The organism is Janthinobacterium foliorum, assembly GCF_978021625.1.
The window spans coordinates 55,048-111,346 of sequence record NZ_CDXDQE010000012.1; the positions used below are offsets into that span (position 1 = coordinate 55,048).

Below are 56,299 nucleotides of genomic sequence, written 5' to 3' on the forward strand. Positions count from 1 at the left end.
AGGATACGATCGAGCTGGGGCAGGAACTGGGGGCGCGCCGCGATTTCCGCTCGGGCTTCCTGAACCGGCTGGTGCAGACCTTGAACGGCAGCAAGACCAGCCCGGCCATCGCCTTCACGGACCAGTTGCCACTGATTTTCCAGGGTGGCGTGCAAGTGCCGAACATGGCGCTGCGCTCCGTGGGCAAGGCCGGTATTGATGCGCGTCAAAGCCAGATCATCGCCGCCATGTATCGCGGCACGCCCTTGCAGCAGCCGGTGGCCGCCGGTTTTGTCGTGCGCGACGATGTGACGAAGGAATTGACGGGCGAGATGCAGGCGGCCAACCGCAACGCCATCTCTACCCGCGGCTTTGAACTGGAAGCGCAGCGCATCGCCCGCTTGATGAAGGACAAGTACAACATCGGCTTCGTCGATGTGGGCGGCTGGGATACGCACGTGGGGCAGGGCGGCGCGAATGGCTACCTGGCCGGGCGTTTCGACGAGCTGGGGCGCGGTTTGTCCGCGTTTTCGCAGGAAATGGGCGGCGAGTGGCGCAATACCGTGGTGGTCGTCGTCAGTGAATTTGGCCGCACCTTCCGCGAAAACGGCAACCGCGGCACGGATCACGGCCACGGCAGCGTGTTCTGGGTGCTGGGCGGCGGCATCAAGGGCAAGCAGGTGGCCGGTGAACAGCTGGCGATTACGCAAGCGAATCTGTTCCAGAACCGCGACATGCCGGTACTGAATGAATACCGCGCCGTGCTGGGCGGCTTGCTGCGGCGCGCGTTTGGTTTGAGCTCGGCACAGCTGGAGCACGTATTTGCCGGCGTGGCGCCCGCGGAACTGGGCCTGGCGTAAGCTGATGTTAACGAGGGGCGTGTTACGCTATGCCTGCGCAATTGGCGCATAGGCAAGCCCGCCACCTTTGCAGGCAGCGCGTGGCACGAATGGAGTGGTATGACCGATACCCAGCGCGACATGCTCAGCGCAGGCTTTTCTCTGGCGCTGATAGCCCTGACGGCGTTCGTCATGCAGCGTTTCTTCCTGCCGCTCGTGTGGGCCGGCATCCTGTGCGTGGCCACCTGGCCCCTGTACGTGCGCGTGCGCGCGGCGCTGGGGCAGCGCACCATCATCGCGGCGGCCCTGCTGACCCTGGCGTTTGCCTGCATCTTCATCATTCCCGTCTTGTTCGGCGTGGCGCAAGCAGCGCGCGAAGTGCCCGAGCTGGCCAATTTCGTCGTCAATGCGAACAGCAACGGTCTGCCAGTGCCGGACTGGACTGCGCATATTCCCCTGGCTGGCGACGCCATCCGCGACTGGTGGCAAGCCACCCTGAGCCAGCCCCATGGCCTCAGCCATTTTTTTGCGGGCAGCGCCGTCGGCGGTTTTCATTCCGCGCGCGACATGCTGAAAATCCTCGGTGCGGACGTGTTCCACCGCCTGGTCGATTTCGGCCTGGCGTTTCTGTGCCTGTTTTTTTTCTACAAGGATGGCGAAGCGCTGACGCGCCAGATCACGGCCATCGGCAGCCATTTCCTGCGCCCCGAACGCTGGGGCCGCTATGCGCAAAAAGTTCCCACGGCCATCCGCGCCACCGTCAATGGCCTGGTGCTGGTGGGCCTGGCGGAAGGCGTGCTGATCGGCATTGCCTACGCCATCGCCGGCTTGCCGTCGCCGGCCCTGTGGGCATTCGCCACCGGCATCCTGGCCATCATCCCGTTCGGCGCGCCGCTGGCCTACCTGTGCGCGGCCGCCTTGCTGCTGTTCCAGGGCAGCGTGGGCGCCGCCATCGGCGTGGCCGTGTGGGGTACCGTGGTGCTGTTCGTGGCCGACCATTTCGTGCGGCCCGGCATGATCGGCAACGCCACCCGCTTGCCCTTCCTGGCCGTGCTGTTCGGCATCCTGGGCGGTGTGGAAACCCTGGGCCTCGTGGGCCTGTTCATCGGCCCCGTCGTGATGGTGCTGTTCGTAACGCTCTGGTACGAGGCGAATGTATTTGACACGGTGCCGCCGGCCAAGGCCGGTGTGCATACACCTGCCAGCCCGGCCGCACCGGAACGCATGCAGTAGTGAGGGGTCGGCCAGCATGCTGCTGGCCGGTACTGGTACGTTCCTGGCGCGGCCGGGCGGGGCTTTCAAGCAAGCTTGCCGACAGCCCCGGGATACGCCGGAAAAAAATCGCAGCGAGCGGGAATGAGTTGCGGCCAAGCAACGCTGACGTGCTTTTGCCGTACTTCAGTACGGCGAACATCGCAGGCCGCAGGACGCAAATCGTACCGCGCAGTGGATTTTTAAGGCGTATTTAATGCGCTTTAGATAAGATCAACAGCCAACGGCGCATCAGCAGCACTTCAACATAGCCCGGCTCGATGCCCGTACCGCACTCGATCAAGGGATTGACGGTGTAGTAGCGCTTGCGGAAGTCGCGGCAGACGAGGATTTCGCGCTTGCCCATGCGGACGAGGAAAGAGCTTGGGGCGTATTCCAGGCCAAACCGTGAGCCAAAACCGCTATTCAATGTTGCCATGACAATTCCTTTGAGGGAGATGTGTTGAACGAGTCATCAGAATAGCATAACTACTGTATGAAAACACAGCTACTGTATGAATAAACAGTATTTTTTTATGGGTGTGGTTTTTTTGATCATCACCGGGAACAAGGAAGAGAGACCAGTTTGCAGCAAAAGAATGACATGGGCATGACCACGGGATGGACCACCAAACTGCGCCGCTTTGTCGAGGCGCGCCTGTCGCCCGAAGGCGAGCTGGGCCTGCATATGACGGTGGGTGTGGCCCTGATGCTGGTCGCCATCGTGGTCTTCCACGAGATTGCCGAAGCCGTCATGGGCATGCAGCAAATCACGGTGCTCGACCTGCAGGTGGCGCAATGGTTCAACCAGCATGCGGTGCCGTGGGTTACGCGCTGCCTGCTGCTCGTCACGCACCTGCACGGCGTGATCGGCGCCATTACCCTGGCCACCTTGCTGGGCTGGTACTGGTACCGCAAGGGCGCCACGTATTGGCTGTTCACCCTGCTGATTACCATGCCGGGCGTCATGTTCCTCAACGTGCTGCTAAAGTATGTATTCGCGCGCGCGCGGCCCAGTTTTGACGCGCCCATCCTGCAGTCTGCCCTGAGCACGTACAGCTTTCCCAGTGGTCATACGGCCACCTCGACAGCCCTGTACGGCTTGCTGGGCGCGTATCTGATTTGCCAGACGGCGCCGGGCGCGTGGGGCAAGCGCATCGCCATCGCGCTGGCTGCCTTCCTGATGGCGGCGCTGGTGGGCTTCAGCCGCATTTACCTGGGCGCGCATTACCTGAGCGACGTGCTGGCGGCCATGGCGGAAAGCTATGGCTGGCTGGCCATCTGCATCGCCGGCGTGTCGACCTTGCGTCGGCGCCGGCATATCCGGCAAACCAAATAAGGGGAAACTGTCCTGTGTAAAGTCGCTGTCATCATCAATGCGGGAGCCGGCTGCGGCTACGCGCCCGACTGGGCGCAGCAGCTGGAAGCGAAATTTGCCGCCGTCGGCCTCGACGCCGCCATCACCCTGGCCGCCAGCGGGGCCGAGATGATCGCCACGGCCGGGCAAGCCTTGCGCGATGGCGCAGCCATCGTGGTGGCCGGCGGCGGCGATGGCACCATCAATGCCGTGGCCTCCGTCGTCGTCGGCAGCGGCACGCCATTCGGCGTCTTGCCTTTGGGCACCTTGAACCATTTCGCCAAGGATTTGAACATTCCTTTGGAACTCGATGCGGCCATCGCCAACGTGGCCCAAGGCACCAAGGTCCAGGTCGACGTGGGCGAGGTGAATGGCCGCATCTTCCTGAATAATTCCAGCCTGGGCCTGTATCCCGACATCGTGCGCGACCGCGAAAAGCAGCAGCGCCGCCTGGGACGGGGCAAGTGGCTGGCGTTCAGCTGGGCCATGCTGGCCGCGCTGCGTCGCTATCCGTTTCTCAGCGTGCAACTCAAGCTCAACGACGCCGTGCATGCGCGGCGCACGCCGTTCGTCTTCATCGGCAACAATGAATACTTGATGGAAGGCTTGAATATCGGCGAGCGCGAACGGCTCGATGGCGGCCAGCTGAGCCTGTACGTGGCGCAGCGCCCGGGCCGCCTGGGTTTGCTGAAGCTGGCCCTGCACGCGCTGTTCGGCAGGTTGTCGCAGGCCAAGGATTTTGACGTGCTGACGGCCACCGACCTGGAAATTGCCACGAAGCATAGACGCCTGCGCGTGGCCACCGATGGCGAAGTGACCATCATGACTACGCCGTTGCACTACCGCATCCGTCCCGCCGCGCTGGACGTGATCGTGCCCGCGCCCGTCGCGGCGCCAGCCCAGGAGTAGCCCATGCGTACCATCGTGCACTTGTCCGACTTGCATTTTGGCCGGGTCGATGCGGCCCTGCTGGCTCCCTTGCGCGCCCTGGTCGAGCGTCTCGAGCCGGACGTGGTGGTCGTCTCGGGCGACCTCACGCAGCGGGCCCGCAGCGCCGAATTCCGGCAGGCACGGCATTTTCTCGATAGCTTGCCGGGGCCGCAGATCGTCGTGCCGGGCAACCATGACGTGCCCCTGTACAACGTCTTTTCGCGCTTCCTGACGCCGCTGGTGAAGTACCGGCGCCATGTGACGGACGATTTGTCGCCCGAATACGTGGACGAGGAAATCGCCGTGCTGGGCATCAATACGGCCCGCTCCCTGACCTTCAAGGATGGCCGCATCAGCCACGAGCAGATCGCTTTCCTGCGTGAACGCCTGGGCCGCTTGCCGCCCGGCTTGACGCGCATCATCGTCACGCATCATCCGTTTGACTTGCCCGAGCATTTTGACGAGGACGACCTGGTCGACCGCGCGCCGCAGGCATTGCAGATGTTTTCCGAGTGCGGCGTGGATTTATTACTGGCCGGCCACCTGCATGCCAGCGTGGCGGGCAACACGGCCGAGCGCTACAAGATCGCCGGCTACGCGGCCCTGATGGTGCAGGCGGGCACGGCCACGTCCACGCGGGGCAGGGGCGAGTCGAACTCGTTCAATGTGCTGCGCGTGGAAAACAGTTGCATCAGGGTCGAGCGCTACAGCTGGAACGAGGAGCGCGCCGATTTTGAAAAGGTCAGCACGGAAGCGTTCGCTCGCCAGGGCGGCGTGTGGGCCAGCCTGCGGCCGTTGTAGGGCTTGCATGGGTCGGATGAGCGTGGCGAAGCGGCGCGTAATCCGACGCCATGATTGGCGCTGGTGTCGGCTTACGCTGCGCTAAGCCGAGCTACGCTGCGCTAAGCCGGCCTACGCCGAGCAACGCTGCCTGGCGCGGCCGTATCGGTGCGTATCGGCCCGCGCAGACGAACGCCTGCCCGCCGCCGTCGATGTCTGTCGTCGTCCCCGGCACCCGCCTTGTTAATTTTTATGCCAACTTTGTATTTTGTTTATTTTAATCTGCTAGGCTTGGCGGCTTCGTGCATGCAGCAACGCGGCGGCGGTCTTGCCCGTGGCGCGCACTTTTTCCCAGGGATACGATGTCAGCCAGATTGTTTTTCCACGCCGACAGCCTGTGCAGTTTCTTCAGCGCCACGCCCCTGTTGGCCGCCACTGCGGCGGACTTGCCGCCGCCTCCGGGCTGCGAGGTGATTGCCGCCGGCGTGCCCGCCCGGCCGGCGACCGTGCTGCAGACGGCCGTGTTTCCTCCGCCCCAGCTCGACATGCGCACGCCGCTGGAGCTCACCGTCCTGGCCGGCACGGGACGCAATTATCTGCTCTATGAATTACACCTGCATAACTTTTCCGACGAGGCCATGACCTTGCGCGGCCTGGAAGTGCTCGCGGGCAGCGAACCACAAGCCTTGCTGGCGCTGACAGCCGCGCAGCTGCGGCAGCGCGTGCGCGTGGCCGGCGCCAGCAGCGAGGATGGGCCGGTGCGGCTGGCGGGAGGGCAGGGCGCCGTGGCTTACCTGTGCCTGGCGTTTGACGCCGGCGCCGCCGTGCCGGCCACCTTGCGCCATCAGCTTCTGCTCGACGGCGCCATTGCCCAGGGGCCATCGATCGGTACGCGCCAGACGCCGCTGGCCGTGCTGGGAGCACCGCTGCAAGGGACGGACTGGACAGCCGATAACGGCCCCAGCCTCCACTCGCATCACCGCATGGGCCTGTTCGTGGCGGGCGGCATGGCACAGCTTGCCCGGCGCTATGCGATCGACTGGAAGAAATACCGCAACGGCAGCATGTTCGCGGGCGATGCGCGCGACGTGCGCAGCTATCACGCGTACGGCGAAAACGTGCTGGCCGTGGCCGATGGCGAGATCGTCCAGGCGCGCGATGGCATGCCGGACAATATTCCCCGCACCCCGGCCGGCTTCACGTCAGCCGTGCCCATCACGATGGAGAATGTTGCCGGCAATGTCGTCACCATCGCGCTGGGCAATGGACAGTTCGCGCAATATGCGCACCTGCAGCCGGGCAGCGTGCGGGTGAAGGCGGGGCAGCGCGTGCGGCGCGGCCAGCTACTTGGGAGGGTGGGCAATTCCGGCGATGCCCGGGTGCCGCATTTGCATTTTCAGGTGGCCAGCAATCCCGATATCCTGGCCAGCGAAGGCTTGCCTTTCCTGTTCGATCAGTACCGTCTGAAAGTGGCCGAGAACGCCTGGGAGGCGCGTGCGCGTGAATATCCGATCGGCGATGGCATCATCGATTTCGGCACGCCCTAACCGCCGTTCAACCGGGCGTGGCCGCTACAGCCAGTAATTCATGAAGCGGGCCGCCCATTCCTTCACGCGGTCGGAAATCGGCCGCGTTTCCCATTTCGCCTTGGTGATTTCTTCCGAGTCGCGCAAGTCTTCCTGGAAGGCATTTTCCATTTCGCGGCCAAAGCTGTCGCCCAGCACGACAACGTTCAGCTCGCTGTTATGCAGGAAACTGCGCATGTCGATATTCGTCGAGCCCACCGTCGACCAGGCGCCGTCGATGACGGCCGTCTTGGCATGCAGCACGGCCAGTTTCAAGTGGAAGATGCGGATGCCGCCGCCCAGCAGCTGGTCGTACAGGGCGTGTCCCGCATGGAACACCAGGCCGCTGTCGGAGACGCCGGGCAGCACCACCGTCACGTCCACGCCCCGCTTGGCGGCCGCGATCAGGGCATCGACCGTCTGCTGGTCGGGCACGAAATAGGCGGAGGTGATGTGGATGGATTTCTTGGCTTCCTGGATGGCCAGGATGTAGGCCTTGTAGATTTCAAAGCCGCCGTCGGGCTCGCTGGCCACCACGCGCACCAGCTTGTCGCCCACTTCCGACAGCACGGGGAAATAATTGGCGTCAGGCAGGTCGGCCTGGTCTTGCTGGGCCCAGGTGCGGATGAACAGCCATTGGAAGGCGGCCACGGCCGGACCTTCAACTTTCACGTGGGTATCGCGCCAGCCTACGTCCTTCTTGTCGGTGGGCTTGGATTTCGAGCGGAACAGCGAGCTCTTGGCATAAGTGTCGCTGATGTTGATGCCGCCCGTAAACGCCGTCTTGCCGTCGACGATCAGCACCTTGCGGTGGTCGCGGTTGTTGATCTTCCACTCGTCGCCCTTGAGCTTGGCGGGGTTGACGGGGTTGAAGGCGACCAGGTGCACGCCGGCCGCGCGCATGCGGTCGAAGAACGCCTGCGGCACGCCCAAGGTGCCCACGCTGTCGTAGATGACGTTGACCGTCACGCCGGCCTGCTGCTTTTCGATCAGCATGTCGGCAAATTTCAGGCCCAGCGGGTCCTGGTCGAAAATATACGTTTCCAGGTTGATGCTGGTCTTGGCGTCGCTGATGGCCTGGAACATGGCGGCCATGGTTTGCGGGCCGTCAAACAGCAGGGTCACCTTGTTGCCCTTGATTAAGGGCACGCCCGTGGCCGCTTCTTCCAGCGCGGCCTGGGTTTTCAAATCCATGCCGGACTTGGCCCAGCGCTTGTTGAGCAGGGCGGCGCGGCTGTTGACGTTCAGCACGGCCCCCTTGCCGGTGATTACCTTGGGCTTGGCCACCGGTTCCAGGGTGGTGTTGAGGTTCTTGACATTAGGCAGCGAAGCGCATGCAGCCAGGGTCCAGCACAGCAAGAGGGCGGTGAGGCAGGGTCGCATGCGCCGAGCGGTCATTTTTGAGCCTTGGTGGTAGGTGACAGGTTTGCCGACTCGTCGGCCAATGCCAGTGGCGGCGGATTTTTTGAACCAAAGAAGAAGACGATGGGCGACTTCAGGAAACGCTTGCCCAGAATCTTCAGCAATTGCATGCCGTGCTTGAAACGCACCTGGCGCGAACGCAGGGCTACCCACAGGGCCAGGCCGAAGCTGACCAGCAAATTGGCCGTGCCGATGGCGAAGATGCCCGACAGCGACTTGACGGCCAGCTGCCAGCTCATGTTGTGGTCCAGTCCCACCAGGGCCGTGGCGAAGTTGGCGGCCGAGAAGGTAATGTGGCGGATATCGATCGGCAAGCCGATCAGGAAGCCCAGGGTGCCGATGGAACCGAGCAGGATACCGAAATAGAAGTTCCCCATCAGGCCGCCCAGATTGTTTTCCAGGTACAGGCCCAGGCGCTGCACCCGCTCCTGGCCGATGACGCGGCCCAGGCCGCGCAATTGCGCGATGCGCTGCGCCCAGCGCGTGTACAGCGCCTGGTTGTCATAGTAGCCGGAAATCAGGCCCGCCACGAACAGGCACACGCCGGCGATCATGGCGTAGAAAATGGCGGGGCTGCCGATCGGGTCGATGTCATGCAGCAGGTGCATGGCCTTTTCCGGCGTCACCAGGTTGTGGCCCGTGATCGCCTTGTAGCCTAGCGCGATCAGCCAGGCCGTGGGAATGGCCGTGGCCAGGTTGCCCAGCACGGCCATGTTTTGCGTGCGGAAGACCTTGTTGATCAGTTCCGCCATGCTGTCGAGGTCGATGTTCCGGCCATCCTTGCTGTGCAGGCCCGCGGCGATGCGCGATGCCGTCATGGCCGGCTGTTTGGTGGCCACCGTGAAGTGCAGCAAGTGGATGAACATGAAGCCGATCGAGTAATTCATGCTGAACATGAAGGCTTCGACCAGCGGCGCCGAGCGCAGATACGACATCAGGATCTTGAACAGCGCCATGAAGCCGATGATGATGCCGGCGCCCGCTGACGACAGGAACATGGCGCCCATCTCGCGGCGGTTTTCCGCGATGTAGTGTTCGCCCGTGCGGCTGGCGTTTTCCGTCACATTCCGCGCCAGCAAGTTGATATTGTCCGAAAACAGGTCGCTGACCTTGTACTTGTTGTTGTGCGCCTGGATCAGTTCCAGCGCCAGCGAGACGGCGCCGGCGCGGCGGCGGCTGACAGGCTGCGCGTCGAGCAGGTCCGGCGTGGCATCGACCGTGATGGCGGCGATGTCCACGTTGCTTGAGCCGGGCAGCTCGCCGCTCGTGTCGACGAGGAACAGCAGCTTGCGCAGGCGGTCGATGCTTTGCGCCAATGCCACCAGCAGATAAGTGAGGGGAATGCTGGTGCCCTGGTACAGCGCCTTCTTGCGGATCTTGGCGATGACGGCGTCGCACTGGTCCAGCATCACCAGCAGGTGGCGCGCATCTTCGATGTGGTCGATATTGCCGTGCAGTAGCTGCGTGTACGCATCGAGGTAGGCGTTTACTTCCGTGTTCTGCACCATGAACGGCGACTGGAAGACTTCGATTTCATTGTGGAAACGCGTCAGTTCCGGCTCCAGGCCCATGGCGCAGACGCGGTAGGACAAGGTGCGGATGGCGTCGAGCATGCCTGGCAGCATGATATTGCCGTCGCCGACGGCCAGCTCGATGTCGTCGCTGGTGAGCACGTCGAATAATTCCAGCCAGTCCGTGGCTGGCACGTTGCTGATCCACAAGTAATCCGTGTTCAGGTACAGCACCTGGTCGAGCGCGTCGTTCAGGTATTCGTCGCCCAGGGCGGGCGGCAGCATGCGGTAGGCGATGCGGCGTTTCAATTCCGTGAAGAAGCCGCTGTTCGACAGCACGCCGATGTCGGTGTACAGGCTGGCGTGGCGGCGCGCGGCCAGCACGCGCAGCACGTATTCGTGCAGGGCGCGGGCCTGGGCGGGGTTACCTTTGAGAAGCTGGCGCAGGGTGCGCACGTTGGCGATCGCGGTAGCGCTGTCGTGAGGGCGCTTGGGACGCAGTGAGTTAAACAATTCCACCAGCAAGTCGATATTGCTGGTATTGGGATCAATGCGTTCGAGGATAGCTAGCATGCAGAAAAAACGGGCGAGCCGCTGTCGGTAAAACCAGTAGTGTACCGCCTGCGTCAAATCGCGCAACGTTCGCCACCGAACATAGCTCCATCGCAGGGCCTGCTTCTGCTGCCATTGTGCGACAAAAAGCTTGATTCGTGGTCACTATTGCGTGTTGTCAGTGTGCGACGCCCCGCCAGGGGCTAAGCTGGAGTTTCTGTTGTACACCGCACAGATTGCTTGCCAAAAAGCGAGGATAAGGTAACACTTAGGTCAGACACACAGCGCATGTCCTGATCAATACCGGGAAGTTTTTCTTTCACGTTACCGAGATATTTATCATGAAGACCTCGTACTTTGCGCTTGCTGTGATAGGGATGGGGCCGTGGATGCTATGCGCGCCGGCCCACGCTGCCGATGGCGCTGGCAATGCGGCATCCAGTAATGTTGCCGTGTACGGCGTGCTCGACGCGGGCATCGTGGCCGAACGCGGCTGTGCCAGCAATTGCGCCGGCACCAAGGTGTCGGGCGGCGTCGCTTCCGGTTCGCGCCTGGGCGTGCGGGGCCGCGAAGCGCTGGGCGACGACGTTACCGCCGTGTTCACCCTGGAAGCGGGGATCCAGAACGACACGGGACAGTCCGAGGATGGCCGCCTGTTCGGCCGCCAGGCATATGTCGGCCTCGACAGCCGCCTGGGCGCGCTGACCCTGGGGCGCCAGTACAATCCGCAATACCTGACCCTGACCGACGTGGCCGATCCGTTCAAGGGCGGCATGGCGGGCAGCGCGAGCAACCTGGCCGGCTACAGCGTCAAGCGCTACGACAACACCATCAAATATGAAACGCCCGCCTTGCGCGGCGTGACGGCCAGCGCCATCTACAGCTTTGGCGAGTCGCCGTACAGCAGCGCCAACAACCGCGCGTATGGCGCCACCCTGGGCTATTCGGCAGGCGCCGTGAATGTCAGCATTTCGCACCAGCGCAAGAACAGCCTGATCCTCGCCAGCGGCACCGTGCCCGCCATCGACATGTCGGCCCGCAATACCCTGATCGCGGCGAATGTCGACCTGAAGGTGGCCACCGCGTTTGCCGCCATCGGCATCAACAAGGGCTATGGCAGCTCGCCATGGGACCCTTCGAATGACTACAGCTCGCTGGCCCTGTCGATGTCGTCCTCGGACAGCCGCGACACCTTGCTCGGCGTGTCCGTGCCCGTCGGCGGCTTCAAGCTGCTGGCATCCTGGGTGCACAAGGATGACCGCGACCTTGCCAACCGCGATGCCAGCCAGGTGGCCGTCGGCCTCACGTATTCCTTGTCAAGACGCAGCGATTTTTATGCGTCCTACGCGAAAATCCACAACAAGAACGGCGCCCGCTACACGGTGGGCAACGCCAGCGACAGCGGTCGCGGCGACGCAGCCTTCAATCTCGGCTTCCGGCACGGCTTCTGAACCTGTCCTGAACGTCCCTGAGCGGCCACGCCCGCCAGGCGGCCGGTGCCGGTGGCAAGCTGCCTCAAGCCGGGCTTGCGTCACGGTTTCTGGGCGGCCGTGGCTGGCGCGGGACAACTTGCTCCCAGCCATTTGCCATTGCTTGCCACGTTCACCTGTTCCGGCGCGCCGCGCGCGCTGCTTGTCACCGCCAGCTGCATGGAAAATGCCTGGTCGCCGGAAAACAGCACCTTGCCTTCGCCGTTCGATTTCGGATTGGCGCACGTAAACGACACTTTCATGCCCCCTGCAATGGGCGTGTTATTCGATTTGCAATCACCGGGCTGGCCCGTGGGAATCTGCTTGCGCGCCGCCATTTCCGGCGTCACGCAGGCCGTCACGCGCACGGCGCCGTCGGCGCCCACGGTGGGCATGGCCATGCCGCGGCTGGCCGCCATGGCTTCCAGCTGCTTGCGTTGATCGGGGGGAAGGTTGCCCAGCTGTTGCAGCACCATGGACATGGCGTTGTCCGTGGCCGCGTCGGGCGAGGCCATCTTGCTGTCGACTTGCCACAGGCCAGGCTTGATGGTGGCCGATGGCGCGGCGGTCTGGGCGCCGGCCTGGGCGCCAAGGGCGGCGCAGGCGAACAGGGTCAGGGATAGCAGGGATCGTTTCATCGCGGGGTCTCCAGATTGGCAGACCCCAGCATACGGCATGGCAAGCGGGGCACGCTTGCCATTATGTTACAAACTGTGATCGGACTCGATGCGGCGCACGTCCACGCAGGCGATGCGGCGCTCGTCCGCCTCGACGATTTCATAGCGCAAGCCATCGAGTTCCAGCACTTCGCCCACGGCCGGCATGTTTTCAAAGTGCGCCAGCAGGAAGCCGGCCAGCGAGTTGTACTCGCCGTCTTCGCTGACCAGCGATTCCGTCTCGAACACTTGCTCCAGGTAATGCAAGTCCGTCGCGCCATCGATGCGCCAGTGGCCAGGGCCCAGCACTTCCACGTCGGGCTGCTCGTCTTCGTCGGGGAATTCGCCGGCGATGGCTTCGAGGATGTCGATGGGCGTGAGCACCCCTTGCACCGTGCCGAACTCGTCGACCACCAGCACCAGCTGGCCGCGCGAGCGCTTCAGGGTTTCCATGGCTTTCAGCACGCCGGCCGCTTCCGGCACGACGACGGCTTCGCGCATGCTGGCCGGATCGATCTTGCCGTGCGAGACGAGGTCTTCGATGAGGTCCTTGCTGCGCGCGATGCCCACCACATTGTCCAGGTCATCGTTGCAGACCGGAATCATGCTGTGCGGCGTGTCGCGCAGCAAGGTCAGCATTTTTTCGCTGCTGTCGTTCAGGTTCACCCACGAGACGTCGCCGCGCGGGGTCATCACGGAGCGGATCGAGCGCTCTCCCAGGGTCAGCACGCCGCTGACCATGTTGCGTTCTTCCACGCCGAAGGCGGAGACGTCGGGCAGCTCCTTGACTTCGTGTTCTTCCACGGCTTCGCGGCCCTTGCGTCCGCCCAGCAGGCTCAGCACGGCCTGCGCCGTGCGGTCGCGCAGCGGAGCATTCGACTGCAGCTTGAGGAAGTTGCGGCGCGCCAGCTGGTTGAAGAACTCGATGACGATGGAGAAACCGATGGCCGCGTACAGATAGCCTTTCGGGATGTGGAAGCCCAGGCCTTCGGCCACCAGGGACAGCCCGATCATCAGCAGGAAGCTCAGGCACAGCACGACGACGGTGGGGTGGGCGTTGACGAAGCGCGTCAGCACTTTCGAGGCCAGCATCATGACGACGATGGAGATGACCACGGCGGCCATCATCACGTACAGGTTTTCCACCATGCCGACGGCCGTGATGACGGCGTCGAGCGAGAAGACGGCGTCGAGCACGACGATCTGCGCCACCACCAGGCCGAAGCCGGCATAGACTTTCGGACCCGTCTGGGCATGCGTCACGCCTTCGAGGCGCTCGTGCAGCTCGGTGGTGGCCTTGAACAGCAGGAACAGGCCGCCCACGAGCAGGATCAGGTCGCGCCCCGAGAACGAGAACGTCCATATGGAAAATAATGGCGTGGTCAGCGTGACCAGCCAGGAAATCAGCGAAAGCAGGCCCAGGCGCATGACGAGGGCCAGGGTCAGTCCCAGCACCCTGGCCTTGTCGCGCTGGTGCGGCGGCAATTTCTCGGCCAGGATGGCGATGAAAATCAGGTTGTCGATACCCAGTACGATTTCCAGTACGACCAGCGTCAGCAGGCCGACCCAGATTGTCGGGTCAAAGAACCATTCCATGTGTGTAACCTTGTAAAGTCGATCAATGTAAAGCGTGCCTGGCGGCGGTATGCCCCGGGCGTGTGCGTGCAGCTAGTGTTGTCTCAGCGGCGGACGCGCGGCGGCCGCGTGGCCAGCCGCACGTCCGCTTCGGCAAGTGCGCCCGGTCCCGCTTGCCAAATGATGGCGTAAAACGGCACGGCCTGGCGCGAGGTCGGGTATAGCGTGATGGGATCGTTGTCGCATTCTTCAATGTCGCAGCCGTCGCCGGGCACGCCCGCATGCGTGCTGGCATCGTGGCAGTCCGCGACGAAGGCAGGCGTGGCGGTAGCGCCGGCCGCGACTGCATGCTGGAATGGGGAAGGGCTGGCGTAAGCCATGCTGGCGAACGCCTGGGGTAACGCAATAAAAACAAAAAGGCAGAGCAGGACGAGAGCTCGTCTCATATACAGGCGGATAGTTCTGGAACGGTCGAGTATAACACGGCCGCATAACAGCTTGATGACAGGGGCTTGCGCAAGTGACAAGCATGTCGTAAATTATGAAACGGCAATAATTTCACGTGGCGGCGAAGACGCAGCGCGGGCCCCGTGAGCATTCTTGCACTCAGTCCTTATTCCATGGCGCCGCCCTTGCGCCTTGTCAACCATGTAGTGCTACCAGGATTCTGTCTTGAAACCAATTACCGCTCTTTTGCTTGCCGCCGGCATCCTGTCGCCGTCATTCGCCTTTGCCGCCACCCCGGTGCAAGCGCCGCCGACCCAGAAAACCGGCAAGGCCGCCGCCAGCCGCGCCGCCGTCAAGGTCACGTCGGTCGAAGGCATCACGGAATACCGCCTGGCGAATGGCTTGCGCGTGCTGCTGTTTCCTGACGCCAGCAAGCCCACCCTCACCACGAACATCGTCTACCTGGTCGGTTCGCGCCATGAAAACTACGGCGAGACGGGCATGGCCCACTTGCTGGAGCATTTGCTGTTCAAGCCCAGCGCCAACTTCGGCGTCAGGAAAGGCACGAAAACCCCCGTCGAGGTCCTCAATTCGACGGGCGCCGATTTCAACGGCACCACCTGGTACGACCGCACCAATTACTACGCCACCTTCCCCGCCAACGACGACAACCTGCGCCAGATGCTGGCCTTGGAAGCGGACCGCATGGTCAATGCGGCCATCGACCAGAACGACCTGTGGAATCCGGCCACGCAAAAGGGTGAAATGACGGTCGTGCGCAACGAGTTCGAAATGGGCGAAAGCGATCCGATCGGCGTGACCAGCGAGCGCATCCAGGCCATCGCCTACGATTGGCATAACTATGGCAAGTCGACCATCGGCGCCCGTTCCGACATCGAGCAGGTCAACATTCCCCGCCTGCGGGCGTTTTATCACAAGTACTACCAGCCCGATAACGCCGTGCTGATGGTGGCGGGCCGCTTCGACGAAGGCAAAGTGCTGGCGCAGATCAATGATCTGTTTGGCAAGATCCCGAAGCCCACGCGCGTGATCGAACCCACCTACACGGCCGAACCCGTGCAGGATGGCGAGCGTGCCGTGACGGTGCGCCGCAGCGGCGGCACGCAGTTCGTCGGCGCCGGCTACCACGTGGCACCGTCCGGCAACCCGGAGGCCGTCGCCATCGAAGTGCTGGGCCACGTGCTGACCGACGCGCCGGCCGGCCGCCTGCACAAGGCACTGGTGGAAACCAAGCTGGCCAGCAAGATCGAATACAACGCGGTGAGCAACCTGGAGCCGGGCTTCAACCTGTTTGGCGCGCTCGTGCCCGTCGATGGCAGCCTCGATGCGGCCCAGGCGGCCATGCTGAAGGTGCTGGAAGAGCTGAAGTCGCAGCCGATCACGGAGGCGGAAGTGGCGCGCGTCAAGCAGCAGCTGAACAAGCAGGTGGAACTGATCAGCTCGAACACGGCGCGCATGACGATCGCCCTGACGGAATCGCTGGCGGCCGGCGACTGGCGTCTGTTCTTCCTGCAGCGCGACCAGCTCGACAAGCTGACCACGGCGCAAGTGCAGGCGGCGGCCGAGAAATACCTGAAGACATCGAACCGCACCCTGGGCCGCTTCATTCCCACCGACGCGCCGGACCGTACCGTCGTGCCCGCCTATGCCGACGTGGCGCCGCAGCTGGCCGGCTATACGGGCCGCGCCGTGGTGGCGCAGGGCGAGGCATTCGATCCCAGCCCGGACAATATCGAGGCGCGCACCACGCGTTTCACCTTGCCGAACGGCTTGAAAGGCGCCTTGCTGCCGAAGAAAACCAAGGGAGGCACCGTCAGCGTCGTCTTGAAGTTGCAGCTCGGCAGCGAAGAGAGCTTGCGCGGCAAGGCGCAGGTGGGCAGCTATACGGCCAGCCTGCTGTCGCGCGGCACGGAGACACTGTCGCGCCAGGAAGTGAAGGACAAGTTCGACCAGCTGGGCATGCAAGTGGCCGTCACGGGCAGCGCCGAGGGCGTGCGGGCCGTGCTGGTGGGCAAGCGCGAGAACTTGCCGGCCGCCATGGACCTGCTGGCGCAAGTGCTGCAGAAGCCGGCCTTGAGCGAGACGGAATTCCTTGAATTGCAGCGTGAAAGAGTGGGCCGCGCGGAGCAGGAATTGCCCGAGCCGCAGCCGCTGGCCGTGAATGCCTTCCGCCGCCTGCTCGACGCCACGCCGGAAGGCCATGTGCGCCACGTGGCTACCTTGCCGGCGGAGCTGGCGCAATGGAAGGCGATCAATGTCGCCGATGTGAAAGCTTTCCATCGCGGCTACTATGGCGCCGGGAATGCCGCCTTTGCCGCCGTCGGCGACTTCGACCCGGCCGCGCTGAAGGCGCAAGTGGCCAGCCTGTACGGCAACTGGCAGGCGCAGCAGGCGTATGTGCGCATTCCCGACGCCGTCAAGCCCGTCAGCGGCGAAAAAGTCACGCTGGAAACGCCGGACAAGGCCAACAGCGTGCTGTTCGCCATCCAGCCGCTGCCCCTGAAGGACGACGCCGCCAGCTATCCGGCCTTGCTGCTGGCCAATCACATGCTCGGTGGCGGCGCCTTGCGCAGCCGCCTGGCCGACCGCATCCGCCAGAAGGAAGGCCTGTCGTATGGCGTCGGTTCGCAAGTGAGCGTGCCTTCGCGCGAACCGGCCGGCTACTGGATGGCCTACGCCATCAGCGCGCCGCAGAACACCGTCAAGGTGGAAGCGGCCCTGCGCGAGGAAGTCGCCAAGGTGCTGGCCGACGGCTTCACGCAAGAGGAGCTGGCCGAAGCGAAGAAAGGCTGGCTGCAATCGGAAGAAGTGGGGCGCACGCAAGACAGCGGCCTGGCCAACAACCTGGCCGAATACCTGGCGCAAGACCGCACCATGGCGTACGACAAGGACCTGGAAGCGAAGGTGGCCGCCCTGACCCTGGCGCAAGTCAACCAGGGCCTGCGCGACTACCTGAAACCCTCGGCCATCTCCATCGTGACGGCCGGCGACTTCGCCAAGGTGGCGAAGGAAGGCGAGGGCGGCGCCAAGGCCACGACGTCGAAGTAAATCGTCTGCACTTGACGTAAAAAACCGCCAGCAAGGAAACTTGCTGGCGGTTTTTTTATTTGACTGGCATCAACTCACGACACTAGACAAAACCTCGTGAGCGGCGATGATTTGTGGCTAGGAAGCGCAACCGTACGAAGGTACGGTGAGCATCGCAGGCCGCAAAGCGCGCCGCGCAGCAAGTTTGGTCAGGTGTTACCCACGCGGCGCCATTTCGGCGACGTAGATCTCGACGCGGCGATTGCGTGCGCGTCCTTCGGCATCCGCATTCGACGCGATCGGCTCGCGCGCGCCGCGGCCTTCGGTGACGATGCGGGTTGGCGACACGCCGCGCATGGCCAGGTAGTCGCGCGTATGCGCGGCGCGTTCCACCGACAGCGGCTCGTTGATGGAAGCACTGCCCGTGCTGTCCGTGTGGCCGATGATGCTCACCGTGGTGTTCGGGTTTTCATTCAGGGTGGCGGCAAAGCGGTCGAGAATCGGGCGGAAGTTGCCCTTGATGTCGGCGCGGTTGGTGTCGAAGGAAATATCGCTTGGAATTTCCATTTTCAGGCGGTTGTCGGCCGTCTGCGTCACTTGCACGCCAGTACCCTGCGTGGCTTGTTCCATCGCGCGCTTCTGGTTTTCCATGCGGTTCGACCAGATATTGCCAATCACGGCGCCCGCTGCCGCGCCAATCAGGGCGCCGCCTGCCGTGCGGCCGCTGCTGCCGCCGCCCGTGGTGCCGCCGATCAATGCACCCAGGCCAGCGCCGACGCCGGCACCGGTGGCCGTGCCGCGTTGTGTGGCAGACATGTCTGCGCAGCCGGTAGCGGCCAGCGCGAGGACCAGCATGGCGATCACGGATTTGGCGCCAGGGCCGTTTTTGAAGGCTTCTTTCATGGATTTTCTCCTAGTTTTGTTATTGGGACATACCCAGAACTACCCATACACGTTACTGCAAAATCGGCAGGCTCGCCAGTGCGCACACCGTACGCAAAAGAGCGGCGCCCGTTTGCACGCGCGCCGCTCCTGTCAGCCTGCGCTAACGACCGGCTCTAAAGCCCGCGTCCGCTAATCAGGCGCAACAGGATCATGATGACCGCCACCACCAGCAGGATGTGGATGAAGCCGCCGATGGTGTAGGAAGTGACCAGACCCAGCAGCCAAAGAATGATGAGTACTACTGCGATTGTATAGAGCATGATATGTCCTCCGAGAGTAGTGTGTGGATGACGGCTGCCTGTGGTGCCAGGGGTATCGTCATCGGTTTTTGTCATTGCGCGGCGACCGGGTCGCTGAACGCTGATGCCATGACTTATTGTCTACTTTGTTTCTGAAATTCTCTGTACGCTGCCGTACACAACCTTTATTTAGCCTGCTGATTGGCTTATTTCGCCAGATTCCGCTCGCGCAGGCGCCGTTCTTGCTGCCGAGGTTGATCTTGCGCGCGATCCATGCCCGGTATCCAGGCCAGCATGCCGGCCATGCCGACGGCGCCTGCCAGGCAGCTGACCATGCCGCCCGTGAGCAGCAGCATGACGCCGAACACGGGTGCGCTGGTTTGCGCCGGCGCCAGGTCCAGGGCGCAGAAGCCCAGTGCCGTCGCCAGCATGCCGCCGCCGATAAAGCCCAGCCAGATCCTGTTGCTGCCTGTCTTGTCGCTATCCATAGCATCTCCTTGAGGGACAACCGTTGAACTTTCCTGAGTGCATCATCTCGCGCTATGGCTAGCTCATCTGTACGCCAACGAACATGATCAAAAAGAAAACGCCCGGACGAGCCGGGCGTGTGTCGAATTTGCAACTTCTTGTGGCGGCAATGGTGCCGCCATCGCGTAGTTAGCCCATGGCGCGCAAGCCGCCGTTGACGACGCGTACGCGGTCGCCCTGGCGCCAGTTGGGCGCGGCACTCTGGTGCACGGTGCGCGTCTTGCCATTGTCCAGGCGCACGACGATGTTATAGCTGCGCGTGGCGCGCACGTTGCCTTCGATCTGGTTGCCTGCCACGGCGCCGCCCACGGCGCCCAGCACGGTGGCCAGCTGCCTGCCGTGGCCGCCGCCTACCTGGTTGCCCAGCAAGCCGCCCACGACGGCGCCGCCGGCCGCGCCCACGCCGCTGCCTTCGGCGCGCGTATTGACTTCATGGATGGCTTCGACGACGCCACAGTTGCTGCACACCTGGGGCGCAGGCGCGGCGGCCACGTATTGTGGCTGTGGCTGGCGCACGGGTTGTGGCTGAGGTTGCTGTACCGGCTGTTGCTGCACCGGCGGCGGTGGCAGCGCCACCAGCGGCTGCGAACCAGCCGGTGGCTGGTTCGCCTGCAGGCTGGCCAGCTGCTCGGCCGAGGCATTCGCCGACAGCGGCGGCGCTTCGCTTTGCGAGGAGGGCAGCCAGCCCATCAGTGCAGCCGTGCCGACGCCGCAGAACAGCAGGACGGCAACGGCGGCGGCAAGCACCAGCGGATGGAGGGATTTGGTAGTGGTAGTCATGGAAGGCTCCTTGGTTTTTAAAATAATGAAATCGGGTAAGGCGTGCCCGGGCAGGGCGTGAGGGCAGTGTGCTGTGCCGCGTCCTTCGCTTCCGTGCGTCACCGTACATACAGGACCGTTGCTGCACCGTAGGCTAAGTAAAAATCATGTCGAGTTGTAACCGCAAGCAAGAATGACCAGGATAAAGGCAATGCCCACAATGACCGCCAGCTTGAATTTGCCCCGCGATGCGTCCCGCGACCCAGGCCGTAGCAGCCTGGGTGCGCCCGTGGCCGCTGCCGGCAACCGCTTGCTGGCCAGCCTGCCCGAGTCCGACCTGCGCCATCTTGCGGCGCTGTTCGAGCATGTCACCGTCGAGGTGGGCGACGTGCTGTACGAACCTGGCCAGCCCATCGCCCACGTGTATTTTCCCGGCGATTGCCTGATCTCGCTGCTGGCCGTGGCGGAAGGCCGCATGACCCTGGAAGTGGGCGCCGTCGGCCGTGAAGGCGTGCTGGGCGCATCCGTTGCACTGGGTCATGACCTGGCGCAGGTGCGCGCCGTGGTGCAGCGCTCCGGCACGGCCAGCCGTATCGCGCGTGCCGACTTTTGCGCCGAATTCGTCCAGCTCGACTCCCTGCAGCGCCTGTTGTACCGCTACACGGACACCTTGCTGGCGCAAGCCATCCAGATTGCCGTGTGCAGCCGTTTTCACGTGCTAGAGGCGCGCCTGGCGCGTTCGCTCTTGATCACGCGCGACCGCCTGCAATCGGAAAAATTTCACCTGACGCATGAATTCCTCGCTCACACCCTGGGCGTGCGGCGTGTCGGCGTGACCAAGGCAGCGAGCGCGCTGCAACAGCAAAAACTCATCAGCTACAGTCGCGGCAATATCGAGATACTCGATTCGGCCGGCCTGGAAGCCGTTTCCTGCCGCTGCTACGAACTGGTCAAGGATAGCGGTGCCATCGGCATGGCCAACGTCTTCGTCTGAGCGTTCAGCAATCACTTCCAGCGTCAATCCGGCACGAATGCAGTGCTCATCCAGCAGCCATTCTTTACTCTGACAGACGCAAAAAAGCGGGGCGGGCGCCTGGGCGCCTACCCCGCTTTTTTATGCATGCTTACTTAGGCTTGACCTGATTGCCGATCACGCCGCCGACGGCGGCGCCGCCGACTGCACCGACGGCGCTACCGCCCGTCAGGACGGAGCCGGCAACGGCGCCGACGCCGGCGCCGATGGCTGTGTTTTTATCCTGGCCGGACATGTTGGCGCAAGCGGTCAGGCTCAGCAGAAGGGCGGCAACGGAAGTGGTAGCGGCGATTTTTTTGACGATTTGCATGATAGTTCTCCTATGAATTCGGACCTCGTGGCGCCGGCATGGTATGGGCCGGTGGGATTTCGTATCGCCACGTCTTGTTGTTTCAGGCACGGTTACAGCATAGGATTGTGGCAAGGCAGGGTCTGTTCGGCAACGCACATAGGTGTGTAACAATTGTAAAAGCACACTATCGTGCCTTGGTCAGCGCAGGCTCAGCGCTGCTGGCGTACGCTCTTTCCCGGCTTGGGGGCGACGGGCTTGACGCGCGCCTTGGCCAGCAGGGTGGCGCATGCATTTTCTTCGCCGGGGCCGGCATTGACCAGCGGCAGCAGGGCCGCCACGGGCGCCACCACGGCCAGCGCCAGGGCGCCGCCGGCGCGCAAGGCCAGCACGCCCTTGTCGACACTGACGTCGGGCTTGCTGAAAGTACCCTTTACGTACAGGGGCGAGCGCAGCGAAAAGATGCGCAAGCCCTTGCTGTCCGGTTGCAAGGTCAGGTCCAGCCGCTCATTGCCCAGGTTCACGGTACCGTCGATGTGCAGGACGGCATCGTCCGTGTCGACGATGAACTGGCGCGTGCGCATCAACCCCTTGTTGACGACAAAATCGGCGGCCATGCAATTGAGCTTGACCTGCTTGTCGCCCACCAGCTTGGTGAGCACGATGCTGCCGATATTCAAGCCCATTTCTTCCAGCAGCAGCTTGCTGATGCTGCCCTGGTTGATCAGCGCCCGCACTTCGCCGTTCGAGCTGCCCAGCAAGGTGGCGACGGAATTGCCCGTGGCCGACAGCGAGGCGTCGCCATTGATCTCGCCCACGCTTGCCTGCAGGGCAGGCAGGCGGGGAAACAGCTGCTTGATGCGCAAATGGCGGGCGCTGGCCTTGAGTTCGGCGGCGATGCCGTTGGCAATGACCTTGCCACTGCCGTCGAGCTTGATTTGCGAGCTCAAGGTGCCGCCCGCCACGTTGAAATTGAGGGGCGTGAGCGACAGCACGCCATCGGCCAGCAGCACGTGCGTATCGAGCTTGCTGATCGGCAGTTCCGCATCGCGCGTGATTTTATCGGCCGTGTAGCGCACGTCGGCATCGAGGCTGGTCCAGCGCTCCGTCTTGAACGTTTCGACCGGCAATACCCGGCCGGCAGGCTGCGTGATCAGCACGCCCCGCTCCTTTTTGCTGGCGCTGGAATCGGCACCCACCAGCGGCCCCAGGTCGGCAAATTGCAGCAGGCGCGAATGCACTTCGCCCGTCAGGCGCTTGCGTGGCTGGCTGGCGGAAAACGCCAGTTTGCCGCTGATGTCGCTCGAACCCACCTTGCCGCTGAACTGGTCGTACACCCAGTCGCCGCCGCCGGGCGCCAGGGTGCCCGTCAAATGGCCTTCCGTGCTGAAGTGCGGCGTTTCCGGCAGCAGCACGCCTGTCAACGGATACAGGCGCGCCATGCTGGGCCCCGATACCTTCAGGCGCACGTCGAGGGCGGCCAGGTTCGTCGGGCGCGTCAGGGTGCCTTCGATGGCCATGCTGCTGCCGCTGGCGCGCATGTCGGCCTGGATGGGGAAGGGCGTGCCCTGGCGCTGCAGCGACAGCACGCTGCCCGCCTTGCCGCCGCCCTGGACGGTTTCGCCGCGGTAGGTGCCGGACAGTTTCCAGGCGATGCCGTAGCGCTTGTCGTCCGCGAGCGTATCGACGTCGGCGCGCAGCGCCGTGCGCGTGATGGCGTCGTCCAGGTACACCGTGCCTTTGCTGAAGACCACGCTTTGCAGCTCCAGCTGCCACGGCGATTGCTGGTCCTGCTTCTCGAACGTCCAGTTGTTCTTGCCATCCTCGCTGCGCAGCAAGCGCACCTGCGGCGAGTCGAAGCGCAATTGCGGGATGATGATTTTCTGGTCCAGCAGGGCCAGCGGATTGAGCGAGAACGCCAGCTGGCTGACGGTGGCCAGCTGCGCCGCCTCGCCATCGGCCACCGTCATGCTGCCCGGATTGCCCAGGCGTACGTCCCGGGCCTGCAAATGCGGCCATGGCAGGTAGTCGCGCCAGCTGGCGTGCGGCGCCCCATTATTGGGCTGCTGCCATGTCAGCGACAGGTCGCCTTCGATGGCGAAAGGCCGCCCCAGCGCTTCGCTGGCGCGCCCGTTAAGCCAGGGCTTGGCGCGGTTCCAGTCCATGTTCAGCAAGGTGACGGCGGCGGCGACGGGCAAGGCGATGAGTACGGTGGCGCTGGCGAGGGCGATTTTCTGGCGGCGGGAGAGCGGCATAAGCTGATTCTTTCTGGACAATTAGTCACGATGCTACAGGAATCGCTCTGAAGCCGGGTTCGTTTCAGCTTTTGCTGGCGGGCGCGTGCGTTGGCGCACGTTGCCGGGGACAGTATTGTCGATTTCCTACCCTATGTGCGGCACCGAACGGATATACGGAGTGCCGGAGCCTATAACGTCATACATCAAACGCAGTTCCTGATTTGTTTCACGTAGCACCGACATCATTACCCCACATTCTCCAGGAGAAAAAAAATGACAAACCGAGATTCCTTCAAAACCCCCATGACCGCCCTGGCCGCCTGCATCGCTGCCGTTGTCCTGATGACGGGCTGCTCGAGCATGAAAACACCGGCTACGGCCGATGTGGCCGTCTCGCGCGCCGCCGTCGATAACGCCGCCAGCGCCGGCGCCGCCGACCTGGCACCCGATGAAATGCGTTCGGCCCGCGAAAAAATGCGCATGGCTAACCAGGCCTTGAAAGACCGCGACTACAAGACGGCGCGCGACCTGGCCGACCAGGCGCAAGCCGATGCCAAGCTGGCGCAAAGCAAGGCCAACTCGGCCAAGGCCACCAGCGCCGCTGACGAAATCAACGAGAACATCCGCGTCATGCGCGAAGAGCTCGACCGTGCTAACCAGCAAGTCCCAAAACAATAAACCAATAAGAACAGGATTCCATCATGAAAAAAGCCACTTACACCACCATTCCCGGCCTGCTGGCCATGGCCGCCTTCGTTGCCGCCTGCAGCTCCGCGCCAACCACCACCAGCCTGCTCGACCAGACGCGCGGCGACTACATGGCGGCGCAATCGAACCCCATCGTGTCGACGTATGCGCCACGCGAATTCCGTGAAGCGAGCGCCGCGCTGGAAGCGGCGAATGCCGCCGCCGTGCGCCAGGAAGACAGCGAGAAAGTCGACAAGCTGGCCTACCTGGCCAAGCAAAAGATAGCCACCGCGCAAGAAGTCGCCAAGCAGAAGGCGGCTGAGGCCGATATCGCCAACGCGGGCAAGCAGCGCGACCAGTTGCGTCTCGATGCGCGCACGCAACAGGCTGACCAGGCCACGGCCCGTGCCCAGGCCGCGCAAGCGGATGCCGAAGCGGCCAAGGCCCAGGCGCAGTCCGCTGAAGCATCCGCCCGCGATGCGCAAGCCCGCGCCGCCGGTCTGGAAGCACAGCTGGCCGACCTGGCCGCCAAGAAAACCGAGCGCGGCATGGTCATCACCCTGGGCGACGTGCTGTTTGGCACGGACAAGGCAAACCTGACGGCCGATGGCGCGAATACGGCGCGCAAGCTGGCCGATGTGCTGAAAAACAACCCGCAGCGCACCGTGCTGATCGAAGGTTTCACGGATAGCACGGGCGGTTCCGCGCACAACCTGGAATTGTCGCAGCGCCGCGCCGAATCCGTGCGCAATGCGCTGCTGGAGCAAGGCATCAGCCGCGACCGCATCGCCACGAAAGGCTATGGCGCCGCCTATCCTGCCGCTGGCAATGACAGCGCGGCGAACCGCCAGCTGAATCGCCGGGTGGAAATCGTCTTGTCGGAAGATAACACGGCCATTCCCGCCCGCCGTTAAAACACCAGTCCAAACCTGCTGCGCGTCGCGACTTGCGGCCGCCGAGGCGCACTGTGCCATCGCACGGCTGCGCTTCTCGGCCACCATGCGCTGCCGCTCGCCGTGGTTTGGTCAGGTGTTGAGTTAGAAGGCAGCACCGGCCGCTCCCTGGCCGGTGGATACCCATGCAAGACTTGAAAGGAAGCATCATGACCCAAACATCTGTTGAGATTCCAGCTGGCATCGACACGGCCGCCATCCGCGCCGCCGCGAAAAACCTCGATGACGGCGCCGTCACGGCCGGCTACCAGGGCAATCGCCAGGAATTGATTACCCTGTTGAATGGGGCGCTGGCCACCGAACTGGTGTGCATTGCGCGCTATAAACGCCACTACTACACCGTGAGCGGGCGCGACAACGGCACCATCAAGGCGGAATTCCTGGAACATGCGCAGCAGGAGCAGGAGCACGCCGACTGGCTGGCCGAGCGCATCGTGCAGTTGAACGGCAAGCCAGATTTTAATCCGGCAACATTGCTTGCGCGCAGCCATGCCGAGTATGATGACTCCGAGGACGTGCAAAGCATGGTGCGTGCCAACCTCATCGCGGAGCGCGTGGCCATCGAGTCCTACCGCCAGATGATCGTCAAGGTCGGCGACAGCGACCCGACAACCCGCCATTTGTTGATCAAGATCATGGCTGTTGAGGAAGAGCACGCCGATGATATGCGCGATCTAATGGAATAGTGTTTTTGAGTAAAGTAGGTATAGTAACTACATTCATCCACAGCTAAGGAGCTAAACCATGTTGGAAAACAATATCACCACCGTCAATAACGATGTCAAAACCTTGGTCAAGGATGCACAAGCCCTGTTCAGCGCCGCTGCCGCCCTGACCGGTGAAAAAGCTGACGAAGTGCGCGTCAAGGGCATGAAAACCCTGGACGCCGCGCTGGCCAAGGCGCACGAAGCGCAAGCTTCGGCCATCGTCGCCACCAAGCAGATGGCTGCTCAGGCGGATGGCTACGTGAAAGAAAACCCATGGCGCACGGTGGCTGTCGCTGCTGGCGTCGGCGTGCTGGTCGGCTTCATCCTGGGCCGCAAGTAATCCATTCAGGAGCGATATGGACAAGTCTGCTTCGTCTCACCAGGGGCCGGGATTGATCGGCTCGGTCGCCGGCCTGGCCAAGAATGCCGTCGGACTGATGTTGTCGCGGCTGGAGCTGGCCACCATCGAATTGTCGGAAGTGCGCAATCACATGTTGCAGCTGGTTGTCATTTTCGCGCTGGCCACCGTGGCAGGCTTGTTTGCCATCGCTTACGGCAGCGTGCTGGTCGTTTTCCTGGCCTGGGATAGCCTGGGCTGGAAGATCCTGGCGATCATGACGGTCGTGTTCGTACTGCTGGCCATCGGCCTCGTCATGTACGCGCGCGCCATGCTGCGTCAAGGCAAGCTTTCCATGCCGGCCACCATGGCCGAACTGAAGGCCGACCGTGACATGTTGATGTAGCCGGCTGGCGGGGCACTCCCCCGCCATGCCCGGACTGCCTTTCGAGGAGAATTCATGTCGGATAACGACAAACAGGCAGAGCAGGCGGCCCGCAAGCGCCTGCTGATTGCCCAGGGAGAAATGTACCGCGTCGGCATCGTGCATGCGCGCGCCAACGTGGGGTATGCATTGCGTCCCGACTCGCTGCTGCAGGGCGTGGTGGAAACGGCGGTCGGCTTTGCCGGCCACCGCGTCGAATCCCTGCTGGCACCGGGGGGCATGCGCCTGCAAGGCGCCATGCCCTATGTGCTGACGGCGCTGTCCTTTATCGGACGCAAGAAGCTCGTCAAGCCGGCCCTGGTCCTCGTGGCCGTGGCCGCCGTGGCCGCCAGCTGGCTGCGCCGCAAGCGCTAGGCGGCACCACCCGAAACGCTGTCATCGACAGCGTTTTTTTTTTGTCTGCCTCCATCGGCGGCGCGCGCGCGGCGCAAGCGCGGGCACAATCCCTTACAATGAGTTCGACGGTGCATCCACGCACGGCAGACATTGGGGCTATCTTGGCGACGACTACTACACCGATCAATCAATTGAATCCATCGCGCCTGCGCATCGTGCTGGTGCTGCAGGGCGGCGGCGCACTGGGCGCCTACCAGGCAGGCGTCTACCACGCCCTGCATGAACATGGGCTGGCGCCCGACTGGGTGGTGGGCACGTCGATTGGCGCCATCAATGCGGCCATCCTGGCCGGCAACAAGCATGAAGACCGCCTCGTGCGCCTGAAGCAGTTCTGGCAGCGCGTCGCGCACCGCGACAGCGTCGACATGAACATGATTTCCGACCAGCAGCGCCGCTCGAACATCTGGCTGGCCACCCTCGATACCGTGCTGCGCGGCGTGCCCGGCTTCTTCAAGCCCCGCTCCTTCAGCCTGTTTCCTGCCGGTATAGCGGTGAAACCGGAAGAAGCCAGCTTCTACGACACGAGCGAACTGGCCAGCACGCTGGAGGAACTGGTCGATTTCGATTATCTGAACCAGCCCGGCGGCATGCGCCTGACGGTCAACGCGCTGCGCGTGAAATGCGGCAGCCTCACCAGTTTCGACAGCCAGGACCAGCCCCTGACGGTGGACCATATCCGCGCCAGCGGCGCCTTGCCGCCCGGCTTTGCCGGCGTGCGCGTCGATGGCGACCTGTACTGGGATGGCGGCCTGTATTCGAACACGCCGCTGGAAACCGTGCTCGACGATACGCCCCACGTCGATACCCTGGTCTTCATGGTGGATCTGTGGAGCTCGGAAGGACCGGAACCGACCACGCTCGATGAAGTGCAGACGCGGCAAAAGGACGTCACGTTCGCCTCGCGCTCGAAGCGGCATATCGAGGACTATGTCAACACGCATACCTTGCAGCACAAACTGCGCGAACTGTATGCCAAGCTGCCCGATAACGCGCACAACCGCCAGCAGACGGAAGAACTGGTGGCGCTGGGCTGCGACAGCACCATGCACATCGTGCGCCTGCCATATGCTGGGCGCGACTGGCACATGGCGGCCAAGGACATCAATTTTTCCAGAGGATCCATCGAGTGGCGCTGGGAGCAGGGCTACCAGGACGCCTTGCGCGCCATCAAGGCGGCCGGCTGGCTGGCGTTTGTCACGGAAGATACGCCGCTGGTGGTGCACGAATTGCCGCCGTACGAGCGCGACGCCGCCTAGCGCCGCTCGGGCGCGCCGCCTGCGCGCCTGCTCATGCCGCCTGCCCGCGGATTATTGTGCCGGATGTGCTGCTGCGCGCAGCTTTTCCGCATTCGCCATGTCTTGCCGGTACGTGTCTTGCGCGTCTTTCAGGCACGTGCCGCGCGTGGCGGCGGGTTCTTGCCGGCAGGATTTCTTTGCCTCGGCCAGGGCGGCGGCGATTTCCTTGTGCAAGGTGCGCAGCTGGGCTTGCGGTGTGCTGTCCGCCTGGTACCAGCGTTGCGGGTCGCCCGGTTGCGGCGCTGCCGTCTGGGCTGGCGCCAGTGGCGCCAGGCTGCAGGCGAACAGGGCCGCCGCTAGTGTAGTGTAGCGCGTCATGATATTTCCTCCTTGAAATAAAAAAGGCGCCGTAGCGCCTTTTTTTTACAGCCTGCCCGTCAGTAGCAGCAGGATCAGTATCACGACCACCAGGCCGGCCACGCCGCTGGGGCCATAACCCCAGTTGCGGCTATGCGGCCAGGTGGGCAGGACGCCGACCAGGGCCAGGATCAAGATGATCAGAATGATGGTGCCCATGGTATCTCCTTGTTTTCGTGCAACTGATGCGAAGTGGCGGATGCCTGCTGGCAGGCGCCGCCGGTGGATTAATAGCGATAGACGCGGCCGTCAACGACGCGCACGCGGTTACCTGGGCGCAAGTCAACGGCGCTGTCCTGTACCACGGTGCGGTATTCGCCGTTGTCCAGGCGCACGCTGATCTGGTAGTTCTGCGCTTGCTGCCTGCGGCCTTCCACCTGGTTGCCGACCACGCCGCCAGCGACGGCGCCGGCTACGGTGGCTGCCGTGCGGCCGCCGCCCGAACCGATGGTATTGCCCAGCAGGGCGCCAGCGATGCCGCCGACCACGGCGCCGGCGCCGCTGGTCTGGCCGCCGCCTTGCACCATCTGAATGGAATCGATGGTGCCGTACATGGCGGATTCAGGCTGGTTGGCCGGATAGTATTGTTGTGACTGGGACGGACCGGTGGCGCAACCGCTCAGAACGGCGGTGGCGGCGAGCATCAGTGCAGCCAAGGTGGCATTGGTTTTCATTTTATTCTCCTGACGAGGTGAGGGTGTAGGGCCATCTTAGTCACGCCCATGGCCCCGGTCTGTACGCTGCCGCACGTACCTATTTGCAGCTGGCGCCAGCATGTCCACGCGGATTTTTTGGCTCTGTCCTCGTTAACTGTGGGATGGGCGGAATTTTCTCCCCGCACCGCTGTCTGACTCTGCAGCCATCGAGACAGGGAGCATGCCATGCGGCCAGCCGAATGGAAGACCTTCATTGCCCAGTTCGCTCACCTGAGCCTGCGCCAGCGCGCGCAAGGCATCACCTTGCTGCGCGACAGCTCGGGGCATGACGCGGCCGTGGCATTGCTCGAAAGCGTGGCGCAGCAGCGCTTGCACTGTCCCGCCTGCCAATCGGCGCACGTGCATCGGCATGGCCACGCACACGGCTTGCAGCGCTACCGGTGCGTACCCTGTGGCCGGACCTTCAATGCACTGACGGGCACGCCGCTGGCCCGCTTGCGGCATAAGCAACTGTGGCGCGATTATGCCGCGTGCCTGCTGGACTCGAGCTCGGTGCGCAAGGCGGCAAGTCAATTGGGCGTGCACCGCAACACGGCGTTTCGCTGGCGCCACCGGTTTTTAAGCCTGGCCAAGACGGACCGGCCGCACTGCCTGCATGGCATTGCCGAGGCCGATGAACTGTATGTGCTGGAGTCGCAGAAAGGGGCGCGGCACCTGGCGCGTCCTCCACGCCGCCGCGGTAGCCATGCGCATCAGCGCGGCATTGCCAAAGAGCACGTCTGCATCCTGGTGGCGCGCGACCGCACGGGACAGACGCTGGATTTCGTCACGGGCAGGGGCCAGCTCACCAAGGCGCAATTGCACTATTGCTTGCCTTCCGTGATGGACAACGATGTCTTGCTGGTGACGGACGGCCATGCCGCTTATCCGGCCTTTGCCAGGGAAGCGGGCATCAGCCACCTGGCCGTCAGCGTGCGCGCCGGCATCCGCGCGCATGGCGCCGTGCACGTGCAGAACGTGAATGCCTATCACAGCCGCTTGCGCGGCTGGCTGCAGCGCTTTCACGGCGTCGCCAGCCGCTATCTGCCGAACTACCTGGGCTGGCGCTGGATACTCGATGCCAGGCGCATCTTGTCACCGGAAGCATTACTGAAAGCCACGCTGGGCGAGTTCCCACACCTGACGGTGACATAGCATTTTTTTGCAAGAACGTTGTTATTTCTCCCGTTATGTCTCCTTGTTTCAAAAATAATGGCTTGTGTACGGCAGCGTACAGAAGGGGGCCGACTATCCACGTAAAACGGTAGTCATGCCAAGCAGACATGCTTGTCACCACCAGGGAGCAACAGATGAACAAGAATATTCAGAAGAACAAGTTGTACGCCACCATCCTCGTCAGCCTGGCCTGCGCCGCATGGGGCGGTTCCGCCTTCGCGGCCACGCCGGAAGCGAAAGCGGCCTACAAGGCAGCCAATGAGCAGGCCGCGCTGAATTACAAGCTGGCGCATGCCGAGTGCGAAAAAATCACGGGCAATCCGAAGGATGTCTGTATCGCCGAAGCCAAGGCCGTGCGCACCTACGATGAAGCGGTGGCGCAAGCGCAATACACGAATACCCTGCGTGCCTACACCAAGGCGCGCATCAAGATTGCCGATGCCAACTATGACGTCGACCTGGCGCGCTGCAATGCGCTGACGGGCAACGACAAGGATGTCTGCGTCAAGCTGGCCAAGTCCACCAAGGTGGCGGCCCTGGCCGATGCCAAGGCGGACAAGAAGGTCATCGAAGCGCGCAGCGATGCGCGTGAAGCAAAAAGAAAAGCCGAGTACAAGGTCGCAACAGAAAAATGCGATGCATTAGCCGGCGCAGCCAAGGATAACTGTATCAAGGCTGCAAAAACCCAGTTTGGCTACTAAACGCCATGCGGCGCGCGGTAATCAAATTGGTATAAGAAGCTCATTGTGAGCACGTTGATTGACCACTCCTAAGGAAAAAACCATGAAATTCACTAAATCGATCGCTACCGGCCTCTTCGTCGCTTCCCTGTTCGCTGTTGCAGGTTGCGCTTCCACCCCGACCAAAGAAGGCACGGGCGAATACATCGACGACGCGGCAATCACGACGAAAGTCAAAGCCAGCATCTTCAATGAACCTACTTTGAAATCGACGGAAATCAACGTTGAAACCTTCAAGGGCGTGGTTCAGCTGAGCGGCTTCGTTGCCCAGCCAGCGGACGCAGCCAAAGCAGGCGAAATCGCCCGCGGCGTCAAAGGCGTGAAATCGGTGAAAAACGATATCCGCGTCAAGTAATGGCAAGGCCTGCCGCAGCGTCCGGCCTTCTGGCCGGCGCTGTGGCCCTTCATCGAGCGTAGCGGGAATCTCATGCATATCCAGCCTTCAGATGCCCCGCCCGATCCGGCTGTGGCTGTTCCCATCGAGCCTGTCACGCCGCCTTCGGCCGCGCCAGCCGAGCCGGTGGATCCCGCCCTGCGCCTGCCGCTGCATGTCAATGCACGCGGCCTGGCGCTGGGCATCATCGCCACCGTCAGCTTTATCTATGCGCTGCAGTGGGCACAGAAATTCCTCATTCCCGTCATCTTCGGCATCTTCATTGCCTATACTCTCAATCCTGTCGTCGCCTGGCTGGAAAAGATCCGCATACCGCGCGCCATCGGCGCCAGCGCCGTCACGGCGTTGATACTGTTCGGTTCCATCGTCATGGTCGAGCGTGTCCAGGGCGAATTTGAATCCATCGTCGAAGAATTGCCAGCCGCCACGCATAAACTGTCGCGCCTGATCGCCGCCAATACGGGCGGCAAGAACAGCACCTTCCAGAAGATGCAGGCGGTAGCCAATGAAATCGAACAGGTGGCCGCCGGCGCCGAAGCGCGCCGCAACACGCGCCGCGCCGCCAGCGCGCCCGATGGCCCGAACTTCAAGATCATGGACTGGGTCTGGGCCGGTTCCCTGGGCCTGGTGGGCTTTGTCAGCCAGGCCACCATGGTCATCTTCCTCGTGTTCTTCCTGCTGCTGTCGGGCGACACCTTCAAGCGCAAGCTCGTCAAGCTGACGGGGCCTTCATTGAGCCGCAAGAAGGTCACCGTGCACATTTTGGAAGACATCAATACCTCGATCCAGAACTATATGTTCATGCTGCTCGTCACGAATGGCTTGCTGGCGCTGCTGATGTGGATCGCCTTGCGCATCATCGGCCTGGAAAACGCGGGCGCCTGGGCCATCGTGGCCGGCTTGCTGCACATCATGCCGTATTTCGGTCCCTTGTTGATCACCATCGCCACGGGCCTGGTCGCCTTCCTGCAGTTCGAATCGCTGGAAATGGTCCTGTTGGTGACGGGCACGTCGATGGCCATCGCCACCCTGGTGGGCACCTTCGTCACGACCTGGATGACGGGGCGCATCGCCCGCATGAATCCCACGGCCGTCTTCATCAGCCTGCTGTTCTGGGGCTGGCTGTGGGGCGTCTGGGGCTTGCTGCTGGGCGTGCCCATCATCGTCATCGTGAAGGTTGTCGCCGAGCGCGTGCAGGGCATGGAAGTGGTGGCCGAGCTGCTGGGCGAGTAAGCGTCGTCATGCACGAACAACGGCGCCCGAGGGCGCCGTTGTTCGTTGTTGTTACGTACCAGCCACGTGCTCAGGACTGGTGGCGCTTGAGGATTTTGACCTGCACATCGCCATCTTCCGTCTTTGGCATATCTTTCATGCTGCCCAGCTGCAAGGCGAACTGGCGCGTGAATTCGGCGCCCAGGAAGAAAATCTGCGCCGAGTAATACACCCACAGCAGCAGTGCCACCAGCGAACCGGCGGCGCCATAGCTGCTGGCCACGCCGCTATTGCCGATATACACGCCAATCGCGTATTTACCCAGTGAAAACATGAATGCCGTGCCCAAGGCGCCGATCAGCACGTCGCGCCACGACAGGCGCACGCGCGGCAGCATTTTATAGATGACGGCGAATAGGCTGGCGATGACGGCAAAGCCGATCAGGTTCGACAGGATGGTAAACAGCACGGCCGTGTCTTTCCACACGCCTTCCCAGAAATTGGCGAGGATGGCCATGGCCGCATTGACCACCAGCGACACCATCAGCAGGAAAGCGAGCACCAGCACCAGCCCGAACGAGAGCAGGCGCGTGCGTACCATGTCCCAGGCGCCCGCTTCCTTCAGGGGAGGCACTTGCCAGATTTCATCGAGGCTGGCTTTCAGTTCGGCAAACACGCTGGTGGCGCCAAACAGCAGCAGGGCGCTGGCGATGAGCGTGGCGATGCGGCCCTGTTCATGATTCTTGGCGCCGGCCAGCACCAGTTGGATCGCTTCGGCGCCCTGCGTGCCCAGCAAGCCTTGCAATTGCCCCATCAACTCGCCGCGGGCGGCCGCCGGGCCATAGAAAAAGCCGGCGATGGCGATCACCAGCACGAGGATGGGCGCGATGGAAAACAGGGTGTAATAGGCGAGGGCCGCGCCCTTGCTCGAGGCGCGGTGTTCCAGCCACTCGGTGACGGAGCAGACGATGACGCTGCGCATCTGCTTGCTGAACGGTGCCAGGCCAGCCAGTTTGGGGTAGCGGGTAGAGAAATTCATGGTGGCTTTCAATGAAAAAAAGGGGCCGCAGCCCCTTTTTTAACTAGTATTAACTAGTGGCGTACCACTGGTGTAGCTTACTGTACGCGGCGTTCGATGGTGATTTGCTCGACTTCAACGCGACGGTTCGGTTCCAGGCACTTGATCAGGTCGGCACGTTTCTTGTTATCGCACGTAACGACTGGATTGGTGGAACCCTTGCCTTCGGCCGTCAGGCGGTTGGCAGCCACGCCTTTGGACACCAGGTACTCCTTGACGGCGTCAGCGCGCTGCTGCGACAGTTTCAGGTTGTACTTCGGCGAACCGATGCGGTCGGCATAACCACTGATGACGACGTTGTTGACGTCCGGCGCTGCGTTCAGCACGCGGGCGATTTCGTCGAGCTTGGTCTGTGTCGGGCCCAGCTTGGCGCTGTCGAACGCGAACAGTTCCGTCGCCGACATCGTCACTTTTTCAAAGCGTGGCGGCGGTGGCGGTGGTGGCGGCGGCACGACGACAACGACTTCTTCACGCACTGGCGGCGGTGGCGGCGGTGGTGCAGCCGGCGTTGGCGGTTTGTCGAAGGCGTAGTTCAGGCCCACATTGACATACCAGTTGCTGGATTTGCTTTGGTCAAACGTGTTGCCGCGCAGGAAACCATGCACGTTGCGCACATCGACCTGGGTCGACCATTGATCGCTGAGTTTGCTCTGGAAGCCCAGACCCAGGTTCACGTACGGCGAGCTCTTGCTGCGTTCGCCCAGCGGACCCGTGTCCTTGTCGCGCTGCATGCCTGCGCCAACCAACACGAAGGGGCTGAACGCCGGACCGCGGTTGAACATGTACAAGCCATCTACGCCCAGCGTATTTTGCTGGTAGCGGCGACCGCCATCCTTGGAGCGGGCATAGGTGGTACCCAGCTGCACGTCCCAGTCTTGCGAAACTGGCTTACCAAAACGCAAGCCAGCGCCATAGCCCGTTTTATCGGTGGAGAAATCCGAATCCGGTTTCATAGCATTGATGCTAGGTTGAATATACCAGGATGGGTTGATTTCCTGGGCCTGTGCGCCGAGGGCGGAGCACAGGACTGCGGCGGCAACGGCGATTTTTTTTAGATTATTCACAAGTAACTCCCAACGTTGATAAGAGATTTTCTCTACTGCATCAATGCCACATCTTGCTGCGCATGCTATTGCTAAGAAAGATGGACAACAATTCCAGGTGCGTTCTTTTGTCATAAATGCACTGCTGTTGGACTAGAGAATACGTTTCCAAGTTCAAGCGGTCGGTGCGCTGGCGCACAAAGCATTGTTGTACATCAATAGTGTTGCAGATTCACGACAAATACTCTGATATTGAAAAAAACTAATTTACCCGGTAGCTCAATTTTTGCCGCCCTTTCCCGTTTCAGGACGTGGCGGCCCGGGCAATCGTACGACTTGTTACTCTCGTGCCACTGTATATTAGCAACAATGATGAGCTTGATAACTAATATTACATTGATGTTGTAATCCTGCCGCGTTCTGTTGAATTTCCGGGCTTCTCCTGAGCAACTTTTACGCGCCGCAGCCAGCTCCGCCACTTTTCATCAAGGAGTCACCCTGTGTCCATGACTTTCTGCAATTCCCCTTTCACGTTCCCCACGCCGACACTGGCGGGCGCCGGTGCGCTGCTGCTGTCGCTGGCAACGGTGCTTCCCGCCTCGGCCGACAGCGGCGTTGCCGTGTTTTCGCCCAGCGGCACGGTCAAGGCCGTGCGCCAGGTGCGCGCCCAGTTCGCCACGCCGATGGTGCCGTTCGGCGACATGGCCCTGGCCGCGCCGTTCGCCATCGATTGCGGCAAGGCCGAGCCGGCCGTCGTGGCGGGCGCGGGACGCTGGGCCGATGAGCGCAACTGGAACTACGATTTCGAGCGCGACCTGCCGGCTGGCGTGGCCTGCAGCTTTACCCTGAAGCCGGGCTTGAAGGACCTGGCGGGCCAGGCCCTGCAGGGCACGGCATCCTACCGTTTTTCCACGGGCGGCCCGGCCATCGTCGAGTCCATGCCGTATGACGGCCAGCCGTACATCGATGAAAACCAGATCTTCGTGCTGGGCCTCGATGCCGCGCCGAACGAGACCAGCGTCACGGCGAATGCGTATTGCCGCGCCGATGGCATCAATGAAAAGATTCCCGTGCGCCTGTTGAAGGGCAAGGAGCTGGAACAAGTCCTGGCCCTGCGCAAGAATTTCGTCGACCGCTACCTGACCGTGTATTTCAAGAAGCGGGGCGTGGTGTGGAAAGTGGGCATGCCCGTGGCCAGCAAGGGCGCGCCGCCGCTGCCCGTCACCGTGCTGCAGTGCAAGCGCAGCTTTCCCGCCAATGCCAAGGTATCACTGGTGTGGGGCGAGGGCATCGCCAGCGCCAGCGGCATCGCCACAGAGAAGGCGCAAAGCCTGCATTTCAAGACGCGGCCCGACTTCACTGCCAAGTTCAGCTGCGAGCGCAGCAATCCGAAGGACCAGTGCATTCCGTTCCTGCCGATGCGCGTGCAGTTTTCCGCGCCCGTGAAAGCGTCGCTGGTACGCGCCATGACCTTGACGGGCGGCGGCAAGACCTATGCGCCGACGATGGCGAAAGAGGAAGAAAAGGCCGAATTCCTGAACGATGCCACCTTCAATGGCCCGTTCCCCGTGGAAACCAGTTTTACGTTGAACCTGCCGCCGAAGCTGACGGATGATGCTGGCCGCATCCTGCTCAATCGCGCCCGCTTTCCCATGACGGTGCGCACGGGAGAGCAGCCGCCGCTGCTGAAATTCCCGGCGCCGTTCGGCATCATCGAAGCCAAGGGGGACGGGCTGCTGCCCGTCACCGTGCGCAACATCGAACCCGTGCTGACCGGCAGGCAAATCGCCAGGGAAGCGGGCTCCGCCGCGGCGCCGGCCGCCACGGGCGCCACCTTGCGCGTGCCCGACAGTGACGACAAGTTCGTCATCGAGTGGATGCAGCGCCTGGCCGGCAATGGCGATGCCGGCGAATACTGGCAGCCGTACGCGCAATATGCGGGCAACATGAGCAAATCCGTGCTGGCCGACGCGGCTGGCACGCGCCCCATCAGCTTGCCCCGTCCTGACGGCAAGAAGACGTTTGAAGTGATCGGCATCCCGCTGCAGAAGCCGGGCTTTTATGTGGTCGAGCTGGCCAGCCCCATCCTCGGGAAAGTGCTGCTGGGCAAGCCAACCACCGCGTATATCCGCACGGCCGCGCTGGTGACGAATCTGGCGGCCCATTTCAAGCATGGCGCGCAATCGTCGCTCGTGTGGGTGACGACCCTGGACAAGGGCGCGCCCGTTGCCAAGGCGCAAGTTGCCGTGCGCGACTGCGCTGGCAAGCTGCTGTGGCAAGGCGCCACGGGCGCGGACGGCGTGGCGCAGATTCCCGGCGAACTGGCCAATTCCAGCTGCAAGAACAATGGCCGCTACTTTATTAGTGCGCGCAGCGGCGGCGACATGACGTTTACGCTGTCGGACTGGGTGGGCGGCATCGAGGCCTGGCGCTTCAACCTGCCCACGGACGACACGCGCGCCGACAACACCCTGCTGGCCACGGTATTTGACCGCACCTTGCTGCGCGCCGGCGAAACCGTGCACATGAAGCACTTCATCCGCAAGCACACGGGCCAGGGCATGAGCCTGGTCGACAAGAACAACGGCCCCGGCAGCGCAACCTCCGTCGTCATCACCCACCAGGGCAGCGATCAGAACTACCAGTTGCCGCTGCGCTGGTCGGCCGGCGGCACGGCGGAAAGCGACTGGGTCATTCCCGCCGACGCCAAGCAGGGCGAATACAGCGTGACCATGGCGGGCCGCCCATCGGGCAGTTTCCGCGTCGAGGCGTTCCGCGTGCCGACCATGAAAGCCGTGCTGCAGGGGCCGAAGGCGCCCGCCGTGCAGGCCAGGCAGCTGGCGCTCGATGCCCAGATCACCTACCTGGCCGGCGGCGCCGCCACCAATGCGCCCGTCAAGCTGCGCACGGTGCTGCAAGACAAGAGCGTGAGTTTTGCCGATTATCCCGATTACAGCTTCAGCAATGGCGACGTGAAAGAAGGTCTGGTCAAGCAGGGCACGGGCTATGACGACGATGACGGCGAGTGGCAGGACGAAGGCAACGGCGCTTCCGCCGGCGCCGGCGCCACGGCGGCGCGCACGCAAAACCTGAATCTGGACAAGGCGGGCGGCGCGCGCATCGTCATCGACCAGTTGCCGCAGCTGTCCGTGCCGCGCGACCTGGTGGCGGAAATGGCCTTCCAGGATGCGAATGGCGAGACGGCCTCCGTGGCCACGCGCGTGCCGCTGTGGCCATCGAATGTTGTGATCGGCATCAAGCCCGATGCCTGGGCCTTGAGCAAGGATGCCTTCAAGTTCACGGTGGCCGTGCTGGGCACCGATGGCAAGCCCGTGGCGAATGCGCCGGTGGCCGTCGATTTCTTCCAGCGCAACAGTTATTCGCACCGCCGGCGCCTGATCGGCGGCTTTTATGCGTATGAAAACAGCAGCGAAGTCGTCAAGCTGGGCCCTGCATGCAATGGCAAGACGGACAATAAAGGCTTGCTGATCTGCGACGTCAAGGCGCCGGCCAGCGGCAATCTGATCCTGCGCGCCCGCACGCAGGATGGTGCCGGCAATGCGGCCGTCGCCAACCGCGAAACCTGGGTGGCCGGCAGCGGCGACTGGTGGTTCAATGTCAGCGACAATGACCGCATCGACGTGCTGCCCGAGAAAAAACGCTACGAGCCGGGCCAGGAAGCGAGCTTGCAGGTGCGCATGCCGTTCCGCTCGGGGACGGCGCTGATCACGGTCGAGCGCGAAGGCATCCTCGACACCTATGTGCGCCAGCTCGACGGCCGGGAACCGGTGGTAAAAATCCCCGTCAAACCGAATTACGCGCCCAACGTGTATGTGTCCGTGTTCGTCGTGCGGGGGAGGGTGGATGGCGTGCAGCCGACGGCGTTGGTGGACTTGGGCAAGCCCGCCTACAAGATGGGCATCGCGCCCCTGAACGTGGGGTGGCAGGCGCATGAACTGAACGTCATGGTCGTGTCGGACAAGGAAGTGTATAAAACCCGCGACAAGGCGGAGGTGTCCGTGCGCGTGCGCCGCGCCGATGGCAAGCCCCTGCCGGCTGGCGCCGAAGTGGCGCTGGCGGCCGTCGATACGGGCTTGCTGGAACTGATGCCCAACGATAGCTGGAAATTGCTCGACACCATGATGGCCCAGCGCAGCCTGCAGGTGGAAACGGCGACGGCGCAGATGCAGGTGATCGGCAAGCGCCACTTCGGGCGCAAGGCGTTTCCGGCCGGCGGTGGCGGCGGCAAGGGCGCCAGCCGCGAACTGTTCGACACCCTGCTGTTCTGGAAGGCCACCGTCAAGCTCGACGCCAAGGGCGAGGCGAGCGTGCAGGTGCCGCTCAACGACTCGCTGACGGCGTTCCGCATCGTTGCCATCGCCAGTGCCGGCAAGGAATTATTTGGCACGGGCAGTAGGGACATCCGCAGTTCGCAAGACCTGATTTTGATGTCGGGCTTGCCCACCCTCGTGCGCGAAGGCGACCAGTTGCGCGCGGGATTCACCGTGCGCAACACCTCGGCCGCATCGTTGAACGTGGACCTCAATGCCAGCGCGGCCGGCAAGGCCTTGCCGCGCCAAAGTTTGACCCTGGCGGCGGGCGAAGCGCGCGAAGTGGGCTGGGATTACCAGGTGCCGCTGGGCGCGGCCAGCATTGTGTGGGAGATCGGCGCGAAAGCAGGAAACCATACGGATAAACTGAAAATCACGCAAAAGGTGGGCCAGGCCACGCCCGTGCGCACCTACCAGGCCACCTTGCTGCAGATCGAGAAGCCGACGAATCTGTCCGTGCAGATGCCGGCCGGCGCCCTGCCGGGCCGGGGCGGCATCCAGACCAGCTTTGTTGCCAAGCTGGGCGGCGAGCTGCCCGGCGTGCGCGAATACATGGCCGCGTATCCCTACACCTGCTTCGAGCAAAACACCTCGAAAGCCATTGCCCTGCAAGACCAGGCCGAGTGGAACCGGCTGGCCGCCAGCCTGCCTGCCTACCTCGATGGCGACGGCATGCTGAAATATTTCCCCGTCATGGAACAGGGCAGCGACAGCCTCACGGCGTATGTGCTGTCGGCAACGGCAGAGGCGGGCTATGCGATTCCCGAGCAGACGAAGAACCGCATGGAAGAAGCCTTGACGGCTTTCGTGCAGGGCCGCATCGTGCGCCATTCGGCGCTGCCGACCACCGACCTGGCCGTGCGCAAGCTGGCGGCGCTGGAAGCGCTGTCGCGTTCGAATAAAGTCCCGCCCGATGCGCTGGAAAGCATCAGCATCAACCCGAACCTGTGGCCGACGTCCGCCGTCATCGACTGGAGCTTGCTGCTGCAACGCACGCCGGGCCTGGCGCGCCGCGATGCGCGGCTGGCCGAGGCGCAGCAGATTTTGCGCAGCCGTTTGAATTTCCAGGGCACGACCATGGGCTTTTCCACCGAGCGCAAGGATAACTGGTGGTGGCTGATGGTCTCTGGCGACGTCAACGCCAACCGCCTGCTGCTGGCCGTGATGGACGATCCGGCGTGGAAGGACGACATCGGCCGCCTCGTGCGCGGCAGCATGGGGCGCCAGAAAAAGGGCCGCTGGGATACGACGGTGGCCAACGCCTGGGGCACCCTGGCGATCGCCAGGTTCTCGGCCAAGTTCGAATCCACGCCGGTGACAGGAGCCAGCGCCGTGAAGCTGGGCGGCGATACGCAGGCGCTCGTGTGGAATGGCGCGGCGAAAGTGGGTCCCGTGCTGCAAGCGTGGCCGAAAGGCATGGACACCCTGGGCCTGGCGCACAGCGGCACGGGCAAGCCATGGGCCACCGTGCAAAGCCTGGCGGCCATCCCGCTCAAGGCGCCCGTCTCCAGCGGTTATGCCATCAAGAAAACCATCACGCCGGTGGAGCAGAAGACGGCCGGTGCGTGGTCGCGCGGCGACGTCTACCGCGTGCGCCTGGACCTGTCCGCGCAGGCGGACATGAGCTGGGTGGTGGTCGACGATCCGATTCCCGCCAGCGCCACGGTGCTGGGCAATGGCCTGGGCCGCGATTCGCAGCTGCTGACGGCCGGTGAAAAGTCCACGGGCTGGGTCTGGCCCACGTTCGAGGAGCGGGCCTTCGACGCCTTCCGCGCCTACTACGCCTTCGTGCCGAAGGGAAACTGGAGCGTGGAATACACGGTGCGCCTGAACAATGCCGGGGATTTCAGCCTGCCTGCCACGCGCATCGAAGCCATGTATTCGCCGGAAATGTTTGGCGAAGCGCCGAATGCGAATGTGAAGGTGGCGCAGTGAGAAGTGTCATCGTTGTCGTGGCCTGCCTGCTGGCTGGCCCCGCCTTGGCGCAAGCGGTACTGACGCCGGCCCAGGTGCAGGCCGCCTACCGCAGTTCGGAAGCGCAGTTGCTCGACCGCAGCGGGGCGCCGCTGCAATCCCTGCGCGTGGACATGCAGGCGCGGCGTTTGCCCTGGGTGTCGCTGGCCGATATTTCTCCCGCCTTGCAGCAGGCCGTGCTGCTGGCGGAAGACCAGCGCTTCATGCAGCATGGCGGCGTGGATGTGTCCGCGCTGGCCACGGCCGCCTGGGACAATCTGTTTTCCAAGAAACCCCGGGGCGCGTCGACCATCACCATGCAGCTGGCGGGCCAGCTCGATGCGGACTTGCAGGGCGCGGCGGGCGGGCGCAGCCTGCGCCAGAAGTGGGACCAGATGCGCGCGGCGCAAGCCATCGAGGAGAGCTGGAGCAAGGCGCAGATTTTCGAGGCCTACCTGAACCTGGTGTCGTTTCGTGGCGAACTGCAGGGCATCGCCGCCGCTTCGTACAGCCTGTTCGGCAAGGCGCCGTCCGGCCTGAACCAGACGGACAGCATCATCCTGGCCAGCCTGGTGCGCGCGCCGAACGCGCCGCTGGCCACCGTCACGCGGCGCGCCTGCGCGCTGGCGCAGGCGTCGCGCATGGACAGCAGCTGCCAGCTGATCGGCCAGCGCGTGCAGACGGCCCTGCAGAAAACCCGTTTGTACCCGGACCTGGCGCCCGCGCCGCAAGTGGCGCAGCAATTGCTCAAGCAGCCTGGGTTGTCGGTGCGCAGCACCCTGGACGGTCCCTTGCAGCGTTTCGCGCAGGAAAACCTGCGCCAGCAGCTGGCCTCCTTGCGCGAACGCAATGTCAACGATGGCGCCATCATCGTCTTGGATAACCGCAGCGGCGAAATCCTCGCCTACGTGGGCAATGCGGGAGGCAGCCATGTGGATGGCGTGACGGCCCTGCGCCAGGCGGGCTCGACGTTAAAACCATTCCTGTACGAACTGGCCATCGAGCGCCGGCTGATGACGGCCGCGTCCGTGATGGACGACACGCCGCTGGACATCGCTACGGCGTCCGGCATGTATGCGCCGCAAAACTATGACCGCAACTTCAAGGGCCATGTCAGCGCCCGCACCAGCCTGGCCAGTTCCCTGAACATTCCCGCCGTGCGCACGGTGCTGCTGACGGGCCAGGATGGTTTTTATAACCGCCTCAAGGATGTGGGCCTGTCCAGCCTGACGGAGCCGGCCGAGTACTACGGGCCGTCGCTGGCCTTGGGCTCGTCGGAAGTGACCCTGCTGGAACTGGCCAACGCCTACCGCGCGCTGGCCAATGGCGGCAGCTACAGCACGGCCAGCCTGCAGGCTGGTCTGGCGGGCAGGGACAGGCGCAAGGTCATGGAGCCGGGCGCCGCATTCATTGTGGGCGATATCCTCGCCGACCGCGCCGCGCGCAGCTTGACGTTTGGCTTGCGCAACGAGCTGGGAACGAATTTCTGGAGCGCCGTCAAGACGGGCACCAGCAAGGACATGCGCGACAACTGGTGCATGGGCTACTCGGAGCGCTACACGGTGGGCGTGTGGGTGGGCAATTTCGATGGCAAGCCCATGTGGGACGTGTCGGGCGTGACGGGCGCCGCGCCCGTGTGGCGCGACCTCATGGACTATTTGCACAAGAGCGTGCCCAGCCGTGCGCCGAAGGCGCCGCCCGGCGTGCTGCAGCAGATGGTGGCTTACCAGCCTGCGCTGGAAGCGCCGCGCCGCGAATGGTTTATCGCCGGCACGGAAAGCGCCGTCATCGCCGTCGTGGGCGATAGCGCCAGGCCGCCGGCCATCGTGTATCCGGCCGAGGACAGCATCCTCGCCATCGACCCCGACATTCCGCCCGCCCTGCAGCGCGTCTTTTTCCAGGCCCAAGGCAGCCACGGCTTGCGCTGGGTTCTCGACGGCAAGGACCTGGGCGGGGCAAGCGAGAGCATCAGCTGGCGCCCCGTGCCCGGCAAGCACGCGCTGGCCCTTGTCGACGATGCCGGCAAGACGGTGGCGAAAGTGGCGTTCCAGGTGCGAGGCAACGCTTTGGCGCAGCTTGCCGCACAGGGCAAGTAGTCAGTTCTCCGGATAATTCCCCGGGGCGATGGCAGGCGTGGCGTAATGCCGCAGCACATCGCCGCCGTGCGGATGGTGCTGCGTGCGGCGTTTGTCGTCCGACGGCGGGGTGACCGGCACGATGGTTGCTTCGTCCGGATTGCGCAGGTTCACCACGGCGTTGACACCGCCGTCTCGGTAGCTGCCCATCACCGCCATGGCCATTTGCACGAACAGGGTGGCCGCGCCCGTGTTGCCCAGGCGCCCGTCCGTATCGATCCATTGCGCCGTGTTGCCGCTGTCGAGTTCCGTGCCGCCATCTTCCGCATGGCGCAGCAAGGTCTTGTGCAATGCAATCAGTTGCGCCTGATTGCCGCCTGTCGCGGCGGCCAGGCGCGCGGGCGCGGCGGGCCGCTCGGCTTCCGGCAAGCTGCGCAAGGCTTCCTGCCAGCCCGCCTGCAAGGCACGTTCGCGCTGATCGCGGCGCGTCAGGGACTTGCCGTCCTTGTCGATCATCCTGACGAACGTGGGCCGGTGGATGAAGCCGAAAGTGGGCAGACGGTCCAGCTGCGCCAGCTGTTTCTTGTTGAAGGGGATGGGAAACCAGGGCGTGGGCTGCCAGTGTGCGGGCGGCTGATACGTCTTGTGCTTGAGCTTGTCCAGCATGCTGAAGCTGCCCGTGCCGCGGATATCGGGGCGCCGGGCGAATTGCGCGGCGACGGGGCGCCATTCTGCGATGGCGGGCGGGCGCCGGGTGGTGGCTGTCGGGTCGCTTTCCAGGCGTTCCTGCGGCACGGTGCCCATCAAGTCATAGTTGGCCAGGTACAGGCGCCGCGCCACGCCGTAAGTGTTCAAGTCATCGACGCCGTCCTCGGGCGGCGCATCGTCATACGCGAACTTCCGCACGGCATCGATCCGCTCGCGCCGCGCCAGCGTGTCACCGCCGCGTCCCCCTGCCGTTTCCGCTCGCTGCATGGCATCCCAAGGGTATTTTCCTTGTCCTGTTCGCGGATGCTGGCAGAGGCGTCCGGGGCGGCGATCAGCCGCGCCTTGTCGGCCGCCTGCGGCATGCGGCAGGCGGCTGGCGTGAACACATGGCCGCCGCCATACATGCTACATGCGCGCATCGAGTCCCTGGCACAAGGCCTTTGTCCACAGCCGCGAAGCTGGTGCCCACATCGTTGACGCCGGGGATGACGATGGCATTGCCGGGCAGTTCGGGGCGGATGCGCACGATGGCTTCGCTCTGGCGCTCGCACTGCAGCAGGGCGGTACGCTTGCCGCCGACATATGGAATTTTCGGATACGCCATCGCCGCCTCCTTGCTGACCAGACAGGACAGTGCAGGGCGGGCGATGGGGGATTAATTGCGCTTAAACAAACAATGCCATAAAGAATGCAGCAGGCCAGTCTGCCGCATCGTTGTCAAGGTCACGGCGCGCTGAGGATCTTCGTCAGCGCGATGCGATAGGCTGGCTGCACGTCGCCGTCCTTGTCCAGCTTGTCCATCATGATCACGCCGTAGCCTTGCGCGTACCAGACGTATTCGCCGCTTTTTCCCTTGCTCTTGCCGCCGACGTCGTGCAGTTCGAACTTGCAGGCGTCGGGGAAGCGGTGCCCGCCCAGTTCCAGGCGTTCCCAGCCCAGGAAAGTGATGGAGAAATTGCGCTTGTCGGTGCGCGTGGAAGTGGTGATCTTGTCGGACAGGCCGGCCAGCGGGTAGTGGGTGTCCGTTCGCGTGTCCGTGAACTGCACCCGCACTTCCTGGCCAGGGCGCATGTTGGCGGGGATGGCGGACTGCGGCGCATAGACATTCTTGCTGCTCAGCGTACCATCTTCGTTGTAATGCACCATGCCCGTCAGGAATACCTGGCCGTCGCGGATATCCTGGTAGGAGGTGGCCAGCAGCACGCCGCCGTCGAGGATCAGCTGCGTGCCCTTGACTTTCCTGCCCTCGAAGCTTTCTTCGACGTTGACTTGCGCGTCGCCATTGTTCTTGCTGAACTTGATACCCGTGGTCAATTCCATGCATTCGCCCACCGTGGGCGAAGCCTGTACGGCCGCCGCCGCCAATACGCTCGCCGCCACCATCGCTTGCCATGCTGACTTCATCGTCGTCCTTGCTATTTCAAAGGACGTGATGATAGCTTGCTTGAAAGTAATGTGGCGCAGCGCTGGAGGAGAAACGCTTTATTTCACGGGGGCGATGGGGATGCTGGGCACCGCTGGCAGCGTGGCCGGTGGCGCGCTGGCCTGGCCGTTGTGCATCTTGTTTTCCGTGTCGGGCGTCGGCTTGCCGCGGCGGCTGCGCTTGTCCGTGCGCGTCTTGGCGGCCTTGCCATCGTGAATGACCTGGCCTTTATTGTCGAGCTTGTCGGACTGGTCCGATTTCTGGCCAGGGTCGTTGGGATTGTTGGTGTGATTGCCCGTCTGGTTCACATTCGTCGTCGACTGGGCTTGTACCCAGGCGCCGCCAACGGTCATCAAGGTGGCGGCCAGCAAGAGAGCGGCGGTTTTCATGGCGGAGTCCTGTGCAAGGTGTTGATGTGAGCTTGCATTGTTGCATGCCCGGCCACCCGCACGGGTAGGACGCCGCCTCATGGCTGTGTCGGCCAGATGCTAGTGATTATCGGAATTGTTCCGTCGAAATATCAAAGCGCTTGAGCTTGTCGTACAGGGTTTTCTTCGGGATGCTCAAGGCGGCGGCCGCATCGATGACGTTGCCGTTATGGCGGCGCAGGGCTTCCTCGATGATGGAGATTTCGAAGGTGTCGACCTGCTCGGCCAGGGAGGCTTCGCGGCAGCCGGCCGGGCTCAGGGTGTCGTCGAGCAAGCCCAGCACGAAGCGGTCGGCGACATTGTGCAGCTCGCGCACGTTGCCGGCCCAGCGCTGCGCCATTAGCGAGCCCAGCAGTTCACCGCTGACGAGGGCGGCCGGCTGCCCATAGCGCAGCGCCGCCTGCAGCACGAAAAACTCGAATAGCAGGGGAATATCCTCGCGCCGGTTGCGCAGCGCAGGCAAGGTCAGGCTGGCAACGTTCAGGCGGTAATACAGGTCGGGGCGGAACTTGCCCTGCTCCGCCAGCACGTTCAAGTCTTCCTTGGCGGCGGCGATGACGCGGAAATTCACGGAAATGAGTTTATTCGAGCCCAGCCGTTCGACTTGCCGCTCCTGCAGCACGCGCAGCAGTTTCACTTGCAGGGCCAGCGGCATGCTTTCGATTTCGTCCAGGAACAGGGTGCCGCCGTTCGCATACTCGATCTTGCCGATGCGCTGGCGCTGCGCGCCCGTGAACGCCCCTTCCTCGTGGCCGAACAGTTCCGACTCGAAGATCGATTCGGGCAGGGCGCCGCAGTTGATGGCGACGAATGGATGGTCGCGCCGCTCGCTGAAGTCGTGCAGGCAGCGGGCAATCAGTTCCTTGCCGGTGCCCGTTTCGCCGAGGATGATGATGTCGGCCGACTTCGGCGCCAGGTTCAGCACCAGCTGGCGCACCTTGGCCATGGCCGCGCTGCGCCCGACGATGCGCGCATCGATGCCGGCGCGGTTTTCCAGCTGTGCCCGCAGCTTCATGTTTTCCAGCACCAGGTGGCGCTTGTCCAGGGCGCGGCGGCACACTTCCACCAGCAGGTCGGCGGAAAACGGTTTTTCGATGAAATCGTAGGCGCCACGGCGCATGGCACCCACGGCCATCGACACGTCGCCGTGGCCCGTGACGAGGATGACGGGCAGGCTGGCATCCTGTGCCACGGCGATATCGAGCAGTTTCAAGCCATCCATGCCAGGCAGCTTGATATCGCTCAATAAAATACCCGCAAATTCGGGGACCAGCCAGGGCAGGGCTTCCTCGGCCGTGGCCACGGCCGTCACTTGCAGTCCCGCCAATTCCAGCGATTGCCGCGCGCCCTTGCGCACGACGGCGTCGTCTTCCACCAGCAGCACTTGCATGCCGTCAAAATTATTCTCGTGCATCCGAACCTCAGTCTCTGTTCTATTCCCCCGAGTCGCAGCTCAGGGTGATGGTAAATTGCGCGCCGCCCCCTTCCGCGGCGCTGCGGTTGCGCACGGCCAGCGCGCTGCCGGCCGCCCGCAGTATGCCTGCGCTGATCGACAAACCCAAGCCCAGTCCGTGTTCCTTGGTGGTATAGAAGGGATCGAAGATCTTGTCCAGCGACGCGAGCGGGATGCCGGGGCCATTATCGGTGATATGGATCACGGCCAGTGTGCCTTCGCGCCGCACTTGCAGCCAGATCTGCACGGGCTCGTTTTCCGGCACGGCATCCATGGCGTTCGTGATCAGGTTGCTGAACACTTGCTCCAGGCCGATGGCGTTGCACAGCACGATGATATCGTCTTCGAGCCAGCTTTCATGCAGGGTCAGGCGCTGCGAATTCTTGCGCGTGCGGATCTGCAGCATGGTTTGCGCGAACGCCTGGCGCACGCTGACGGGTTTGCGGGCATCGTCGCTGCGCCGCGCAAAACCTTTTAATTGCGACGTCACGTAGCCGAGGCGCTTGACGAGGTCGGAAATGGTCGACAGGTTGTCCAGCGCATCGTCGATGCGCCCGCGCGTCAACAGCACCTTGGCATTGTCGGAAAAGGTCTGCAGTGCGGCCAGCGGCTGGTTCAGCTCGTGGGTGACGCCGGCCGCCATCTGGCCGATGGCCGCCAGCTTGCCGCTTTGTACCAGCTCCGCCTGGGCGTAGCGCAAGGTCTGTTCGGCCCGCTCGCGCTCCGCCACTTCCGCCTGCAGGCGGCCATTCGCGTGCACGAGGTCGGCCGTGCGCTGCTCGACCTTGATTTCCAGCTGTTCATAGGCGCGCGCCAGGGTTTGCTGCGCGTTCAGGCGCTCGTCGATGCGGCGCCGGCGCTGGCGCGCATACATCAGGGCCAGCAGTAGCAGGGCCCAGCCCAGCGCGGCGGCGATGGCCGCGTTGCGTGCCGCCTCGTTCACCTGGTCGAGCTCGGCCAGCACGGTGATTTGCCACTGCAGCGGGCCCAGTGCGCGGTGCACGGCCAGATAGTCCACCTTGTCGGCGTTGCCGGACAGGGCCGGCGCATCGCCCGATTGCGGACGCTCCAGCGTCATCACGCTGGCGCCGTCGGAAAACTGGCGCTGCACCCTGTGCGGCAGGATGGGCAGGTTTTCTTGCAGGAACTGGCGCTGCTCGCTGATGTCTTTCTTCGCGGCCGGCGACAAGGGCGCCAGGGTCTTGAATTTGAAGGCTTGCGTGGTGGCCAGGATCAGGACGCCATTCGCATCCTTGACCCAGATCTGCTCGCCGGCGCCCGGCGTGCGCCACGATTGCTCGATCCAGTCCAGGTTGACCTTGGCGGCGACGATGCCGAGGATGCGTCCGTCGCGCTGCACGGGCTGGGAAATGAAATAGCCGGCTTCAAAGGTGGAGGCGCCGATGCCGTAGAAGCGGCCGATGCCGCCCGCGATGGCATTCTTGAAATAGGGCCGGAAGCCGTAGTTGACGCCGACATACGAGCTGCGGTCCTGCCAGTTGCTCGAAGCCAGGGTCGTGCCCTTGTCGTCGAGCACGTAGACGGCAAAGGCGCCCGCGCGGCGGTTGATGTCGATCAGATAGGCATTGATCTGCGCGACCTTGTCGGGAGTCGGCTGCTCAAGCAGTTGCGCCACGGCATCGCTCTGGGCCACGGCCAGGGGCAGGAATTCGTACTTGTTGAGGGCGCCGCCGATGGATGCCGCATACAGCTCCGCGCGCGAATCGAGCGTGCGGTGCAATTCATCGAGCTGGCGCTGCTGCACCCAGGCATACGACGCCCACGTCAGCACGGCCAGCGAGCCGATGGCCAGCAAGGGGCCCAGCGCTGGTCTCAAGGTCCATTTGCCGAATGCCATGGTGCTCCGTGTGTCGGGTTAAGCTTGCGTGTGCCGCAAAGAAGGAATGGTAGTGTACGGCGGGATTTACCCCGACTGGGGGGAATCCAAACTAAAGTCTGACATGCAAACTTGCAGCGTCTGACACAACCGTAGCGAGCGGACGGGAGAGGTGGCCGAGAAGCGCAGCCGTACTTGAGTACGGTGAGCATCGCAGGCCGCCTATACCGACGCGCAGTAGGTTTGGTCAGACGCAACCATCCACTAATCAGCCGTGCTGGCCATCGTTTCGGCATTGTGATGCCGCTGCTGCTCTTCCATCACCATCTCGCCCAGCATGCGCTTCAGGCGGTTGAACTCGGGGTCGCTCGGGTCGCGCGGGCGCGGCAGTTCGATGGCCACGTCGCGCTTGATGGTGCCGGGACGGTAGGTCATGACGATGGTGCGGTCGGCCAGGTAGATCGATTCTTCGATCGAGTGCGTGACAAACACGATGGTGGTGCCGAACACTTTCCAGATTTTCAGCAATTCGTCTTGCAGGTTGCGCCGCGTCAGGGCATCCAGCGCGCCGAATGGCTCGTCCATCAGCATGATGGGCGAATCGAGGGCCAGCACGCGGGCGATGGCCACGCGCTGGCGCATGCCGCCCGACAAGTCTTTCGGATAGCGGGCACGGAATTCCGTCAGGCCCAGCATGTTGAGCAGCATGTCGACCCGTTCCTTGATCTCGGCTGGCGTCTTGCCGGCGATTTCCAGGCCGAAGGCGATATTGCTTTCGATCGTCATCCACGGGAACAGCGCATATTCCTGGAACACCATGCCGCGGTCGGGACCGGGTTCGGTGATCAGCTTGCCGCCGGCCAGGATCTGTCCCGACGTCGGCTGCGAAAAGCCGGCGATGGCGTTGAGCAGGGTCGACTTGCCGCAGCCCGATGGCCCCAGCAGGCAGATGAACTCGCCGCTGGCGATTTCCAGGTTGATGTCCTTCAGGGCGATCACGTCCGCGCCGCCCGTGGTGAAGATCTTGTTGACTGCTTTGATGCTAATGGTGGTCATGGCCGTTCCTCTCAGTGTTCCAGGCCGCGGTGCCACTGCAGCAAATGATTATTCAGGGCATTCATGGCGATATCGATAGCCAGGCCGAACAGGCCGATGGTAAACATGCCGGCGATAATCTTGTCGGACCAGAAGTACTCGCGCGCTTCCAGGATGCGGAAGCCCAGGCCGCTGTTGACGGCGATCATTTCCGCCACGATCACAACGATGAAAGCCGTGCCCATGCCGATGCGCGCGCCGGCCAGGATGTAGGGCGTGGCGGCCGGCAGGATGACGCGGCGGAACATGGTCATCTGGCTGGCGCCCAGGTTGCGCGCGGCGCGAATATAAATGCCGTCGACCTGGCGCACGCCGGCGATGGTATTCATCAGCACGGGGAAGAAGGAGCCGATGCTGATCAGGAAGAAGGCGGGCGGATTGCCCAGGCCAAACCACAAAATCGCCAGCGGAATGTAGGCGATCGGCGGAATCGGACGCAGCACCTGCACCAGCGGGTCGAACAGTTTATAGATGGTCTTGTTGGTGCCCATCAGCAAGCCCAGCGGCAAGGCCAGGCCGGCGCCGATGGCGAAGCCGCCCAGCACGCGCGACAGGCTGGCCCAGGCGTCGTGCGGCAGTTCGCCGGAGAACATCCACACCAGGTAATTGCCCGTTTCCGGCGTGTACGCTTCCATCGGCATCAGGTATTCATACCACTTCACGAGCACGGCCACGGGCGAGGGCAGGATTTGCGGATTGATCCAGCCAAACGTGGACATGGCTTGCCACAGCAACAGCACGGCGACGGGCACGGCGGCACCGTGCGCGAAGCGTTTCATCATTTGAATATTCATCGTGACACTTTCAGATTAGCGTGGAGCGTAGGACTTCTTGGCTTTTTCCAGCAGGTCCAGCTTGACCCAGTCCTTGGCGGCAGGCGGTTTGGCCATGCGGCCCACGCCGAATTTCACCATGTAATCGGTGGTCAGCTGCACGTGGCTCTGGGTGATGTCTTCCGTGAAGATGGCGTTGTCGATGGCGTCGCGGTAGTCTTCGCTGGTGATCTGGTTCTTGAACATCGATTCGCGCACGTATTTTTCCGCCAGTTTCGGGTCGGCCAGGAAGGCGCGCGTGGCGGCCACGAAGCAATCCATGAAGCGCTGCGCCACGGCAGGTTTTTCTTTGTACATCTTTTCCGTCATCACCAGGGCGCGCACGGGCTCGCCCAGCGGCGTGTCATACGGCTTGATGATGGCCGCGCCGTATTTCTTGTGGATGGCCTGTGTCGAGTACGGCTCGGACTGGCTCATGGCGTCGATATCCTTGGTCAACAGGGCCTGGTTCAGGTCCGGGTAGCCCATGTACAGGATCTGCACGTCCTTGCCCGGCTTGTCGGACCAGGTCAGCTTGGCCTTGGTCAGTTCGGCAAACAGCAGGATTTCCTGCGGGCCGCCGCGCGTGACGCCGACTTTCTTGCCTTTCAGGTCGGCGATGCCCTTGATGTTCAGGTCGGGACGGCCGACGATCTGCACGCCGCCCTTGGCGAAGCCGCCCACGAGGTAGACGGGCAAGCCCGTGGCGCGGCCCGTGATGGCCGCTTCCAGCGCGCTGGCCGACACATCGACCTCGCCGGCGATCATGGCCGGGACGATGTCGAGGCCCTTGGCGAAGATGCGTTCTTCGATCTTCAGGTCGTATTTCGGCGCGATTTCCTTCATGTACGCGACAGCGCCGTAATGGGCGAATTTCAGGTTGCCCAGGCGCACGACATCAGCCGCGTGGACGGCCAGCGGGAATTGCGCGGCCAGCGCGACGGCGACGGCCAGGGCTTTGGTGTTCAGGAAGGACGAGATGCGGAAGGTGCGTGCCATGCTGTTGTCTCCAAAAAAGGTAGATGGTTTTTATATTCGCTCAGGCTGCCGCTCTGTGGCGGTTATGAAAATATAAAAGCATCTTCCGTGCCAGTGGAGCGCATTTCGGCACTTATTGCAAGTGATTGTTTATAAAGGTTTAATTTGAATCTATTGAAATGAGGAAATATTGAAATTCCGCTTTTCCGCAAGAGTGCGGTAAATGGCGTGCGGTTTGCCGCATTTCCGGCGCGGTGAAACGGGCGTTGCGCGGCGCCGTGCGTACGCGCGCGGGTGAACCTAAATGCTCCGGCCCACTCCAATCGTAAAAAAACGCGTTGCAAAAAAGCTGGCAACGCGTAACTCCCCCGTGGAGTAGGGGCGGCGCCGCGCGGGCGCCTGATGGGTGGCCTGGGCTGGCCTTATTTTGCCGGCGCCGTGGCGGGCGGCAGCGCGGGCGCCGTGGCGGGATCGGTGAGGGGCGCAGGTGGCGCGCCATTGCCCGGGCCCGATTCCGGTACGGCCGGATTGACGGGGGCAGGCATCACTTGCGGCGCGGAACTGGGCGTGGGCGCCGTTTCGGGCAGCGGCGCTTCGGCGGGTTTTTTACAGGCGGCAAGGGCAAGCAGGGCGGTGGCGGCCAGCAGAGAGGCGATTTTCATGATGGTTCCTTTGCAAGAGTTTGTCGCAACGCGAACAGCAGGCGGTGCCAGGGGCCAGGTGCTGGCATGGGGACCGCGCATGAGGCTTGAATTTATTGCAAGAGGGCTGGTGCTTCTGTTCGCTATCTCACCTAGTGCGCTGTATGCCCGGGCGGAAACGGGAGGAAGGAGGAAAACAATTCCACATGGAAATATTTTTCACTTTCTTGCTTCTAATGTTCGTTAACGCACAGACCAGCAGGGGGCGGCACTGGCATTCTTTGGTCAGACGCCTTGGATTTGTGGCTTTCTGGCATAAAAATTGCCAAGAATTTAACAATCCGGGCTACCGGTAATCGTTAAAAAAGGAGTATTCAAATGCATGCAATGACTCAGTCTCACGTGAAGAGCGAATTAAAGGCAGCGCACCAGGAACTTCGTAGCCCCGAAAAAGGCTCGCAAATGGTTGAACGCGCAGCACCGATCCCCCCGGAGCGCATGAATCCCATTTCCATGGCACCGATCGAGCGCGTGCGTTCGACGTCCGCCACCCTGCGCCGTATTGAAAACATGCAAAAGCTGATCGGCGAACTGTCGCTGCACGAGATGCTGGCTGATGAAATCGCCTGGTTCCTCAAGTTTTCGCCATCGGGCGCCCGCAAATACATCCGCGACCTGCGCGAAGCGGGCGTGATCGAACTGGCACGCTACATCGAAGGCACTGCCACCTACCTGGGCAAGGCAGTGTACCAGCTGACCCCCGACCCTGAGCGCGTGCGTGCCTTCCTGGCCGCCATCGTGCAGCCAAAACGCGAAGGCGCGCCACCGCGCAAGGACCGTCCCGGCCTGCGCGAGCAAAGCATGGCAGGCAGCGGCCGTCACTTCCACATCCTGGCCGATGACACGCATTACGCCATCCGCGTCAATCGCGGTCCCGTGACGCGCGATCCGCTGGTGGCGGCCCTGTTTGGTGCGCCGCAGCAAAAGGCTGCTGAATAAGAGCGGCAGCGCCTGGATGGCCGCCTGGCGGCTGCCCGGCGGAATGCTGTAGTTCGTATTATCAGAAGCATGTTGAAAGCCGGGTTGCAACCCGGCTTTTGGCGTTGTGCCGCAGCGTGGCCTGGCACGCTGCGCCTGCACGCTTAGACGCGCTTGGACGCGTTTTGGCAGTGCCTTAACGGTGCTTGATTGAAAAGAGTGCAAGCATCCCCATGTGGGCTGGACTGCTGCCCGCGCCGCGCGGGTCCACTTGAAGGAGCTTGTCCTTGTCTGCCTACGCCGCCTTGTTATCGTTCCCGCCAACGCGCTGCCTGAAACGGGGCGCGGCATGAATCCGCTGCTGTGGATCGCCCTCGTCACGGCCGCCATCGTTTTCTCGCTGTGGTTTCCCCGCTGGCGCCTGCAGCGCGCCCTGGCGAAACCCTTGCCGCCCGAAGGGCTGGCCGTGCTGGAAAAGAATATCCCCGTGTATCGCCGCATGCCGGCGCCGCTGCAGGAACAGTTGCGCCGTCTCGTGGTGCAGTTCCTGTACCAAAAGAAATTCGTCGGCTGCGGCGGCCTGGAGATCACGGACGAGATGCGCTACACCATCGCCGGCCAGGCCTGCCTGCTGCTGCTCAATCGCCAGACGCAGGTATATCCCGAGCTCGACACCATCCTCGTGTATCCCACGGAATTCATCGTCACGCGCGACGAGGTGGGGCCGGGCGGCGTCGTCACGCCCTCGGCGAACGGACTTTTGGGCGAATCGTGGGGCGATGGCCGCGTAGTGCTGGCCTGGGACCACGTGCAGCGGGGCGCGGCGGACTGGACGGACGGCCACAACGTGGTGCTGCACGAATTCGCCCACCAGCTCGACAGCGAATCGGGCGCCGCGAATGGCGCCCCGTATTTGCCGAACGTGTCGAGCTACCGCAGCTGGGCCACGGTACTGTCGCGCGACTTCGATAATCTGCGCCATGACGCCATGGTCCAGCAGCAAAGCGTGATGGACCATTATGGCGCCACCAACCCGGCTGAATTCTTTGCCGTGGCGACGGAAACCTTCTTTGAAAAGCCTTACCAGATGGCCGAGCACCATGCAGAACTGTACGCGCAATTCCTGCAGTACTACAAGGTCGACCCGCGGGACTGGATGGCGCCCCCCGTGGAAGCTGAACACATGGCCTCGCCATTTCCCAACTACGCGCCGCACTGGTAATCCCGTATTAAGCCAGCAGTCGCTGCTTCAGCTGCGGATAGCTGCTGCGCGACACGGGAATTCCCGTGCTGGTGTGCGTGTCGAGCACGTACTTGCCGCCCGCCCCGATTTGTAGGCGCTTGAAACCGAGGCTGTTGACGATGTAGGAGCGGTGCACGCGCAGGAAGTGCGGCGGCAGCAGGGCCATGAGTTTGTCGATAGCCAGATCATGAAAGCATTGCTCGCCGCTGCGCAGCACGATGTTGCTGTAGTGGCCGTCGGCCTGCACGTGGTCGATCTCGGACATGGCAATCCATTCCAGCGCACCCCGTTTCTTCAGCGCCAGCGAGGCGGGCGGCGTATGCCGCCCGACATAGCGCTGCAAGGCCTTGTGCAGGCGCTCGCGGCTGAAGGGCTTGGCGACAAAGTCGAGCACGCCAAATTCGAAGGCAGTGATGGAGCATTCCGCGTGGGCCGCGACGATGATGGTCTGGAACGGGGCAGAGGGGAGCAGGCGCAGCAATTCATAGCCATCCGCGCCGTGCAGCTGCAAGTCCAGCAGCAGCAAGTCGCAGCCATCCTGCCGCAAGGCGGCCAGCGCCTGTGCCACCGTGTCGTGCAGGGCCACCGCTGTCAGCTGGGAGCCAAAATGCGCGCGGACCTCGCGTTCCAGGCCGCACGCGATCAGCGGTTCATCTTCCAGTATCAAAATTCTCATGGCGGCACAGGTATGCTGAAAGTGAGATGCCAGCCCTGTTGCTGCGGCGCGCAGTCGTAGCGGGCGCTGTCGCCAAACACGGCATACAGGCTGGTGCGGATGTACTGTTCTCCCATGCCGCTGCCCGCATGCTGGCGCGGCTCGCCCATGGGTAGCGACAGGGTGAGCAACTGCGTTTGTTCGCGCTTTTCCAGTTGCAGCAGAAAGTAGGCGCCATGGCGGTAGCGGTTGTGGCTGAACGCATTTTCCAGTGCCGTCAGCAGCATGGCGGGCGGCACGCGGATGCCCGCCGTCTCGCCATCGACCTGCAGGCTGCAGGGCTGTTGCAGCCGCGTGGCCATGATGTCCAGGTAGTTGTGGCACAGGGCCAGTTCCTGCGCCAGGGCAATGCTGGGCTGCTGCGCAAACTCGTTGAGCATGCGCAATTCGGCGCCCAGCGCCTCGATGAACGCCTCGGCCGCCGCCGGCGCCTGGGCATGCAGTTCGCTGATCAGGCTCAGCGAGTTCATCAGGAAATGCGGCTGCATGCTCTTGCGCAAGAGCTGGTTTTCCAGCTGCTGCGCGCGCGCCGCGCTGTCCCGTTCGCGCAGCAGCTGCGCCAGCAACTGGGCGCACAGGGGCAGCAGCAGCAGGCATACCACGACGGCAAATCCCCCCTCGGCAAATTGCCTGTCCGCCAGCCAGAACAGGGCGCACGCCGCCACCGCGATGGCCGTGCCGCTCCGGCTGCCTGGCAGGCGCT

54 protein-coding genes (2 of these 54 running past the window's edge) are annotated in these 56,299 nt (G+C 63.1%); 25 read left to right on the forward strand and 29 right to left on the reverse strand.

Features of this window, described 5'->3' with window-relative positions:
- Nucleotides 1–839, forward strand: partial view of a DUF1501 domain-containing protein gene (locus ACZ92H_RS21910; protein WP_465051014.1) — the 3' portion only. Its footprint begins 352 nt before the window's first position; the window shows 839 of its 1,191 coding nt (coding positions 353–1,191); its start codon lies off the left edge, out of view; it ends in the stop codon at nt 837–839.
- 99 nt (nt 840–938) lie between these two features.
- On the forward strand, nt 939–2,051 hold the full coding sequence (locus ACZ92H_RS21915; RefSeq protein ID WP_131377851.1) for an AI-2E family transporter: 1,113 nt from the start codon (nt 939–941) through the stop codon (nt 2,049–2,051).
- Between the two features lie 232 nt (nt 2,052–2,283).
- Here the strand turns inward: ACZ92H_RS21915 and ACZ92H_RS21920 are convergent, their stop codons facing one another.
- A complete protein-coding gene (locus ACZ92H_RS21920) occupies nt 2,284–2,508 on the reverse strand; it encodes a hypothetical protein (RefSeq protein ID WP_010396348.1) in 225 nt (74 codons plus the stop codon).
- Nucleotides 2,509–2,679: 171 nt separating this feature from the next.
- Between ACZ92H_RS21920 and ACZ92H_RS21925 the strand changes: the two genes are divergently transcribed.
- The 4 genes from ACZ92H_RS21925 (at nt 2,680) to ACZ92H_RS21940 (ending at nt 6,683) form a co-directional block, all read left to right on the forward strand.
- Nucleotides 2,680–3,408 (forward strand): phosphatase PAP2 family protein, encoded by a 729-nt coding sequence (locus ACZ92H_RS21925; protein WP_465052374.1) that lies wholly within the window; start codon nt 2,680–2,682, stop codon nt 3,406–3,408.
- A gap of 12 nt (nt 3,409–3,420) precedes the next feature.
- Nucleotides 3,421–4,335, forward strand: a complete 915-nt coding sequence (locus ACZ92H_RS21930) for a diacylglycerol/lipid kinase family protein (protein ID WP_465051109.1) — start codon at nt 3,421–3,423, stop codon at nt 4,333–4,335.
- A gap of 3 nt (nt 4,336–4,338) precedes the next feature.
- Entirely contained in the window at nt 4,339–5,157 is an 819-nt protein-coding gene (locus ACZ92H_RS21935) for a metallophosphoesterase family protein (protein WP_465051016.1), read from the forward strand.
- 341 nt (nt 5,158–5,498) lie between these two features.
- Nucleotides 5,499–6,683 (forward strand): M23 family metallopeptidase, encoded by a 1,185-nt coding sequence (locus tag ACZ92H_RS21940; protein ID WP_465051017.1) that lies wholly within the window; start codon nt 5,499–5,501, stop codon nt 6,681–6,683.
- A 24-nt stretch (nt 6,684–6,707) separates the two neighbouring features.
- Here the strand turns inward: ACZ92H_RS21940 and cls are convergent, their stop codons facing one another.
- Both cls and ACZ92H_RS21950 read right to left on the reverse strand, forming a co-directional pair.
- A complete protein-coding gene (gene cls / locus ACZ92H_RS21945) occupies nt 6,708–8,099 on the reverse strand; it encodes a cardiolipin synthase (protein WP_465051018.1) in 1,392 nt (463 codons plus the stop codon).
- Nucleotides 8,096–10,207 carry a site-specific recombinase gene (locus tag ACZ92H_RS21950; protein WP_465051019.1) on the reverse strand — a complete coding sequence of 704 codons (2,112 nt, stop codon included), beginning with the start codon at nt 10,205–10,207 and terminating at the stop codon, nt 8,096–8,098. The genes cls and ACZ92H_RS21950 overlap by 4 nt, the downstream gene beginning before the upstream one ends.
- A 368-nt stretch (nt 10,208–10,575) precedes the next feature.
- On the opposite strand from ACZ92H_RS21950, the gene ACZ92H_RS21955 reads away from it, so the two are divergent.
- Entirely contained in the window at nt 10,576–11,637 is a 1,062-nt protein-coding gene (locus tag ACZ92H_RS21955) for a porin (RefSeq protein ID WP_465052375.1), read from the forward strand.
- An 80-nt stretch (nt 11,638–11,717) separates the two neighbouring features.
- Here the strand turns inward: ACZ92H_RS21955 and ACZ92H_RS21960 are convergent, their stop codons facing one another.
- The 3 genes from ACZ92H_RS21960 to ACZ92H_RS21970 form a co-directional block, all read right to left on the reverse strand.
- Nucleotides 11,718–12,293, reverse strand: coding sequence for a DUF3617 domain-containing protein (locus ACZ92H_RS21960; protein ID WP_465051021.1), 576 nt, complete (start codon nt 12,291–12,293; stop codon nt 11,718–11,720).
- Between the two features lie 66 nt (nt 12,294–12,359).
- Nucleotides 12,360–13,907 carry a TerC family protein gene (locus ACZ92H_RS21965; protein ID WP_131377835.1) on the reverse strand — a complete coding sequence of 516 codons (1,548 nt, stop codon included), beginning with the start codon at nt 13,905–13,907 and terminating at the stop codon, nt 12,360–12,362.
- 83 nt (nt 13,908–13,990) lie between these two features.
- Nucleotides 13,991–14,266, reverse strand: a complete 276-nt coding sequence (locus ACZ92H_RS21970) for a hypothetical protein (RefSeq protein ID WP_465051022.1) — start codon at nt 14,264–14,266, stop codon at nt 13,991–13,993.
- Nucleotides 14,267–14,558: 292 nt separating this feature from the next.
- On the opposite strand from ACZ92H_RS21970, the gene ACZ92H_RS21975 reads away from it, so the two are divergent.
- Nucleotides 14,559–17,402 carry a M16 family metallopeptidase gene (locus ACZ92H_RS21975; RefSeq protein WP_465051023.1) on the forward strand — a complete coding sequence of 948 codons (2,844 nt, stop codon included), beginning with the start codon at nt 14,559–14,561 and terminating at the stop codon, nt 17,400–17,402.
- A 195-nt stretch (nt 17,403–17,597) separates the two neighbouring features.
- Here the strand turns inward: ACZ92H_RS21975 and ACZ92H_RS21980 are convergent, their stop codons facing one another.
- The 4 genes from ACZ92H_RS21980 to ACZ92H_RS21995 form a co-directional block, all read right to left on the reverse strand.
- The gene (locus ACZ92H_RS21980) at nt 17,598–18,236 is read right to left on the reverse strand and encodes a YiaD family glycine zipper/OmpA-like lipoprotein (RefSeq protein ID WP_131377972.1); all 639 of its coding nucleotides are present in this window, start codon (nt 18,234–18,236) and stop codon (nt 17,598–17,600) included.
- A gap of 203 nt (nt 18,237–18,439) precedes the next feature.
- Nucleotides 18,440–18,586 carry a lmo0937 family membrane protein gene (locus ACZ92H_RS21985; RefSeq protein WP_121670992.1) on the reverse strand — a complete coding sequence of 49 codons (147 nt, stop codon included), beginning with the start codon at nt 18,584–18,586 and terminating at the stop codon, nt 18,440–18,442.
- A 185-nt stretch (nt 18,587–18,771) separates the two neighbouring features.
- The gene (locus ACZ92H_RS21990; RefSeq protein ID WP_131377829.1) at nt 18,772–19,053 is read right to left on the reverse strand and encodes a hypothetical protein; all 282 of its coding nucleotides are present in this window, start codon (nt 19,051–19,053) and stop codon (nt 18,772–18,774) included.
- Between the two features lie 169 nt (nt 19,054–19,222).
- Entirely contained in the window at nt 19,223–19,873 is a 651-nt protein-coding gene (locus tag ACZ92H_RS21995) for an outer membrane lipoprotein (RefSeq protein ID WP_131377827.1), read from the reverse strand.
- A gap of 190 nt (nt 19,874–20,063) precedes the next feature.
- Here ACZ92H_RS21995 and ACZ92H_RS22000 point away from each other — a divergent pair, with 190 nt between their 5' ends.
- Nucleotides 20,064–20,846, forward strand: coding sequence for a Crp/Fnr family transcriptional regulator (locus tag ACZ92H_RS22000; protein WP_465051024.1), 783 nt, complete (start codon nt 20,064–20,066; stop codon nt 20,844–20,846).
- Between the two features lie 130 nt (nt 20,847–20,976).
- Here ACZ92H_RS22000 and ACZ92H_RS22005 read toward each other — a convergent pair whose 3' ends face one another.
- Together ACZ92H_RS22005 and ACZ92H_RS22010 are read right to left on the reverse strand one after the other, a co-directional pair.
- Entirely contained in the window at nt 20,977–21,195 is a 219-nt protein-coding gene (locus tag ACZ92H_RS22005) for a YMGG-like glycine zipper-containing protein (RefSeq protein ID WP_131377823.1), read from the reverse strand.
- Between the two features lie 191 nt (nt 21,196–21,386).
- Complete coding sequence (locus tag ACZ92H_RS22010) at nt 21,387–23,429, reverse strand: AsmA family protein (protein WP_465051025.1); 2,043 nt, start codon at nt 23,427–23,429, stop codon at nt 21,387–21,389.
- A gap of 255 nt (nt 23,430–23,684) precedes the next feature.
- Between ACZ92H_RS22010 and ACZ92H_RS22015 the strand changes: the two genes are divergently transcribed.
- The 7 genes from ACZ92H_RS22015 to ACZ92H_RS22045 all read left to right on the forward strand — a co-directional run bounded on the left by ACZ92H_RS22015 (nt 23,685) and on the right by ACZ92H_RS22045 (nt 28,192).
- Nucleotides 23,685–24,089 carry a DUF4398 domain-containing protein gene (locus tag ACZ92H_RS22015; RefSeq protein WP_465051026.1) on the forward strand — a complete coding sequence of 135 codons (405 nt, stop codon included), beginning with the start codon at nt 23,685–23,687 and terminating at the stop codon, nt 24,087–24,089.
- A gap of 23 nt (nt 24,090–24,112) precedes the next feature.
- Nucleotides 24,113–25,012, forward strand: coding sequence for an OmpA family protein (locus ACZ92H_RS22020; RefSeq protein ID WP_131377816.1), 900 nt, complete (start codon nt 24,113–24,115; stop codon nt 25,010–25,012).
- Between the two features lie 188 nt (nt 25,013–25,200).
- Nucleotides 25,201–25,737, forward strand: a complete 537-nt coding sequence (locus ACZ92H_RS22025) for a ferritin-like domain-containing protein (RefSeq protein WP_290607292.1) — start codon at nt 25,201–25,203, stop codon at nt 25,735–25,737.
- Between the two features lie 58 nt (nt 25,738–25,795).
- Nucleotides 25,796–26,098, forward strand: a complete 303-nt coding sequence (locus tag ACZ92H_RS22030) for an ElaB/YgaM/YqjD family protein (RefSeq protein WP_035826246.1) — start codon at nt 25,796–25,798, stop codon at nt 26,096–26,098.
- A 16-nt stretch (nt 26,099–26,114) separates the two neighbouring features.
- Entirely contained in the window at nt 26,115–26,501 is a 387-nt protein-coding gene (locus ACZ92H_RS22035) for a phage holin family protein (protein ID WP_131377814.1), read from the forward strand.
- 54 nt (nt 26,502–26,555) lie between these two features.
- Nucleotides 26,556–26,894: a hypothetical protein gene (locus ACZ92H_RS22040; RefSeq protein WP_092800811.1), complete on the forward strand. Its 339-nt coding sequence runs from the start codon at nt 26,556–26,558 to the stop codon at nt 26,892–26,894.
- Between the two features lie 98 nt (nt 26,895–26,992).
- Complete coding sequence (locus ACZ92H_RS22045; RefSeq protein WP_465051027.1) at nt 26,993–28,192, forward strand: patatin-like phospholipase family protein; 1,200 nt, start codon at nt 26,993–26,995, stop codon at nt 28,190–28,192.
- 51 nt (nt 28,193–28,243) lie between these two features.
- Here ACZ92H_RS22045 and ACZ92H_RS22050 read toward each other — a convergent pair whose 3' ends face one another.
- The 3 genes from ACZ92H_RS22050 to ACZ92H_RS22060 form a co-directional block, all read right to left on the reverse strand.
- A complete protein-coding gene (locus ACZ92H_RS22050) occupies nt 28,244–28,549 on the reverse strand; it encodes a hypothetical protein (protein WP_465051028.1) in 306 nt (101 codons plus the stop codon).
- 45 nt (nt 28,550–28,594) lie between these two features.
- The gene (locus ACZ92H_RS22055; protein ID WP_092800820.1) at nt 28,595–28,747 is read right to left on the reverse strand and encodes a DUF3309 family protein; all 153 of its coding nucleotides are present in this window, start codon (nt 28,745–28,747) and stop codon (nt 28,595–28,597) included.
- Nucleotides 28,748–28,815: 68 nt separating this feature from the next.
- Complete coding sequence (locus ACZ92H_RS22060) at nt 28,816–29,262, reverse strand: outer membrane lipoprotein (protein ID WP_092800823.1); 447 nt, start codon at nt 29,260–29,262, stop codon at nt 28,816–28,818.
- 207 nt (nt 29,263–29,469) lie between these two features.
- Here ACZ92H_RS22060 and ACZ92H_RS22065 point away from each other — a divergent pair, with 207 nt between their 5' ends.
- From ACZ92H_RS22065 to ACZ92H_RS22080, 4 genes are all read left to right on the forward strand, one after another.
- Nucleotides 29,470–30,438 carry an IS1595 family transposase gene (locus ACZ92H_RS22065; protein WP_465051029.1) on the forward strand — a complete coding sequence of 323 codons (969 nt, stop codon included), beginning with the start codon at nt 29,470–29,472 and terminating at the stop codon, nt 30,436–30,438.
- Between the two features lie 155 nt (nt 30,439–30,593).
- A complete protein-coding gene (locus tag ACZ92H_RS22070; RefSeq protein ID WP_314633018.1) occupies nt 30,594–31,160 on the forward strand; it encodes a hypothetical protein in 567 nt (188 codons plus the stop codon).
- 82 nt (nt 31,161–31,242) lie between these two features.
- A complete protein-coding gene (locus ACZ92H_RS22075; protein WP_092800826.1) occupies nt 31,243–31,554 on the forward strand; it encodes a BON domain-containing protein in 312 nt (103 codons plus the stop codon).
- A 72-nt stretch (nt 31,555–31,626) separates the two neighbouring features.
- A complete protein-coding gene (locus ACZ92H_RS22080; protein ID WP_465051030.1) occupies nt 31,627–32,826 on the forward strand; it encodes an AI-2E family transporter in 1,200 nt (399 codons plus the stop codon).
- Between the two features lie 70 nt (nt 32,827–32,896).
- Here ACZ92H_RS22080 and ACZ92H_RS22085 read toward each other — a convergent pair whose 3' ends face one another.
- Entirely contained in the window at nt 32,897–33,844 is a 948-nt protein-coding gene (locus tag ACZ92H_RS22085; protein ID WP_092800829.1) for a YihY/virulence factor BrkB family protein, read from the reverse strand.
- A gap of 77 nt (nt 33,845–33,921) precedes the next feature.
- Nucleotides 33,922–34,947 (reverse strand): OmpA family protein, encoded by a 1,026-nt coding sequence (locus tag ACZ92H_RS22090; RefSeq protein WP_131377806.1) that lies wholly within the window; start codon nt 34,945–34,947, stop codon nt 33,922–33,924.
- Nucleotides 34,948–35,432: 485 nt separating this feature from the next.
- Here ACZ92H_RS22090 and ACZ92H_RS22095 point away from each other — a divergent pair, with 485 nt between their 5' ends.
- The gene (locus tag ACZ92H_RS22095) at nt 35,433–41,192 is read left to right on the forward strand and encodes an alpha-2-macroglobulin family protein (protein WP_465051031.1); all 5,760 of its coding nucleotides are present in this window, start codon (nt 35,433–35,435) and stop codon (nt 41,190–41,192) included.
- The gene (gene pbpC / locus ACZ92H_RS22100) at nt 41,189–43,306 is read left to right on the forward strand and encodes a penicillin-binding protein 1C (protein ID WP_465051032.1); all 2,118 of its coding nucleotides are present in this window, start codon (nt 41,189–41,191) and stop codon (nt 43,304–43,306) included. The genes ACZ92H_RS22095 and pbpC overlap by 4 nt, the downstream gene beginning before the upstream one ends.
- Here the strand turns inward: pbpC and ACZ92H_RS22105 are convergent, their stop codons facing one another.
- The 10 genes from ACZ92H_RS22105 to ACZ92H_RS22150 all read right to left on the reverse strand — a co-directional run bounded on the left by ACZ92H_RS22105 (nt 43,307) and on the right by ACZ92H_RS22150 (nt 52,681).
- Nucleotides 43,307–44,260 (reverse strand): hypothetical protein, encoded by a 954-nt coding sequence (locus tag ACZ92H_RS22105; protein WP_465051033.1) that lies wholly within the window; start codon nt 44,258–44,260, stop codon nt 43,307–43,309.
- A 64-nt stretch (nt 44,261–44,324) separates the two neighbouring features.
- Nucleotides 44,325–44,597 carry a hypothetical protein gene (locus ACZ92H_RS22110; protein ID WP_465051034.1) on the reverse strand — a complete coding sequence of 91 codons (273 nt, stop codon included), beginning with the start codon at nt 44,595–44,597 and terminating at the stop codon, nt 44,325–44,327.
- A gap of 119 nt (nt 44,598–44,716) precedes the next feature.
- On the reverse strand, nt 44,717–45,397 hold the full coding sequence (locus ACZ92H_RS22115) for a hypothetical protein (RefSeq protein ID WP_131377796.1): 681 nt from the start codon (nt 45,395–45,397) through the stop codon (nt 44,717–44,719).
- 78 nt (nt 45,398–45,475) lie between these two features.
- The gene (locus ACZ92H_RS22120; RefSeq protein ID WP_131377794.1) at nt 45,476–45,805 is read right to left on the reverse strand and encodes a hypothetical protein; all 330 of its coding nucleotides are present in this window, start codon (nt 45,803–45,805) and stop codon (nt 45,476–45,478) included.
- A gap of 106 nt (nt 45,806–45,911) precedes the next feature.
- The gene (locus tag ACZ92H_RS22125) at nt 45,912–47,258 is read right to left on the reverse strand and encodes a sigma-54-dependent transcriptional regulator (protein ID WP_131377792.1); all 1,347 of its coding nucleotides are present in this window, start codon (nt 47,256–47,258) and stop codon (nt 45,912–45,914) included.
- Between the two features lie 19 nt (nt 47,259–47,277).
- On the reverse strand, nt 47,278–49,155 hold the full coding sequence (locus ACZ92H_RS22130) for a sensor histidine kinase (protein ID WP_465051035.1): 1,878 nt from the start codon (nt 49,153–49,155) through the stop codon (nt 47,278–47,280).
- A 243-nt stretch (nt 49,156–49,398) separates the two neighbouring features.
- Entirely contained in the window at nt 49,399–50,190 is a 792-nt protein-coding gene (locus ACZ92H_RS22135) for an ABC transporter ATP-binding protein (RefSeq protein ID WP_131377788.1), read from the reverse strand.
- A gap of 11 nt (nt 50,191–50,201) precedes the next feature.
- Nucleotides 50,202–51,011 carry an ABC transporter permease gene (locus ACZ92H_RS22140; protein WP_465051036.1) on the reverse strand — a complete coding sequence of 270 codons (810 nt, stop codon included), beginning with the start codon at nt 51,009–51,011 and terminating at the stop codon, nt 50,202–50,204.
- 27 nt (nt 51,012–51,038) lie between these two features.
- Nucleotides 51,039–52,040: an ABC transporter substrate-binding protein gene (locus ACZ92H_RS22145; RefSeq protein WP_465051037.1), complete on the reverse strand. Its 1,002-nt coding sequence runs from the start codon at nt 52,038–52,040 to the stop codon at nt 51,039–51,041.
- 401 nt (nt 52,041–52,441) lie between these two features.
- Nucleotides 52,442–52,681 (reverse strand): hypothetical protein, encoded by a 240-nt coding sequence (locus ACZ92H_RS22150; protein ID WP_465051038.1) that lies wholly within the window; start codon nt 52,679–52,681, stop codon nt 52,442–52,444.
- Between ACZ92H_RS22150 and ACZ92H_RS22155 the strand changes: the two genes are divergently transcribed.
- From ACZ92H_RS22155 to ACZ92H_RS22165, 3 genes are all read left to right on the forward strand, one after another.
- The gene (locus ACZ92H_RS22155; RefSeq protein WP_465051039.1) at nt 52,680–52,907 is read left to right on the forward strand and encodes a hypothetical protein; all 228 of its coding nucleotides are present in this window, start codon (nt 52,680–52,682) and stop codon (nt 52,905–52,907) included. The two genes, ACZ92H_RS22150 and ACZ92H_RS22155, sit on opposite strands and share 2 nt — an antisense overlap.
- A 251-nt stretch (nt 52,908–53,158) precedes the next feature.
- Nucleotides 53,159–53,659: a winged helix-turn-helix domain-containing protein gene (locus ACZ92H_RS22160; RefSeq protein ID WP_010396453.1), complete on the forward strand. Its 501-nt coding sequence runs from the start codon at nt 53,159–53,161 to the stop codon at nt 53,657–53,659.
- Nucleotides 53,660–53,987: 328 nt separating this feature from the next.
- Nucleotides 53,988–54,860, forward strand: a complete 873-nt coding sequence (locus tag ACZ92H_RS22165) for a M90 family metallopeptidase (RefSeq protein ID WP_131377778.1) — start codon at nt 53,988–53,990, stop codon at nt 54,858–54,860.
- 7 nt (nt 54,861–54,867) lie between these two features.
- Here the strand turns inward: ACZ92H_RS22165 and ACZ92H_RS22170 are convergent, their stop codons facing one another.
- Entirely contained in the window at nt 54,868–55,557 is a 690-nt protein-coding gene (locus ACZ92H_RS22170) for a LytR/AlgR family response regulator transcription factor (RefSeq protein WP_465051040.1), read from the reverse strand.
- Nucleotides 55,554–56,299, reverse strand: partial view of a histidine kinase gene (locus ACZ92H_RS22175; RefSeq protein WP_465051041.1) — the 3' end only. It continues 895 nt past the right edge of the window; only the last 746 of its 1,641 coding nucleotides appear in the window; its start codon lies off the right edge, out of view; it ends in the stop codon at nt 55,554–55,556. The genes ACZ92H_RS22170 and ACZ92H_RS22175 overlap by 4 nt, the downstream gene beginning before the upstream one ends.

Coding starts and splice junctions, on each gene's coding strand:
- ACZ92H_RS21915 (WP_131377851.1), top strand. CDS start 939: ATGACCGATACCCAGCGCGACATGCTCAGCGCAGGCTTTTCTCTGGCG.
- ACZ92H_RS21920 (WP_010396348.1), bottom strand. CDS start 2,508: ATGGCAACATTGAATAGCGGTTTTGGCTCACGGTTTGGCCTGGAATAC.
- ACZ92H_RS21925 (WP_465052374.1), top strand. CDS start 2,680: ATGACCACGGGATGGACCACCAAACTGCGCCGCTTTGTCGAGGCGCGC.
- ACZ92H_RS21935 (WP_465051016.1), top strand. CDS start 4,339: ATGCGTACCATCGTGCACTTGTCCGACTTGCATTTTGGCCGGGTCGAT.
- ACZ92H_RS21940 (WP_465051017.1), top strand. CDS start 5,499: ATGTCAGCCAGATTGTTTTTCCACGCCGACAGCCTGTGCAGTTTCTTC.
- cls (WP_465051018.1), bottom strand. CDS start 8,099: ATGACCGCTCGGCGCATGCGACCCTGCCTCACCGCCCTCTTGCTGTGC.
- ACZ92H_RS21950 (WP_465051019.1), bottom strand. CDS start 10,207: ATGCTAGCTATCCTCGAACGCATTGATCCCAATACCAGCAATATCGAC.
- ACZ92H_RS21955 (WP_465052375.1), top strand. CDS start 10,576: ATGCTATGCGCGCCGGCCCACGCTGCCGATGGCGCTGGCAATGCGGCA.
- ACZ92H_RS21960 (WP_465051021.1), bottom strand. CDS start 12,293: ATGAAACGATCCCTGCTATCCCTGACCCTGTTCGCCTGCGCCGCCCTT.
- ACZ92H_RS21965 (WP_131377835.1), bottom strand. CDS start 13,907: ATGGAATGGTTCTTTGACCCGACAATCTGGGTCGGCCTGCTGACGCTG.
- ACZ92H_RS21970 (WP_465051022.1), bottom strand. CDS start 14,266: ATGGCTTACGCCAGCCCTTCCCCATTCCAGCATGCAGTCGCGGCCGGC.
- ACZ92H_RS21980 (WP_131377972.1), bottom strand. CDS start 18,236: ATGCTGGTCCTCGCGCTGGCCGCTACCGGCTGCGCAGACATGTCTGCC.
- ACZ92H_RS21985 (WP_121670992.1), bottom strand. CDS start 18,586: ATGCTCTATACAATCGCAGTAGTACTCATCATTCTTTGGCTGCTGGGT.
- ACZ92H_RS21990 (WP_131377829.1), bottom strand. CDS start 19,053: ATGGATAGCGACAAGACAGGCAGCAACAGGATCTGGCTGGGCTTTATC.
- ACZ92H_RS21995 (WP_131377827.1), bottom strand. CDS start 19,873: ATGACTACCACTACCAAATCCCTCCATCCGCTGGTGCTTGCCGCCGCC.
- ACZ92H_RS22000 (WP_465051024.1), top strand. CDS start 20,064: ATGCCCACAATGACCGCCAGCTTGAATTTGCCCCGCGATGCGTCCCGC.
- ACZ92H_RS22005 (WP_131377823.1), bottom strand. CDS start 21,195: ATGCAAATCGTCAAAAAAATCGCCGCTACCACTTCCGTTGCCGCCCTT.
- ACZ92H_RS22010 (WP_465051025.1), bottom strand. CDS start 23,429: ATGCCGCTCTCCCGCCGCCAGAAAATCGCCCTCGCCAGCGCCACCGTA.
- ACZ92H_RS22015 (WP_465051026.1), top strand. CDS start 23,685: ATGACAAACCGAGATTCCTTCAAAACCCCCATGACCGCCCTGGCCGCC.
- ACZ92H_RS22020 (WP_131377816.1), top strand. CDS start 24,113: ATGAAAAAAGCCACTTACACCACCATTCCCGGCCTGCTGGCCATGGCC.
- ACZ92H_RS22025 (WP_290607292.1), top strand. CDS start 25,201: ATGACCCAAACATCTGTTGAGATTCCAGCTGGCATCGACACGGCCGCC.
- ACZ92H_RS22030 (WP_035826246.1), top strand. CDS start 25,796: ATGTTGGAAAACAATATCACCACCGTCAATAACGATGTCAAAACCTTG.
- ACZ92H_RS22035 (WP_131377814.1), top strand. CDS start 26,115: ATGGACAAGTCTGCTTCGTCTCACCAGGGGCCGGGATTGATCGGCTCG.
- ACZ92H_RS22040 (WP_092800811.1), top strand. CDS start 26,556: ATGTCGGATAACGACAAACAGGCAGAGCAGGCGGCCCGCAAGCGCCTG.
- ACZ92H_RS22045 (WP_465051027.1), top strand. CDS start 26,993: ATGAGTTCGACGGTGCATCCACGCACGGCAGACATTGGGGCTATCTTG.
- ACZ92H_RS22050 (WP_465051028.1), bottom strand. CDS start 28,549: ATGACGCGCTACACTACACTAGCGGCGGCCCTGTTCGCCTGCAGCCTG.
- ACZ92H_RS22055 (WP_092800820.1), bottom strand. CDS start 28,747: ATGGGCACCATCATTCTGATCATCTTGATCCTGGCCCTGGTCGGCGTC.
- ACZ92H_RS22060 (WP_092800823.1), bottom strand. CDS start 29,262: ATGAAAACCAATGCCACCTTGGCTGCACTGATGCTCGCCGCCACCGCC.
- ACZ92H_RS22065 (WP_465051029.1), top strand. CDS start 29,470: ATGCGGCCAGCCGAATGGAAGACCTTCATTGCCCAGTTCGCTCACCTG.
- ACZ92H_RS22070 (WP_314633018.1), top strand. CDS start 30,594: ATGAACAAGAATATTCAGAAGAACAAGTTGTACGCCACCATCCTCGTC.
- ACZ92H_RS22075 (WP_092800826.1), top strand. CDS start 31,243: ATGAAATTCACTAAATCGATCGCTACCGGCCTCTTCGTCGCTTCCCTG.
- ACZ92H_RS22080 (WP_465051030.1), top strand. CDS start 31,627: ATGCATATCCAGCCTTCAGATGCCCCGCCCGATCCGGCTGTGGCTGTT.
- ACZ92H_RS22085 (WP_092800829.1), bottom strand. CDS start 33,844: ATGAATTTCTCTACCCGCTACCCCAAACTGGCTGGCCTGGCACCGTTC.
- ACZ92H_RS22095 (WP_465051031.1), top strand. CDS start 35,433: ATGACTTTCTGCAATTCCCCTTTCACGTTCCCCACGCCGACACTGGCG.
- ACZ92H_RS22105 (WP_465051033.1), bottom strand. CDS start 44,260: ATGCAGCGAGCGGAAACGGCAGGGGGACGCGGCGGTGACACGCTGGCG.
- ACZ92H_RS22110 (WP_465051034.1), bottom strand. CDS start 44,597: ATGGCGTATCCGAAAATTCCATATGTCGGCGGCAAGCGTACCGCCCTG.
- ACZ92H_RS22115 (WP_131377796.1), bottom strand. CDS start 45,397: ATGAAGTCAGCATGGCAAGCGATGGTGGCGGCGAGCGTATTGGCGGCG.
- ACZ92H_RS22120 (WP_131377794.1), bottom strand. CDS start 45,805: ATGAAAACCGCCGCTCTCTTGCTGGCCGCCACCTTGATGACCGTTGGC.
- ACZ92H_RS22125 (WP_131377792.1), bottom strand. CDS start 47,258: ATGCACGAGAATAATTTTGACGGCATGCAAGTGCTGCTGGTGGAAGAC.
- ACZ92H_RS22130 (WP_465051035.1), bottom strand. CDS start 49,155: ATGGCATTCGGCAAATGGACCTTGAGACCAGCGCTGGGCCCCTTGCTG.
- ACZ92H_RS22135 (WP_131377788.1), bottom strand. CDS start 50,190: ATGACCACCATTAGCATCAAAGCAGTCAACAAGATCTTCACCACGGGC.
- ACZ92H_RS22140 (WP_465051036.1), bottom strand. CDS start 51,011: ATGATGAAACGCTTCGCGCACGGTGCCGCCGTGCCCGTCGCCGTGCTG.
- ACZ92H_RS22145 (WP_465051037.1), bottom strand. CDS start 52,040: ATGGCACGCACCTTCCGCATCTCGTCCTTCCTGAACACCAAAGCCCTG.
- ACZ92H_RS22155 (WP_465051039.1), top strand. CDS start 52,680: ATGATGGTTCCTTTGCAAGAGTTTGTCGCAACGCGAACAGCAGGCGGT.
- ACZ92H_RS22150 (WP_465051038.1), bottom strand. CDS start 52,681: ATGAAAATCGCCTCTCTGCTGGCCGCCACCGCCCTGCTTGCCCTTGCC.
- ACZ92H_RS22160 (WP_010396453.1), top strand. CDS start 53,159: ATGAATCCCATTTCCATGGCACCGATCGAGCGCGTGCGTTCGACGTCC.
- ACZ92H_RS22165 (WP_131377778.1), top strand. CDS start 53,988: ATGAATCCGCTGCTGTGGATCGCCCTCGTCACGGCCGCCATCGTTTTC.
- ACZ92H_RS22170 (WP_465051040.1), bottom strand. CDS start 55,557: ATGAGAATTTTGATACTGGAAGATGAACCGCTGATCGCGTGCGGCCTG.